53 protein-coding genes (1 of these 53 cut by a window edge) are annotated in these 56,317 nt (G+C 66.4%); 36 read left to right on the plus strand and 17 right to left on the minus strand.

All coding sequences use genetic code 11. The features are described from left to right. From GGQ89_RS15795 to GGQ89_RS20355, 3 genes are all read left to right on the plus strand, one after another. A partial coding sequence (locus GGQ89_RS15795; RefSeq protein WP_221238992.1) for a hypothetical protein occupies nt 1-368 on the plus strand: 368 nt, incomplete at its 5' end. Further along, nucleotides 368-646 (plus strand): helix-turn-helix domain-containing protein, encoded by a 279-nt coding sequence (locus GGQ89_RS15800; protein ID WP_047866982.1) that lies wholly within the window; start codon nt 368-370, stop codon nt 644-646. The genes GGQ89_RS15795 and GGQ89_RS15800, both read left to right, overlap by 1 nt. Then, nucleotides 633-1,676, plus strand: a complete 1,044-nt coding sequence (locus GGQ89_RS20355) for a tyrosine-type recombinase/integrase (RefSeq protein ID WP_184106376.1) — start codon at nt 633-635, stop codon at nt 1,674-1,676. Before GGQ89_RS15800 ends, GGQ89_RS20355 begins: the two co-directional genes overlap by 14 nt. 266 nt (nt 1,677-1,942) lie before the next feature. On the opposite strand, the gene GGQ89_RS15810 is transcribed toward GGQ89_RS20355, so the two are convergent. Then, the gene (locus tag GGQ89_RS15810) at nt 1,943-2,194 is read right to left on the minus strand and encodes a hypothetical protein (RefSeq protein WP_206362697.1); all 252 of its coding nucleotides are present in this window, start codon (nt 2,192-2,194) and stop codon (nt 1,943-1,945) included. Between the two features lie 183 nt (nt 2,195-2,377). Here GGQ89_RS15810 and GGQ89_RS15815 point away from each other — a divergent pair, with 183 nt between their 5' ends. The 5 genes from GGQ89_RS15815 (at nt 2,378) to GGQ89_RS15835 (ending at nt 9,780) form a co-directional block, all read left to right on the plus strand. Then, nucleotides 2,378-3,046, plus strand: coding sequence for a protein-L-isoaspartate O-methyltransferase family protein (locus GGQ89_RS15815; protein WP_184106378.1), 669 nt, complete (start codon nt 2,378-2,380; stop codon nt 3,044-3,046). 6 nt (nt 3,047-3,052) lie between these two features. Beyond that, a complete protein-coding gene (locus GGQ89_RS15820; RefSeq protein WP_240456317.1) occupies nt 3,053-4,585 on the plus strand; it encodes a TolC family outer membrane protein in 1,533 nt (510 codons plus the stop codon). Nucleotides 4,586-4,627: 42 nt separating this feature from the next. After that, nucleotides 4,628-5,194 (plus strand): DUF2497 domain-containing protein, encoded by a 567-nt coding sequence (locus tag GGQ89_RS15825; protein WP_184106379.1) that lies wholly within the window; start codon nt 4,628-4,630, stop codon nt 5,192-5,194. 73 nt (nt 5,195-5,267) lie between these two features. Next, a complete protein-coding gene (locus GGQ89_RS15830) occupies nt 5,268-6,890 on the plus strand; it encodes a histidine kinase famiy protein (RefSeq protein WP_240456316.1) in 1,623 nt (540 codons plus the stop codon). Nucleotides 6,891-7,107: 217 nt separating this feature from the next. Next, nucleotides 7,108-9,780 (plus strand): valine--tRNA ligase, encoded by a 2,673-nt coding sequence (locus GGQ89_RS15835; protein WP_184106380.1) that lies wholly within the window; start codon nt 7,108-7,110, stop codon nt 9,778-9,780. Nucleotides 9,781-9,919: 139 nt separating this feature from the next. Here the strand turns inward: GGQ89_RS15835 and GGQ89_RS15840 are convergent, their stop codons facing one another. Next, on the minus strand, nt 9,920-11,698 hold the full coding sequence (locus GGQ89_RS15840; protein WP_056439676.1) for a cation:proton antiporter domain-containing protein: 1,779 nt from the start codon (nt 11,696-11,698) through the stop codon (nt 9,920-9,922). A 113-nt stretch (nt 11,699-11,811) separates the two neighbouring features. On the opposite strand from GGQ89_RS15840, the gene GGQ89_RS15845 reads away from it, so the two are divergent. Continuing rightward, nucleotides 11,812-12,264, plus strand: coding sequence for a c-type cytochrome (locus GGQ89_RS15845; RefSeq protein WP_184106381.1), 453 nt, complete (start codon nt 11,812-11,814; stop codon nt 12,262-12,264). 33 nt (nt 12,265-12,297) lie between these two features. Here the strand turns inward: GGQ89_RS15845 and GGQ89_RS15850 are convergent, their stop codons facing one another. Both GGQ89_RS15850 and GGQ89_RS15855 read right to left on the minus strand, forming a co-directional pair. After that, a complete protein-coding gene (locus tag GGQ89_RS15850; RefSeq protein ID WP_184106382.1) occupies nt 12,298-12,840 on the minus strand; it encodes a TIGR02594 family protein in 543 nt (180 codons plus the stop codon). A 112-nt stretch (nt 12,841-12,952) separates the two neighbouring features. Next, a complete protein-coding gene (locus tag GGQ89_RS15855) occupies nt 12,953-14,173 on the minus strand; it encodes an NADP-dependent isocitrate dehydrogenase (protein WP_056439671.1) in 1,221 nt (406 codons plus the stop codon). 143 nt (nt 14,174-14,316) lie between these two features. Between GGQ89_RS15855 and GGQ89_RS15860 the strand changes: the two genes are divergently transcribed. Both GGQ89_RS15860 and pssA read left to right on the plus strand, forming a co-directional pair. Beyond that, a complete protein-coding gene (locus GGQ89_RS15860) occupies nt 14,317-15,039 on the plus strand; it encodes a phosphatidylserine decarboxylase (protein WP_056439669.1) in 723 nt (240 codons plus the stop codon). Nucleotides 15,040-15,052: 13 nt separating this feature from the next. Next, complete coding sequence (gene pssA / locus GGQ89_RS15865; protein WP_184106383.1) at nt 15,053-15,874, plus strand: CDP-diacylglycerol--serine O-phosphatidyltransferase; 822 nt, start codon at nt 15,053-15,055, stop codon at nt 15,872-15,874. On the opposite strand, the gene GGQ89_RS15870 is transcribed toward pssA, so the two are convergent. Beyond that, a complete protein-coding gene (locus tag GGQ89_RS15870) occupies nt 15,813-16,049 on the minus strand; it encodes a hypothetical protein (RefSeq protein ID WP_184106384.1) in 237 nt (78 codons plus the stop codon). The genes pssA and GGQ89_RS15870 overlap by 62 nt on opposite strands. 372 nt (nt 16,050-16,421) lie before the next feature. Between GGQ89_RS15870 and rpsB the strand changes: the two genes are divergently transcribed. The 14 genes from rpsB to GGQ89_RS15940 all read left to right on the plus strand — a co-directional run bounded on the left by rpsB (nt 16,422) and on the right by GGQ89_RS15940 (nt 30,122). Beyond that, entirely contained in the window at nt 16,422-17,231 is an 810-nt protein-coding gene (gene rpsB / locus GGQ89_RS15875) for a 30S ribosomal protein S2 (RefSeq protein WP_042487688.1), read from the plus strand. A 160-nt stretch (nt 17,232-17,391) separates the two neighbouring features. After that, a complete protein-coding gene (tsf, locus tag GGQ89_RS15880; RefSeq protein WP_184106385.1) occupies nt 17,392-18,327 on the plus strand; it encodes a translation elongation factor Ts in 936 nt (311 codons plus the stop codon). 387 nt (nt 18,328-18,714) lie between these two features. Further along, complete coding sequence (gene pyrH / locus GGQ89_RS15885; RefSeq protein WP_056439658.1) at nt 18,715-19,440, plus strand: UMP kinase; 726 nt, start codon at nt 18,715-18,717, stop codon at nt 19,438-19,440. Between the two features lie 3 nt (nt 19,441-19,443). Continuing rightward, entirely contained in the window at nt 19,444-20,001 is a 558-nt protein-coding gene (gene frr / locus GGQ89_RS15890) for a ribosome recycling factor (RefSeq protein WP_042487694.1), read from the plus strand. Between the two features lie 41 nt (nt 20,002-20,042). Next, complete coding sequence (locus GGQ89_RS15895; protein ID WP_184106415.1) at nt 20,043-20,759, plus strand: isoprenyl transferase; 717 nt, start codon at nt 20,043-20,045, stop codon at nt 20,757-20,759. A 65-nt stretch (nt 20,760-20,824) separates the two neighbouring features. After that, nucleotides 20,825-21,592, plus strand: a complete 768-nt coding sequence (locus GGQ89_RS15900; RefSeq protein ID WP_184106416.1) for a phosphatidate cytidylyltransferase — start codon at nt 20,825-20,827, stop codon at nt 21,590-21,592. Further along, nucleotides 21,592-22,749: a 1-deoxy-D-xylulose-5-phosphate reductoisomerase gene (locus GGQ89_RS15905; protein WP_184106386.1), complete on the plus strand. Its 1,158-nt coding sequence runs from the start codon at nt 21,592-21,594 to the stop codon at nt 22,747-22,749. The genes GGQ89_RS15900 and GGQ89_RS15905 overlap by 1 nt, the downstream gene beginning before the upstream one ends. After that, nucleotides 22,746-23,882, plus strand: a complete 1,137-nt coding sequence (gene rseP, locus GGQ89_RS15910; protein WP_184106387.1) for an RIP metalloprotease RseP — start codon at nt 22,746-22,748, stop codon at nt 23,880-23,882. The genes GGQ89_RS15905 and rseP overlap by 4 nt, the downstream gene beginning before the upstream one ends. 70 nt (nt 23,883-23,952) lie before the next feature. Continuing rightward, nucleotides 23,953-26,697: an outer membrane protein assembly factor BamA gene (gene bamA / locus GGQ89_RS15915; RefSeq protein ID WP_380773583.1), complete on the plus strand. Its 2,745-nt coding sequence runs from the start codon at nt 23,953-23,955 to the stop codon at nt 26,695-26,697. Further along, on the plus strand, nt 26,697-27,368 hold the full coding sequence (locus GGQ89_RS15920) for an OmpH family outer membrane protein (protein ID WP_056439645.1): 672 nt from the start codon (nt 26,697-26,699) through the stop codon (nt 27,366-27,368). Before bamA ends, GGQ89_RS15920 begins: the two co-directional genes overlap by 1 nt. 52 nt (nt 27,369-27,420) lie before the next feature. Next, complete coding sequence (gene fabZ / locus GGQ89_RS15925; protein ID WP_042487765.1) at nt 27,421-27,864, plus strand: 3-hydroxyacyl-ACP dehydratase FabZ; 444 nt, start codon at nt 27,421-27,423, stop codon at nt 27,862-27,864. 100 nt (nt 27,865-27,964) lie between these two features. After that, on the plus strand, nt 27,965-28,195 hold the full coding sequence (rpmE, locus tag GGQ89_RS15930) for a 50S ribosomal protein L31 (RefSeq protein ID WP_042487709.1): 231 nt from the start codon (nt 27,965-27,967) through the stop codon (nt 28,193-28,195). 136 nt (nt 28,196-28,331) lie between these two features. Then, complete coding sequence (locus tag GGQ89_RS15935) at nt 28,332-28,649, plus strand: PilZ domain-containing protein (RefSeq protein ID WP_056439642.1); 318 nt, start codon at nt 28,332-28,334, stop codon at nt 28,647-28,649. Nucleotides 28,650-28,673: 24 nt separating this feature from the next. Next, the gene (locus tag GGQ89_RS15940; RefSeq protein ID WP_244955799.1) at nt 28,674-30,122 is read left to right on the plus strand and encodes an L-serine ammonia-lyase; all 1,449 of its coding nucleotides are present in this window, start codon (nt 28,674-28,676) and stop codon (nt 30,120-30,122) included. Here the strand turns inward: GGQ89_RS15940 and GGQ89_RS15945 are convergent, their stop codons facing one another. The 7 genes from GGQ89_RS15945 to GGQ89_RS15975 all read right to left on the minus strand — a co-directional run bounded on the left by GGQ89_RS15945 (nt 30,123) and on the right by GGQ89_RS15975 (nt 39,256). Next, nucleotides 30,123-30,920, minus strand: coding sequence for a ThuA domain-containing protein (locus GGQ89_RS15945; protein ID WP_240456315.1), 798 nt, complete (start codon nt 30,918-30,920; stop codon nt 30,123-30,125). A gap of 162 nt (nt 30,921-31,082) precedes the next feature. After that, nucleotides 31,083-32,642, minus strand: coding sequence for a DHA2 family efflux MFS transporter permease subunit (locus GGQ89_RS15950; protein WP_184106390.1), 1,560 nt, complete (start codon nt 32,640-32,642; stop codon nt 31,083-31,085). Further along, on the minus strand, nt 32,642-33,826 hold the full coding sequence (locus GGQ89_RS15955) for an HlyD/EmrA/EmrK family protein (RefSeq protein WP_184106391.1): 1,185 nt from the start codon (nt 33,824-33,826) through the stop codon (nt 32,642-32,644). Before GGQ89_RS15955 ends, GGQ89_RS15950 begins: the two co-directional genes overlap by 1 nt. Beyond that, entirely contained in the window at nt 33,823-35,226 is a 1,404-nt protein-coding gene (locus GGQ89_RS15960; RefSeq protein WP_184106392.1) for an efflux transporter outer membrane subunit, read from the minus strand. The genes GGQ89_RS15955 and GGQ89_RS15960 overlap by 4 nt, the downstream gene beginning before the upstream one ends. Continuing rightward, nucleotides 35,223-35,675, minus strand: a complete 453-nt coding sequence (locus tag GGQ89_RS15965; protein ID WP_184106393.1) for a MarR family winged helix-turn-helix transcriptional regulator — start codon at nt 35,673-35,675, stop codon at nt 35,223-35,225. The genes GGQ89_RS15960 and GGQ89_RS15965 overlap by 4 nt, the downstream gene beginning before the upstream one ends. 105 nt (nt 35,676-35,780) lie before the next feature. After that, on the minus strand, nt 35,781-38,297 hold the full coding sequence (locus tag GGQ89_RS15970) for a glycoside hydrolase family 9 protein (protein WP_184106394.1): 2,517 nt from the start codon (nt 38,295-38,297) through the stop codon (nt 35,781-35,783). A 323-nt stretch (nt 38,298-38,620) separates the two neighbouring features. After that, nucleotides 38,621-39,256 (minus strand): tetratricopeptide repeat protein, encoded by a 636-nt coding sequence (locus GGQ89_RS15975; protein ID WP_184106395.1) that lies wholly within the window; start codon nt 39,254-39,256, stop codon nt 38,621-38,623. Nucleotides 39,257-39,568: 312 nt separating this feature from the next. Between GGQ89_RS15975 and GGQ89_RS15980 the strand changes: the two genes are divergently transcribed. After that, entirely contained in the window at nt 39,569-40,246 is a 678-nt protein-coding gene (locus tag GGQ89_RS15980; RefSeq protein WP_184106396.1) for an Npun_F0296 family exosortase-dependent surface protein, read from the plus strand. 119 nt (nt 40,247-40,365) lie between these two features. On the opposite strand, the gene GGQ89_RS15985 is transcribed toward GGQ89_RS15980, so the two are convergent. Further along, nucleotides 40,366-41,727 carry a cation:proton antiporter gene (locus tag GGQ89_RS15985; RefSeq protein WP_184106397.1) on the minus strand — a complete coding sequence of 454 codons (1,362 nt, stop codon included), beginning with the start codon at nt 41,725-41,727 and terminating at the stop codon, nt 40,366-40,368. Nucleotides 41,728-41,906: 179 nt separating this feature from the next. Between GGQ89_RS15985 and GGQ89_RS15990 the strand changes: the two genes are divergently transcribed. Genes GGQ89_RS15990 through GGQ89_RS16000 form a run of 3 tightly spaced genes read left to right on the plus strand, consistent with a single transcriptional unit; the run spans nt 41,907 to nt 44,115 of the window. Continuing rightward, nucleotides 41,907-42,140 carry a type II toxin-antitoxin system Phd/YefM family antitoxin gene (locus GGQ89_RS15990; protein WP_056439612.1) on the plus strand — a complete coding sequence of 78 codons (234 nt, stop codon included), beginning with the start codon at nt 41,907-41,909 and terminating at the stop codon, nt 42,138-42,140. Continuing rightward, the gene (locus tag GGQ89_RS15995) at nt 42,140-42,595 is read left to right on the plus strand and encodes a PIN domain-containing protein (RefSeq protein ID WP_184106398.1); all 456 of its coding nucleotides are present in this window, start codon (nt 42,140-42,142) and stop codon (nt 42,593-42,595) included. The genes GGQ89_RS15990 and GGQ89_RS15995 overlap by 1 nt, the downstream gene beginning before the upstream one ends. Next, entirely contained in the window at nt 42,565-44,115 is a 1,551-nt protein-coding gene (locus GGQ89_RS16000; protein WP_240456314.1) for a tryptophan halogenase family protein, read from the plus strand. Before GGQ89_RS15995 ends, GGQ89_RS16000 begins: the two co-directional genes overlap by 31 nt. 226 nt (nt 44,116-44,341) lie before the next feature. On the opposite strand, the gene paoC is transcribed toward GGQ89_RS16000, so the two are convergent. The 3 genes from paoC to paoA are packed head-to-tail and all read right to left on the minus strand — an operon-like array spanning nt 44,342 to nt 48,149. After that, entirely contained in the window at nt 44,342-46,552 is a 2,211-nt protein-coding gene (gene paoC / locus GGQ89_RS16005) for an aldehyde oxidoreductase molybdenum-binding subunit PaoC (RefSeq protein ID WP_184106399.1), read from the minus strand. Continuing rightward, nucleotides 46,549-47,499 carry an FAD binding domain-containing protein gene (locus GGQ89_RS16010; protein WP_184106400.1) on the minus strand — a complete coding sequence of 317 codons (951 nt, stop codon included), beginning with the start codon at nt 47,497-47,499 and terminating at the stop codon, nt 46,549-46,551. Before GGQ89_RS16010 ends, paoC begins: the two co-directional genes overlap by 4 nt. Then, a complete protein-coding gene (paoA, locus tag GGQ89_RS16015) occupies nt 47,496-48,149 on the minus strand; it encodes an aldehyde dehydrogenase iron-sulfur subunit PaoA (protein WP_221238993.1) in 654 nt (217 codons plus the stop codon). The genes GGQ89_RS16010 and paoA overlap by 4 nt, the downstream gene beginning before the upstream one ends. Nucleotides 48,150-48,467: 318 nt before the next feature. Here paoA and GGQ89_RS16020 point away from each other — a divergent pair, with 318 nt between their 5' ends. The 6 genes from GGQ89_RS16020 to GGQ89_RS16045 all read left to right on the plus strand — a co-directional run bounded on the left by GGQ89_RS16020 (nt 48,468) and on the right by GGQ89_RS16045 (nt 54,469). Then, nucleotides 48,468-48,866, plus strand: coding sequence for a hypothetical protein (locus GGQ89_RS16020; RefSeq protein ID WP_184106401.1), 399 nt, complete (start codon nt 48,468-48,470; stop codon nt 48,864-48,866). A gap of 84 nt (nt 48,867-48,950) precedes the next feature. Then, the gene (locus GGQ89_RS16025; RefSeq protein WP_184106402.1) at nt 48,951-50,567 is read left to right on the plus strand and encodes a DUF5597 domain-containing protein; all 1,617 of its coding nucleotides are present in this window, start codon (nt 48,951-48,953) and stop codon (nt 50,565-50,567) included. Between the two features lie 80 nt (nt 50,568-50,647). Continuing rightward, the gene (locus tag GGQ89_RS16030) at nt 50,648-52,459 is read left to right on the plus strand and encodes a DUF885 domain-containing protein (RefSeq protein ID WP_184106403.1); all 1,812 of its coding nucleotides are present in this window, start codon (nt 50,648-50,650) and stop codon (nt 52,457-52,459) included. Between the two features lie 123 nt (nt 52,460-52,582). Continuing rightward, the gene (locus tag GGQ89_RS16035) at nt 52,583-53,176 is read left to right on the plus strand and encodes a hypothetical protein (protein WP_184106404.1); all 594 of its coding nucleotides are present in this window, start codon (nt 52,583-52,585) and stop codon (nt 53,174-53,176) included. A 156-nt stretch (nt 53,177-53,332) separates the two neighbouring features. Beyond that, on the plus strand, nt 53,333-53,644 hold the full coding sequence (locus GGQ89_RS16040; protein ID WP_058745840.1) for a hypothetical protein: 312 nt from the start codon (nt 53,333-53,335) through the stop codon (nt 53,642-53,644). 114 nt (nt 53,645-53,758) lie between these two features. Beyond that, the gene (locus tag GGQ89_RS16045; protein WP_184106405.1) at nt 53,759-54,469 is read left to right on the plus strand and encodes a hypothetical protein; all 711 of its coding nucleotides are present in this window, start codon (nt 53,759-53,761) and stop codon (nt 54,467-54,469) included. Here the strand turns inward: GGQ89_RS16045 and GGQ89_RS16050 are convergent. After that, entirely contained in the window at nt 54,466-54,996 is a 531-nt protein-coding gene (locus tag GGQ89_RS16050; protein WP_184106406.1) for a GNAT family N-acetyltransferase, read from the minus strand. The genes GGQ89_RS16045 and GGQ89_RS16050 overlap by 4 nt on opposite strands. A gap of 94 nt (nt 54,997-55,090) precedes the next feature. Between GGQ89_RS16050 and dxs the strand changes: the two genes are divergently transcribed. Next, nucleotides 55,091-56,317 carry the 5' portion of a 1-deoxy-D-xylulose-5-phosphate synthase gene (gene dxs / locus GGQ89_RS16055; RefSeq protein WP_056439573.1) on the plus strand. It continues 699 nt past the right edge of the window, so only the first 1,227 of its 1,926 coding nucleotides appear in the window; the start codon lies at nt 55,091-55,093; the stop codon falls past the right edge of the window.

Here is a 56,317-nt window from a genome sequence, read left to right on the forward strand (position 1 = left end):
GCGAGAGCGCCTACAGCTGGCAGATGCAGCCGGATGTGCAGCAGCTGCGGGCCGAGGGTCGGGCGCCCTCCTTCGGGGCGTGGTGCATGATCCTGCTGTGCCGCCTGTCGATCGAGCGGCACCGGTCCAGCGACGACTGGACGCCCGAGCGGTCCGACGCAGTGCATAGCCGTCTCGAGCCGCGACTGGATGCCCACGGGGAACCGCCGCCGCCGTTCGCGCAATGCTGGATCCGCGCCCAGGCTGACACACACCAGCACTTCGCGCGCAAGGGCGAGACCCAGGCAAAGCGCGTGGATGCAACCGCATGGCTCGACGCTCTTAGGGCGCTCTGGCGGCGATATGTTCCTGAGGAGGGAAGGGGATAATGGAACAGACCCCTATCATACCGTTTCGCGCGCGCTGGGGACGACTGCTGTCCGCCGCAGACGCCGCCGAATATCTGGGCATCAGCCCGACGACGCTCAAGACGCTCGGCATCCAGGCGAAGAGCATCGGTCGCCGAGTCATGTGGGATCGCGTCGACCTCGACCGATTCGTCGATCGAATGACCGACCAGCCGATCCCCGCCGCCGAGCAGGGCAAGGAACAAGACGACGAGGAAGCCCGCTTTTTCGAGAGAAGGCGCGCACGTGGCCGGAACTGACCTCAAATACACCTATCTGTCGAAAGGTACCTATTGGCGGTTCCGGCACAAGCTGACGGGCGATCTGCCATTGCCGCATGACCCGGCGCTTCATTGGTCGGAGCAGCCCAGCCGCTCGGGGTTCATGGAGCGCTATGCCGAATTGCTCGCCGTCGTTGAGGCGCGCGGGGCCAAAAAGCCGGTCGCGCGGAGCAGTTTCGAGTGGTTGGTCGGCCAGTATCGCCGTAGCCCCGAGTTCCGCGGCCTCGCTGACGCAACGCAGCTGGATTATGGGCGGACGCTCGATCTGATCGTCGAGGAACTGGGCGACGTGCGTTATGCCGCCGCGACCCGCAACATGCTAAAGGCTGTGCGCGACGACCATGCCCAGACCGTCCGCAAGGCCCACAAGATCAAGCAGATGCTGTCGCGCCTCTACAGCTGGGCGGACGAAAATGACCATGTCCCGGCCGGTTTCAATCCCGCCAAGGGGATCAAGCGCCTGAAGCGGAAGGGCGGGGATAAGGAGATCGTGGTCTGGTCCGATGCCGAGGTCGAGCACTTCCTGCGCGGCGCGCCCCCGCACCTGGTCACGCCCGTGCTGGTCGCGCTCTATACAGGCCAGCGGCGCGAGGACGTCGTGAAGATGACCTGGCAGCAATTCCAGGGCGATATCATCCGAGTGAGGCAGTCGAAGACGACCGCGCTGCTCGACATCGCCTGCCATGGCGCCCTGCGGAAGCATCTCGACGCACTGCCCAGGCGAGGCGTGGTCATCTGCACGACCGAGGCGGGCAAGGCATTCACGCCCAATGGCCTGTCGGGCGCGATCCGCCGCCGGGTCGAAGGCATCGATGCCATGCCCAATAATCGATCGATGCACGGGCTTCGCTATGCGGCCGGTTCACGGATGGAGGAGGCGGGTTGCACCGTCGCTGAGATCGAGAGCGTGCTCGGTCACCAGACCTTCAAGATGGCTTTGAAATATGCCTCGCAGCGCCTGCGCGCCGCCGCCGCGATGGCGAAAATGGAGGCTGCCGAATCGGCCTGACGCGGGACCGAAAAAGTCCTGTGCGGAGTACGCACAGGCACCGCTAACTCTATGATATCTGGTGATAGGAACAGAGCGAGAAATCTGCGAACAATCGGCCTAAAAGCTGGCCTGTGTCAGGATTTGCAGTCCTCTGCGTCACCACTCCGCCATCGCGCCTCGATGCGTGGGAGGCGGGCATGTGTGCGGTTTTTCCCGCGGCGTCAACAGGGGAGTGTCGTCGCATCGAAAAAGTCGTGCGATTTTCCGAAGCGGATATGCGGACGTTATCGAACGGCTGCTTCGGCCACGGCGATCGTCGCGGCCCGGCCACGTCGGCGTTCCATATTCTGCGCGGGCGATGCGCCCTGACCGAATGACCGTTCGGTACCAGCCTGGGGTTTGAAGCGCTTCTCCATATAGCCCGCAGCAACGGAGCTACCCAGAACGGCGCAGCCGATGGCGCCCACGCCGATAAGCCCTAAGCTCCGCTTCATGTGATTCTCCATGCCGGTGGTTGGTTTAATCCAGCGATACAACTCGGACCTTCTAGATAGGCTCCCGCGATATTGTATCCGCAAGGCGCGCTGTTTGGCGTATATTTCCAAACCGGAGACCCGCGCCGCTCAACCGCTTGGCGGAAATCGCCCCACGCGATAGAAGCAGCGGGAACCAATTTAGTGTATTGCACAACTAAAACGGCTGTGCGACAGGGTAGGGCGATGATGACAACCAACTTTGATTCCTCGAATTTCGACGCGATGCGCCATGCGATGGTGGCCAGCCAGCTGCGGACCACGGCGGTCAGCGACCAGCGCGTCGTCGCCGCCATGGCGCGCGTGCCGCGTGAGGCGTTCGTGCCCGAGGCGCTGCGCCCGGTGGCATATCGCGACGGGACGCTCGACCTGGGGCAGGGGCGCGCGGTCAACCTGCCGATGGCGACCGGCCGTCTGCTGACCGAGGCGTATCTGGAGGCGGGCGACCGTGTCCTGCTGATCGGCGCCGCGACCGGCTATACCGCCGCGCTGCTGGCCGGGATCGTGACCCAGGTTATCGCGGTCGAGGAAAATGCCGATCTGGTCGCGGCCGCGCGCACCGCGCTGGCCGGTGAGACCAAGGTCGAGGTCGTGCAGGGGGCGCTCAACGCGGGGCACGCCGCCGCTGCGCCCTATGACGTGCTGGTCATCGACGGTGCGGTCGAGGAACTGCCGACCGCGCTGGTCGAGCAGGTCAAGATCGGCGGCCGGATCGTCACGGGTCTGGTCGAGAACGGCGTCACGCGTCTGGCCAGCGGTCGCCGGACCGAGGGTGGCCACGGCGTGCGCGCCTTCGCCGATGCCGAATGCACCATCCTGCCGGGCTTTGCCCGTCCTCGCGCCTTTCAATTCTGAGGGACTATGCGCCTGCACCTGACTTCCTCCCTGACCTCCGGCGTTCTGATCGGCTCGGCCCTGTTGATGGCCGGGTCGGCTTCGGCGGAGACGTTGCGCGAGGCGATGGTGCGGGCGTATCAGAGCAACCCGGCGATCACCGGTCAGCGTGCCGCCCAGCGCGCGACCGACGAGAATGTGCCGATCGCACGGGCCAGCGGCTTGCCGTCGCTGCAGTCGAACGGCCAGATCATCGACAATATCGTCGTGGCCAATAACAACTTCCTCAACCCGGAACGCGTCGGCACGGGGCAGTTGCAATTGTCGGTGCCGCTCTATCAGGGCGGCGCGGTCAAGAATGCGGTGCGCGCGGCCGAGACGCGGGTCGATGCCGGGCGGGCACAGCTGCGCGGGGTGGAGGCGAACCTCTTCACCAATGTCGTTGCGGCGTACATGAACGTCATCCGCGACGAGGCGATCGTCAACCTCAACACCCGCAATGTCAATGTGCTGGATACCAATTTGCGCGCCTCGCGCGATCGGTTCCAGGTCGGCGACCTGACCCGCACCGACGTCGCCCAGTCCGAAGCCCGTCTGGCACAGGCACGCGCGCAGCTTCAGTCGGCGCAGGCGAACCTGATCTCCAGCCGCGAAAACTATGTCAATATCGTCGGCGTCGCGCCGGTGGGGCTGGAACAGCCGCCCGCGCTGCCGACGCTGCCCGCCTCGCCCAATCAGGCGGTGGCGGTCGCGCTCGACCAGAATCCGCAGCTCATCGCCGCACGGCGTTCGGCGGATGCGACCCGCTATGACATCAACGTCGCGCGCGCGAACCGGCTGCCCCGCCTGTCGGCGGTGTCGAGCGGGAATTATTTCAACTATCTCGGCTCAATCAACGCGCCGCCGGGGGCTGGCAACGTGCCGGGTTCGGGCGTCAATGCGACGGTCGGCGTGCAGATGTCGATGCCGCTGTTCCAGGGCGGCCGCCCGGCGGCGCAGGTCCGCCAGGCCGAGGCGCTGCGCGGACAGGCGCTGGAGAACGCCACCGGCACCGAGCGACAGGTGGTTGCGCAGGTCCGCTCCGCCTACGCCGTGTGGCAGTCTTCGCAGGAAGTGATCGCCTCGGCCGAATCGGCGGTGCGCGCCAACTCGCTGTCGCTGGAAGGCGTGCGCGCCGAGAACAGTGTCGGCACCCGCACCGTGCTCGACATTCTGAACGCCGAGCAGGAATTGCTGAACAGCCAGGTGACGCTGGTGACGGCGCGACGCGACGCCTATGTTGCGGGCTTCGCGCTGATCGCGGCAATGGGCAATGCCGAGGCGCGCGACCTGGGGCTGGACGGCGGTTCGCTTTATGATCCGGTCGCCAACTACAAGCGCGTCCGCAACAAGATCAGCGACTGGGGTGGCGATGGCGAGCCCGCACCGGTCGCCAGCACCACCGCCGGAACCCCGGCGCAGACGGCGGCGATCACCCGTCCGCTCGACGCCGACGTCAACGCCCCTGTTGACAGAAGCCCCGCATTAACCACAGGTGCGGAGGCACCAAGCCGGCAATAAGGCCGGACAGGGGCCTTGGGGGCAAGAATGGGGTTTGCGGTCATGGGTGATGTCAGCGCAGAGCCGTCGATGGAAGAGATCCTCTCCTCGATCAAACGGATCATTGCCGAAGAGGGCGAAGTGCCCGCGCGCCAGCGTCGCCAGCCGCGCCCCGTGCCCGCGCCTGCGGTCGAGGATGATTCGCCCGAGGTCCTGGAACTCAGCGATCCCATGCCGCTGCGCATGAAGGTCGAGGCCGCCGCCGCCCGCGCCGCCGAATCGGCGATGCGCGCCGTCGCGCCCGAACCCGTACCGGCGCCTGCTCCGGCCCCCGAGCCGGTGGCGCATGTCGCCGCCCCCGCACCCGTCGCCCCGCCGGTCCAGGCCGATCTGGACGACGCGGAAGAGGCGATCGTATCCCCGCGCGTGGCCGAGGCCAGCCGTGGTTCCCTGGAGGCGCTCAGCCGTATGATGGTCAAGCCCGAACCCACCAGCGACGGCACGCTCGAAGGGCTGGTCCGCGACATGCTGCGCCCGATGCTGCGCGAGTGGCTCGATACCCATCTGCCCGAGATGGTCGAGGCGATGGTCGCGCGCGAAATCGCCCGGATCACGCGCGAAGGGCGCTGATCCTGCCCGCCGGCTTTTCGACCTGCATCAAGATGCAAGCGGAACCGGCGGCACCCGTCCGGGTTCGTTGGGCATGAACCCGACACCCGAGACGCCCGATCTGTCGAAATCGACGCGCTCGCACGTGTCGTCCCCCCCGATCGCGGATGCGAGCCAGCCGCATTCGGGGCAGTCGGACATCTTCTTCGCCGCCGTGAAGACGACGCGGATGCCGATGATCGTCACCGATCCCCGGCAGCCCGACAATCCCATCGTCTTCTGCAACGAAGCCTTCAGCTTCATGACCGGCTATTCCGAGGAGGAAATCCTCGGCACCAATTGCCGCTTCCTGCAAGGGCCGGAAACCGATCGCGACGTGGTGGCGCAGGTCCGCGCGGCGATCGCGCGGCGCGACGAGATCGCGGTCGAACTGCTCAACTATCGCAAGAACGGCTCGACCTTCTGGAACGCGCTGTTCGTCTCGCCGGTCTATGACGATGCGGGCGAGCTGGTCTATTTCTTCAGCAGCCAGCTCGACATCTCGCGCCGCCGCGAGGCCGAGGATGCGTTGCACGAGGCGCAGAAGATGGAGGCGGTCGGCAAGCTGACCGGCGGCATCGCGCACGACTTCAACAACCTGCTTCAGGTCATCATCGGCTATGCCGATATCCTCGAGGCGCGGGTCGATCAGGGCGATCGTAGCGGCCGTCGTGCGGTCGAGGCGATCGCCGCCGCCGCGGCGCGCGGGGCGACGCTGACCCAGCAACTGCTCGCCTTTGCCCGCAAGCAGGAACTGCGCGACCGGCTGCTCAACTTCAACCAGCTGATCGAGGATTTCCGCCCGATCCTGAACCGGACGGCGGGCGATGGCGTGGTGATGCGCCAGCGGCTGGAGGAAAATCTCTGGAACTGCCGGATCGACCCGGTCCAGGCGGAAATGGCGCTGCTCAACATCGTCGGCAACGCGCGCGAGGCGATCGGCCGTCAGTCGGGGCAGGGTGAGATCACCATCTCGACCCGCAACATGATCCACTCCGGCGACAGTCCCGAAGGGCCCGCCAATCTGGAGCCCGGCGAATATGTCATGGTGCGCGTCGCCGATGACGGGCCGGGCATCGATCCGCAGATCGCCGACAAGATTTTCGACCCCTTCTTCACCACTAAGGAGATGGGGAAGGGTGCCGGGCTGGGCCTCGCCATGGTCTATGGTTTTATGCGCCAGTCGGGCGGCCTCGCCACGGTCGAGAGCGACGCGGACGGCGCGGCGATCGCGCTCTATTTTCCTCGGGCCGCCGGTGTTACCGAACGCCGCGCCGCACCCGTTCAGCCTGCCCGCAGTGGCGGGGTCGAGCGCGTCCTGATGGTCGAGGACCAGGATGATGTCGGCGATCTCGGCAAGTCGATGCTTGAGGATCTGGGCTATGACGTCGTTCTGACCCGCAGCGCGCGCGAAGCGCTCGACCATCTGGCGCAGGACAGCGACTTCGCCTTGCTGTTCACCGATATCCTGATGCCCGGCGGCATGAACGGCGTCGCGCTGGCGCAGGTCGTGCGGCGCGACTATCCGCATCTGTCGGTGCTGCTGACCACCGGCTTTGCCGATGAGGCGATCGACGAGGGCGCACGCTCCTATGAGCTGATCCGCAAGCCCTATCGCCGCGCCGACCTGAACGAGCGGATTCGCGCGGTGCTCGACCGGCCGGGTGCGCGGACCTGATATAAGTTCACTTAAGCCTATTCCTCCCCTGCAAGGGGAGGGGGACCATGCGAAGCATGGTGGAGGGGTGTCCCCCTCTCGATAGGGTGACACCCCTCCGTCAGGCCTGCGGCCTGCCACCTCCCCTTGCAGGGGAGGAATGGAGCAGGATCGGTCTGATAGGACACGCTCCGGATAGCATCTGGCGTCCGGCGGCGCGGATCATTAAGGCAGCGGCATGACTGAGCTGCCCAAGACGTTCGACCCCGCCGCAATCGAAGCCCGCTGGTATGGCCATTGGGAGGAAAAGGGCCTGTTCCGCCCCGACCGCCCGAATGCCGAGCCGTGGACGATCGTCAATCCGCCGCCCAACGTCACCGGCAACCTGCATATCGGCCATGCGCTCGACAATACGTTGCAGGACATTCTGGTCCGCCATGCCCGGCTGAAGGGCAAGGATGCGTTGTGGGTCGTCGGCACCGACCATGCGGGCATCGCGACCCAGATGGTGGTCGAGCGCCAGATGAACGCGCGTGGTGAGAAGCGCACCGACTTCACCCGCGACCAGTTCCTGGAAAAGGTCTGGACGTGGAAGGCGGAGAGCGGCGGCCAGATTACCGGCCAGCTGCGCCGCCTGGGCTGCTCGATGGACTGGGCCAATGAGCGGTTCACCATGGACGAGGGCTTCAGCAAGGCGGTGCTGAAGGTATTCGTCGACCTGTACCGCCAAGGGCTGCTCTACCGCGACAAGCGGCTGGTCAACTGGGATGCGGGGCTCGGCACCGCGATCAGCGACCTGGAAGTCGAGACTCGCGAGGTGAAGGGCAGCTTCTGGCGCCTGCGCTACCCGCTGGCTGATGGATCGGGCTTTATCGAGGTCGCGACGACCCGGCCGGAGACGATGCTGGCCGATATGGCGGTCGCGGTCCATCCGGACGACGCGCGCTACACCGCGCTGATCGGCAAGCAGGTGCGCCTGCCGATCACCGGCCGCCTGATTCCGATCGTCGCCGACGAACATGCCGACCCCGAGCTGGGATCGGGCGCGGTCAAGATCACGCCCGGCCACGACTTCAACGATTTCGAGGTCGGCCGCCGCGCCGGGATCGAAGCCCGCGACATGCTCAACATGCTCGATGGCAAGGCGCATATCTGCCAGACGGCGGACGGTCTGATCCCCGACGCGTTCCTGGGCCTGTCGACCGCCGATGCGCGCAAGGCCGTGGTCGCGCGGTTGAAGGACGAGGGCGTCCTGATCCCGCATGTCGACAAGGACGGCGAAGAACACGATGCCGAGCCGCGCACGATCCAAACCCCGTTCGGCGACCGTTCGGGCGTGGTGATCGAGCCTTGGCTGACCGACCAATGGTATGTCGACGCCAAGACGTTGGCCCAGCCCGCGATCCAGGCGGTACGCGGCGGCGATATCAAGATCGTGCCGCAGGCCTGGGAAAAGACCTTCTTCAACTGGATGGAGAATATCCAGCCCTGGTGCGTCAGCCGCCAGCTCTGGTGGGGCCACCAGATCCCGGCCTGGTTCGCCGAGGACGGCCGCGTGTTCGTCGCCGAAACCGAGGAAGAGGCGCGCGCAGAAGCAGGTGAGGGCGTCACCCTGACCCGCGATCCGGACGTGCTGGACACCTGGTTTTCTTCCGCCCTCTGGCCGTTCGCGACGCTCGGCTGGCCCGATAACGGCGACAAGACGCTGGCGGGCCGCTACCCGAACGACGTGCTGATCTCCGGCTTCGACATCCTGTTCTTCTGGGATGCGCGGATGATGATGCAGGGCATGCACTTCATGGAAGAGGTGCCCTTCAAGACGCTGTATCTCCACGGTCTTGTCCGCGCCGCCGATGGCTCGAAAATGTCGAAGTCGAAGGGCAATACGGTCGATCCGCTGGGCCTGATCGACCAGTATGGCGCCGACGCGCTGCGCTTCTTCATGGCGGCGATGGAGAGCCAGGGCCGCGACATCAAGATGGATGAACGCCGGGTCGAGGGCTATCGCAACTTCGCGACCAAGCTGTGGAACGCGGCGCGCTTCGCCCAGGCCAACGGCATCGGCGCATCGACCACGCTGGAGGCGCCCAACGCGACGCTGGCGGTCAACAAGTGGATCATTGCCGAGACGGTGAAGACGGTGCAGGCGGTCGACCTTGCGCTGGCCGACTACCGCTTCGACGGCGCGGCGAACGCGATCTACCAGTTCGTCTGGAGCCGTTTCTGCGACTGGTATCTCGAACTCATCAAGCCGGTCCTTCAGGGCGGCGAAGAGGGCGGGGAGGAAACCCGCGCAGTGGCAGGCTGGGTGCTCGACCAGATCCTGGTCCTGCTCCACCCCTTCATGCCCTTCATCACCGAGGAGCTGTGGCATGCCATGGGTGCGCGCGATCATGACCTGATCGTGGCCCAGTGGCCGATGGCGGACGCCCGCGCGCTCGACCCCGAGGCGGAGCGCGAGATCGACTGGCTGATCCGTCTGGTCAGCGAGATCCGCGCCGCGCGCACCGAACTCAACGTGCCGCCGGGTGCGCGTCTGCCGATGCATGTGCGTGACGCGAACGAGGGGACGACGGCACGTCTGACCCGTCAGGCTTCGGCACTGGCGCGTCTGGCGCGTGTCGAGGCTGCTGAGGGCGATGCCACCGGCGGGGCCGCGCAGGTCGTGGTGGACGAGGCGACCTTCGTCCTGCCGCTGGAAGGCGTGATCGACCTCGACGCCGAACGTCAGCGCCTGACCAAGGCGATTGCGGCGGTCGAGAAGGAACGCGACGCGCTGGGCGGGCGGCTGAGCAATGCCAGCTTCGTCGAGCGCGCCAAGCCCGAAGCGGTCGAGAAGGCCCGCGCCGACCATGCCGACAAGATGGCGGAGGCCGCGCGCCTCCACGCCGCACTAGGCCGCCTGGGCTGACGCGATCCTCCCCATGCCATGCATGGGGAGGGGGACCATCGCGAAGCGATGGTGGAGGGGCCAGGGGCTATGCCCCGCCACCACGGCCTGACGGCCGCGGTCCCCCTCCCCAAGCAAGCTTGGGGAGGAATGGGGTTCGTTACCCCTGTTCCCCCAGCCGCTTGAGTCGCCGGATACGCGGCTCGCGCTGGAGTTGCGCCTCGCGCCGGATCACCTGCCGCAGCTCATCGCGCTTTTCATGGATCGACGCGATCACAGGCCCCATCGCGACGCCCAGATCGACCAGCACCGCCTCCGACAATTGCAGCGAGCTTTCCAGCGTCTCGGGCACCGCCTCGCTGACGCCTGCACGGTAAAGCTCGGTGGCATGCGCCATGTCGCGGGCGCGTGCGATGATCGGCAGGTCGGGCGCGGCCTCGCGGATGCGCCGCGCCAGCCGCACGGTCAGCACCGGATCGTCCATCGTCAGGATCAGCGCGCGCGCGGCAGGCAGGTTCAGCCGATCGACCAGCTCGGCCCGCGCCACGTCGCCGAACAGCACCGGATAGCCCGCCCGCCGCGCCTCGCTGACCGAATCGATATCGGCCTCGACCGCGACATAGGGCTGGCCATGGACGGTCAGCATGTCGGCAATCATCTTGCCGACGCGACCGAAGCCGATGACCACGGTGCGTCCGGTATCGGCATCCGCCTCGGGAGCGGGGGGCAATTCGCCGCTGCGCGCTTCGATCCGACGCGAGATGACCCGGCCTGCCTTGGCGAGCAGCGGGGTGATGGTCAGGCCGATCGCGGTGACCGTCTGCCAGAAGCTGGCGGTCGAGGGCAGGATCAACTGCGCCTGCGCCGCCGTTCCCAAGACGATCAGCGTCGTCTCGGACGGGCTGCCCATCAGCAGGCCCGTCTCCGCCGCCACGCCACGTCGGGCATGGGCGACGCGCAGCAGCAGATAGGTGACGATCGCCTTTACCGCGACCACGCCGACCACCGCGAGCAGCAGCATGTCCCAGTTCTTCGCGATCAACCGCAGGTCCAGGCTCATGCCCACGGTGATCAGGAACACACCGAGCGCCAGGCCCTTGAACGGCGCGGTCATCACCTCGACCTCGGAATGATATTCGGTCTCGGCGATCAGCAGGCCCGCCAGCAGCGCGCCGACGATCGGCGACAGCCCGGCAGCCGTCGTCGCGACGCTGGCGACGATGACGACCAGCAGCGAGGCGGCCAGGAACAGCTCGGGGCTCTTGGTCCGCGCGGCCTGGGCGAAGAGGCGCGGCAGTACGAACTTGCCGCCCAGATACATGGCGACCACCGTCAGGCCGCCGCGCAGGGCGACGCCCGCAATCCCGACCCAGCCCTCGTCGCTGGCGGTCGGCGCCATCGCGCCCAGCGCGAAGATGATCGGGACCAGCGCCAGATCCTCGAAGAGCAGCATCGCGAACGCGCCGCGGCCCACCGGGCTCGTCGTGCCGACCAGCGGCAGCACCAAAGCGGTCGAGGAGAGGGTAAGGGCAAGGCCCAGCCCGATCGCTCCCGCCCAGCCTTGCCCCAGCATATGGAGCGCGATCCCGATCAGCGCCGCCGAGCCGATCAACTCGGCCGCGCCGGTGCCGAACACCAGCCGTCGCATCGCCCAAAGCCTGCGAAAGGATAGCTCCAACCCGATGGAAAACAGCAATAATATGATGCCAAACTCGGCAAAGGGCTCGATCGATTCCGGGTTGGAGATGGTCAGATAATAGAGCCACGGTGCATGGGGGACGAGCGATCCCAGCCCAGCCGGGCCGACGAGCAGCCCGACCAGGATGAACCCGATGACCGGGCTGACCCGAAAGCGCGCAAAGGCCGGAATGACGATCCCCGCCGACCCGAGGATCACTAGGGCGTCGGAAAAGCCCTGATTGTCTAACCGAAGTGCCATGGCGACAGCCTAACCCGGCTTTGCCGCGCTTGTCAGGTCGTTAATCCCACGAAACGACGATGGGGCGATTCGTCCAATGGGGTATGGTGCAAAGGCGGCGTTAGGGCAGCACGATGAAGCCGCCCCGATTGACCGCCCTGTTCGCCATCCTCCCTTGCCTGGCACTGACCGCCTGCGGAGATGGCGACCGGGCCGAGCGGCTGAAGGCGGCGGGCCCCAACCCGTCGCTCGACGCGCTGATGCGGGTCGCGGATGCCGATGCGGGCGCGCGGACCTTCGGCCAGTGTCTGGCCTGTCACACGATCGGCAAGGGCGAACTCGACCGGGCGGGCCCCAATCTGCACGGCATCATGGGCAAGCCGGTCGCTGGGGGCAGCCTGCGCTATGGCTATACCGCCGCACTGGAACGGGTCGGTGGGCGCTGGGACCGCGCGACGATGAATCGCTGGCTGACCTCGCCGCAACGCTTCGCGCCGGGGACGAAGATGACCTTTCCCGGCCTGCCCGACCCGCTCGCACGGGCGGATGTGATGACCTATCTGGAGCGCGAGGGGCGTTCCAGATAGGCGTGACATTTCCGCGGCGAACGTCGACGGTTGTCAGAAGGTCGCCATCATATTGGCTGGCCGCTGTCCATCGCCATGCAGCAATATGGGAATCGCTGTAGCGGGCGGGGTCACGTAAAGTGGTTTGCGGGCCTCGACAAAGCGCTCCTTGGCGTAGGGACGGATACATACCCTGTCCCCCTGATTGCCGCTGAGTACATGATAGCGGCTTTCGTCCTCGCCGATATAAAGCCCGACATGGCCGCCACCATTGCGCGTGAAGGTGACGATGTCGCCGAGATCGGGCTGGCCGCTAGGTTCTCCGAAATTGCGCCAATTCAGGGCCCATAGTGGCTTGGCGGGCGGTGTCTTGCCGGCTCGGCGCGCCACCACCGCCATGGTCAGGCCGCACCAGGGAATGGCATCCGCATCATAGAATTTGGCGACATCGCCACCGACTTCCTGCGCCCATTGCAGGATGACGGGGTTGTTCTTTGCGCCCGCTCGTTCCTCGATGCCCCAAAGCTTCAATGCCTCCGACACCATGCGGGGCAAGGTGCCGATCGTCGTCAGCCAGCTGTAATTCCCCAGATCCATTTCCTGTCTCCCGATCGAGCGATACGCAAAAAGACCCGGGAGGCATGCCCCCCGGGTCCATCTTGCTCGCGCTGCGATCGGTCGCCTATCGACGACCGGACCGAAACGGACCTTACTGCCAGTTGGCCATCGCGGTTTCGAGGTTGACGCGGATCGCCTCGAAGAACTGCTCGGTGGTCATCCAGGGCTGGTCCGGGCCGATCAGGATGGCGAGGTCCTTGGTCATCTGGCCGTTCTCGACGGTCTGGACGCAGACCTTTTCCAGCGTCTCGGCGAAGCGGACGACGTCGGGGGTGTTGTCGAACTTGCCGCGATACTTCAGGCCGCCGGTCCAGGCGAAGATCGAGGCGATCGGGTTGGTCGAGGTTGCCTTGCCCTGCTGGTGCTGGCGATAGTGACGGGTCACGGTGCCGTGCGCCGCTTCCGCCTCGATCGTCTTGCCGTCCGGGGTCATCAGGACCGAAGTCATCAGGCCCAGCGAGCCGAAGCCTTGCGCGACCGTGTCCGACTGCACGTCGCCGTCATAGTTCTTGCAGGCCCAGACGAATTCGCCGTGCCACTTCAGCGCCGAGGCGACCATGTCGTCGATCAGACGGTGCTGATACTCGATACCAGCCGCCTTGAACTGCTCGGCGAATTCGGTGTCGAACACCTCCTGGAAGATGTCCTTGAAGCGGCCGTCATAGGCCTTCAGGATGGTGTTCTTGGTCGACAGATAGACCGGCCAGCCGCGATTCAGGCCATAGTTCATCGAGGCGCGCGCGAAGTCGCGGATCGATTCGTCGAGATTGTACATGCCCATGGCGACGCCGGCGGCAGGGAAGTTGAACACCTCCTCCTCGATCGACTCGCCATTTTCGCCTTCCCACTTCAGGGTCAGCTTGCCCTTGCCGGGCACCTTGAAATCGGTCGCCTTATACTGGTCGCCGAATGCGTGACGGCCGACGACGATCGGGTGGGTCCAGCCGGGGACCAGGCGGGGAACGTTCTTGATGACGATCGGCTCGCGGAAGACCACGCCGCCCAGGATGTTGCGGATCGTGCCGTTGGGCGACTTCCACATCTTCTTCAGGCCGAACTCCTCGACGCGCTGCTCGTCGGGGGTGATGGTCGCGCACTTGATGGCGACGCCGTACTTCTGCGTGGCATGGGCGCTGTCGATCGTCACCTGGTCCGCGGTCGCGTCGCGATTCTGGACCGACAGGTCGAAATAGGCCAGTTCGATGTCGAGATACGGCTTGATCAGGCGTTCGCGAATCCATTCCCAGATGATCCGGGTCATTTCGTCGCCGTCGATCTCCACGACGGGGGTGTTCACCTTGATCTTCGCCATATGCGCATCCTTCAGATTAGGCAGGTTTGGTGACGCGTCTAGGGGAGGGGGCGCGGCGGATCAACCACCCTGCACATCACGCGAAAGGGCCGGGGCGAACCGAAAAGATTGTGCGATGGCCGGTGGACAGGTACACAGGCCCGATGCCTTCGCTTGAAAAGCCCCCCGTCGCGACCACCACCGTCAAGTGGCGCTTCCCCGCCGTCCATCCCGAAGGGCGCAAATATGTGCTGATCGGGGCGGGCCTGACCATCGTCGCCACGTTGATCACCAAGGTGCTGTTCTGGCCGTTCGTCGGCCTGTGCATCTGGATCGCGGCGTTCTTCCGGGACCCCGTCCGCACCACGCCGCAGGGCGACGACCTGATCGTGGCGCCCGCCGATGGCCTGGTCACCATGATCCAGCGTGTTCCGATCCCGCGCGAGCTGGTCGGCGAACTGGGCGAGGCGCCGCTGGTCCGCGTGTCGATCTTCATGTCGGTGTTCGACGTGCATATCAACCGTACGCCGGTCGCAGGCGTCATCCGCCAGGTCGTCTATATCTCGGGCAAATTCCTTAACGCCGATCTCGACAAGGCGTCGGACGAGAATGAGCGCCAGCATTTCGTGGTCGAGGGCCGCGATGGCCGGAAATATGGTTTCACCCAGATCGCCGGTCTGGTCGCGCGTCGTATCGTCGGCTTCGTGAAGCCCGGGGATATGGTCGCCGCCGGTCAGCGTGTCGGCCTGATCCGCTTCGGCAGCCGCGTCGACGTGTACTTGCCCGATGACGTCACGCCGCAAGTTTGCCTGGGCCAGCGTTCGGTCGCGGGTGAGACGGTGATCGGCCGTGTCGGCGGCAAGCCGATGACCGGCATCGCGCAGTAAGCCGCACGCTCCGATGGCCATTTCCCCCCGTTTCGCCCGCCGCCGCGCCGATGGCGAGCCGCCCCGCGGTCTGCCGCTGCGGGCGATCATTCCCAATGCGGTGACCGCGCTCGCGCTGGTGTCCGGTCTGACGGGGGTGAAGTTCGCCATTGCGGGATCATGGGAGGCGGCCGTCACCATGATCATGGTCGCGGCTGTGCTGGACGGGTTGGACGGCCGGATCGCGCGGTTGCTGCGCGGAGAAAGCCGGTTCGGTGCGGAACTCGATTCGCTATCCGACGCCATTTCCTTCGGTGTCGCGCCTGCCCTGATCCTCTATCTCTGGTCGCTCGAAAACCTCCCGCGCATCGGCTGGATTTGCGCGGTGCTCCAGGCGGTGTTCTGCGCATTGCGGTTGGCGCGGTTCAACTCGCAGCTCGATGTCACGGATCAGCCGCGCAAGACGGCGGGCTTCTTCACCGGCGTTCCGGCCCCCGCCGGAGCCGGGTTGGCCATGCTGCCGCTCTATCTGTGGTTCTGGACGGGCGAGCCGATCTTTTCGTCGCCCTATCTGGTCGCGCCGTGGGTTGCGCTTGTGGCCTTGCTGATGGTGTCGAGCCTGCCGACCCTGTCCTGGACCTCGTTCCGCCTGCGCCGCCATGTGCGGTTCGAAGCGTTGGCGATCATCGTATTGGTCGGGGTCGCGCTGATCTCGGCACCCTGGCATGCGCTGACCGCGCTGTGCCTGGCCTATCTGCTGAGCATCCCCGCCACCATGATCGCCTATGCGCGGCTCAAGCGGCCGCGCGGCGGCGTACCAGCGAAGGGGCAGGGGAGCCCGCCGCCCAGCGCCTGACGGCGATCCGACGCTCGGCCACTACCAGGGTGGCCAGTGGCGTGAAGGCCGGTTCGATATGACCCGTGGCGAGATGCAGGATGCGACGCCATTGCGGCGCCACCATCATCGCTATGGTGGTCAGGGCGGCGACCAGTGCGCCCGTGAAAACCAGAACACTCACCACGATCATCATGATGCCAGCCTCCTGCCGTCCGTCCGATACGGTCCGGCACATTAACCAGACCGTAACCATTGATTTTTTCGTCGAGTTCCGTCGCCGAAACGCCGACATCAGGTTGAGTCGTGCCAAATTCGCGACGTTGCGAAAACGTTATGCGATGGCTGGTGTCTCAACCCTGTTGTGATCGCTTTATGTTCCGCCGATGTTCTCTTGTCAATCGACATTGGAACAAAAGTGAACGCGCTCGCGCGCTTGCCATGCGGTTTTGCATCGGCTAAGGGCCCGCGCCTCAACACCGCATGGGAAGCATCATATTTCGGTGCGCATGGGCTTCGCCCGCCGCGTCATCCGCTTCCCAGAGGATTAACCGGAAGGAATTACATTATGGCGGCACCCGTCGTCACCATGCAGCAGCTGGTCGAGACCGGCGCGCACTTCGGCCACCAGACCCACCGCTGGAACCCGAAGATGAAGCCCTACATCTTTGGCGACCGCAACGGCGTCCACATCCTCGACCTGTCGCAGACCGTGCCGCTCTTCGCGCGCGCTCTGGAGTTCATCAGCTCGACCGTCGCGGGCGGTGGCAAGGTCCTGTTCGTCGGCACCAAGCGCCAGGCGCAGGAGCCGGTCGCCGAGGCCGCTCGCCGCGCGGGCCAGCACTTCGTCAACCACCGCTGGCTGGGCGGCATGCTCACCAACTGGAAGACGATCTCGAACTCGATCAAGCGCCTCAAGACGCTCGAAGAGCAGCTGTCGGGCGACACGCACGGCCTGACCAAGAAGGAAGTGCTGAACCTGACCCGCGAGCGCGACAAGCTCGAGCTGTCGCTGGGCGGCATCCGCGACATGGGCGGCATTCCGGACGTGATGTTCGTGATCGACGCCAACAAGGAAGAGCTGGCGATCAAGGAAGCCAACACGCTGGGTATCCCCGTCGTGGCGATCCTCGACTCGAACGTCTCGCCCGACGGCATCGCGTTCCCGGTTCCGGCGAACGACGACGCCAGCCGCGCGATCCGTCTGTACTGCGAAGCCGTCGCCATTGCTGCCACCCGTGGCAACAATGAGCAGCAGCGCCGCAGCGGCGCGGACTTCGGCGCGATGGCCGAGCCGCCCGTCGAGGAAGCGCTGACCGTCGCCCCGACCGAAGCCGCCGAGCAGGCGGTCGAGGCCGAGCGCCAGATCGACGCGTAATCGCGTGACAATGCCCCGCGGTGCGGGCGGGGCGATCATCGACCGGGCGGGCATGGCCTCCGGTCGATGACATCGGCTTGACATGCAAGCCGTGCTAAGGGCCGCCTCCGATGGGGCGGCCCTACCCGCATCCCCCTTTTCAGACAGAGGAAATCAGACAATGGCCGATATCACCGCAGCGATGGTCAAGGACCTGCGCGAAAAGAGCGGCGCGGGCATGATGGACTGCAAGAAGGCGCTCAACGAAGCCGCTGGCGACATGGACGCCGCGCTGGATTGGCTGCGCACGAAGGGCCTGGCGGCCGCGCAGAAGAAGTCGAGCCGTACCGCAGCCGAAGGTCTGGTCGGCGTCGCCACCAGCGGCACCGTGGGCGCTGCCGTCGAAGTGAACTCGGAAACCGACTTCGTCGCCAAGAACGACCAGTTCCAGGCGTTCGTGAAGGACGTGACCGCGATCGCGCTGAAGACCAGCGACGACATCGAAGCGCTGAAGAACGAAGCGATGCCGCAGGGCGGTACCGTCGCCGAAGTGCTGACCAACAATGTCGCCACCATCGGTGAGAACCAGTCGCTGCGGCGCGCCAAGCGCCTCGAAGTGTCGAAGGGCGCGGTCGTGTCCTACGTCCACAATCAGCAGGCCCCGGGCCTGGGCAAGATCGGCGTGCTGGTCGCGCTGGAGTCGGAAGCCGCCGACGACGTGCTGCAGTCGCTGGGCCGTCAGCTGGCGATGCACATCGCCGCTGCCTTCCCCAAGGCGCTGAACGAGGAAGACCTGGACGAGGCCGAGATCGAGCGTGAGCGCGCGATCGCGACCGAAAAGGCCGCCGAATCGGGCAAGCCCGCCGACATCATCGCCAAGATGGTCGAAGGCGGCATCGCCAAGTACCGCAAGGAGCACGCGCTGGTCAGCCAGCTGTTCGTGATCGACGGCAAGACCAAGATCAGCGACGTCGTGGCGAAGGCCGGCAAGGACGCCGGTGCCGAGATCAAGCTGGTGGACTATGTCCGCTTCCAGCTGGGCGAAGGCATCGAGAAGGAAGCGTCGGACTTCGCGGCCGAAGTGGCCGCCGCGTCGGGCGTTCCGCAGAAGGCGTAATGCCTCGCGCCGTTCCGTGATGGGACGGTAAGGGTAGAAGGGAGCGGCCGCCGCAAGGTAGCCGCTCCCTTTGCGTTTGGGGTCTCTCCAAATCCTCCCTGAGCTATGCTCGGGGAGGGGGGCCATCGCGCCAGCGATGGTGGAGGGGCGTGACGGACCGGCCATGCCCCTCCACCACGCCCTGCGGGCGCGGTCCCCCTCCCCAAGCACAGCTTGGGGAGGAATGGGTTTACCGTTCGCCCAACCTGAACGCGGGGCGGGGCAATGGATTGGGGCGGCTCGCCCATTGTCCCACGAAAATCCCCGCAACCCGCCGCTCCATGGTTGCCCGCTGGCCGGTCGCCGCCTAAGGTCCGCGCCACTTTCATCACCAAGATCCGAGAAACGATGACCACCCCGCGCTTCAAACGTATCCTTCTGAAATTGTCGGGTGAGGTCCTGATGGGCGAGGGTGGCCTGGCCATCTCGCCAGAGATCACCGCGCGCGTCGCGCAGGAGATCGCCGATGTCCGCGCGCAGGGCTATGAGCTGTGCATCGTCGTGGGCGGCGGCAATATCTTCCGCGGCCTGTCGGCGGCGGCCAAGGGGATCGAGCGGGCGACCGCCGATTATATGGGCATGCTGGCGACCGTGATGAACGCGCTGGCGGTGCAGAACGCGCTGGAGCAGATCGGCGTCGACACCCGCGTGCAGTCGGCCATCCCGATGTCGAGCGTGTGCGAACCCTTTATCCGCCGCCGTGCCGAGCGGCATCTGGAAAAGGGCCGCGTCGTGATCTTCGCCGCCGGAGTCGGCTCGCCCTTCTTCACCACCGACAGCGGTGCCGCGCTGCGCGCCGCCGAGATGAAGTGCGATGCGCTGTTCAAGGGCACCAGCGTCGACGGCGTCTATGATGCCGATCCGAAGAAGGTGCCGACCGCGACCCGCTACGAAACCGTCACCTTCTCCAAGGTGCTGTCCGACGACCTGAAGGTCATGGACGCCTCGGCCATCGCGCTGTGCCGCGACAACAATATCCCGATCGTCGTCTTCAACATCCGCGAACATGGCAATTTCGGTGCCGTGCTGTCGGGCCAGGGTGTGTCGACGATCGTCCAGAACGCAGGAGCTTAAATCATGGCAGCCTATGACAAGTCCGACCTCGAGCGCCGTATGCAGGGCGCGGTTGAATCGCTGAAGCACGACCTGAATGGTCTGCGCACCGGCCGCGCCTCGACGGCGCTGCTCGATCCGGTGACGGTCGAGGTATATGGCAGCCACATGCCGCTGAACCAGGTCGCCACCGTCTCCGCGCCCGAGCCGCGGATGCTGTCGGTGCAGGTGTGGGACAAGTCGAACGTGTCGTCGGTCGAAAAGGCGATCCGCTCGGCGGGTCTGGGCCTGAACCCGATCAATGACGGCCAGACGTTGCGCCTGCCGATCCCCGACCTGACCGAGGAGCGCCGCAAGGAGCTCGCCAAGCTGGCCGGCAAGTATGCCGAGGGCGCGCGCATCGCGGTGCGCAACGTGCGTCGCGACGGCATGGACAGCCTGAAGGTCGACGAGAAGAAGGGCGTCTTCGGCGAGGACGAGCGCAAGCGGCACGAGACCGAGGTGCAGAAGCTGACCGACGCCACCATCGCCGAGCTGGATGCAGCCGCGGCGGCCAAGGAAAAGGAAATCCTGGGCAAGTGAGTCCTCCGGCCGCCTCGGCCCAGACGGCTCTGGGGTCGCTGGTGGCCGTGCCCGATACGGGTGCGGTCCCGCGTCACGTCGCGATCATCATGGACGGCAATGGCCGCTGGGCCAAACGCCGTCTGCTCCCCCGCTTCGCCGGTCACAAGGCCGGGGTCGATGCCGTGCGCCGGATCGCGCGTGCGGCGCGGGCGATGGGGATCGAGGCGCTGACGCTTTATGCCTTCTCGTCGGAGAATTGGCGGCGGCCCGAGACCGAGATCAGCGACCTGATGGGCCTGTTGCGCATCTTCCTGCGCAAGGACCTGGCCGAGCTGGTGTCGGACAATGTCCGGTTGCGGGTGATCGGCGACTATCGTCGTTTCCCCGCCGACCTCGTGGCGCTGATCGACGATGCGATCGAGCGTACGGCGGGCAACAGCGGTCCGGTCCTCGCCATCGCGCTGAATTACGGGGCGCAAGCGGAACTGGTCGAGGCGACCCGGCGGCTGGCCCGCAAGGTCGCGGCCGGAGAGATGACGGCGGAGGCGATCACCCCGGAGGCGATCGAGGGCGAGTTGCAGACCAACGGCCTGCCGCCGCTCGACCTGGTGATCCGCACCTCGGGCGAGCAGCGCCTGTCCAACTTCCTGCTGTGGCAGGCGGCCTATGCCGAGCTGCTGTTCGTCGACACGCTCTGGCCCGATTTCGACGAGACGGCGCTGGCCGATGCGGTGGCCGAGTTCGGCCGACGACACCGGCGTTTCGGCGGCCTGTGACCGATGCTAAATCCCCCAAGGCCGGAGCGCCCGAAGCGGCCCCGGCCAACCCGCCCGCGTCCGGCATGTCGAACCTGACCAAGCGGGTGCTGGCCAGCATCGTGATGATCGCAGTGGCCAGCGTTTCGCTCCTGCTAGGCGGTCTGGCCTTCTGGCTGCTGGCCGTCGTCGTTGCGCTGTTCATGATGGCCGAATGGTCGGACCTGTTGAAGGTCGATGCCAAGCAGAAGCGGCTGGCCCAGTTCGCGCTGTCGGTGCCGCTGGCCATCATGGCGCCCGGGCTGGCGGCCGGGCCGGGCTTTTTCGCGCTGGGGCTGATCGCGGCGACCTTCTTCTTCCTGACCATCGTGTCGCGCCGCCCGGAGTTCGGGGCAGGGGCCCTTTATGTCGGGTTGCCCGTCTTCTCGCTGCTGGCGATCCGGCTGCATGACGACGGGCTGGTGCTGTCGCTCTGGTCGATGGCGATCGTCTGGGCCTGTGACAGCGGGGCGTTCTTCGTCGGGCGGCAGTTCGGCGGGCCGAAGCTGGCCCCCAGCATCAGCCCGGCCAAGACCTGGTCTGGCCTGATCGGCGGTGTGGCGGCGGCGACGTTGCTGGCGGTGCTGATGCGCTGGGCGCATGGCCTGCCGGTGCATCTGGTCATCGCGACGCCGGTGCTGGCGGTGCTGGCGCAGATGGGTGACCTGTTCGAGAGCGCGCTGAAGCGGCGCGCAGGCGTCAAGGACAGCGGTAACGTGCTGCCCGGTCATGGCGGCGTGATGGACCGGCTGGACGGCATCGTGCCGGTCGCGCCGATCGCCGCGCTGCTGATCCTCCTGCCGGACCTGTTCTGATGCGTAGCGTAACCATTTTGGGGGCGACCGGATCGGTCGGCACCTCGACGCTGGACCTGATCGAGCGTGAGCCCGATCGTTACCGCGTCCGTGCGCTGACCGCCAATTGTGACGTCGCCAAGCTGGCGGCGGCGGCGAAGCGGACCCACGCCGAACTGGCGGTCGTGGCGGACGAAAGCTGCCTGCCCGATCTCCGGGCGGCGCTGGCCGGAACCGAAACCCGCGTAGCGGGCGGTCGCGCGGCGGTGATCGAGGCGGCGGCCCTGCACGCCGACTGGACGATGGGTGCCATCGTCGGTTGCGCCGGGCTGGAACCCGCCATGGCCGCCATCGCCAATGGCGGCACGGTGGTGCTCGCCAACAAGGAGCCGCTGGTGTCGGCGGGCGAGGTGGTGCTGGCGGCGGCGGCCAAGGCGGGGGCGACGCTGCTCCCGGCCGACAGCGAGCATAACGCCATCTATCAATGTTTCGACTTCGAACGGCCCGAGCGGGTGCGCCGGATCGTCCTGACCGCCAGTGGCGGCCCGTTCCGCCAGTCTACGACCGAAGAGATGCGCCGCGTTACCCCCGAACAGGCGGTGGCGCATCCCAACTGGTCGATGGGTGCCAAGATCTCGGTCGACTCGGCGACGATGATGAACAAGGGGCTGGAACTGATCGAGGCGGCGCGCCTGTTCCCGGTCCCCTCCGACCGGATCGAGATCGTGCTGCATCCGCAGTCGGTGATCCACTCGGCGGTCGATTATGTCGACGGCTCGATGCTGGCGCAGCTGGGGCCGTCGGATATGCGTGTCCCAATCGCGCATTGCCTGGCCTGGCCCGACCGGATGCCGACGCCGATGGCCCCGCTCGACCTGGTCGCGCTGGGGCGGATGGACTTCGCCGCGCCCGATCCGGTGCGCTTCCCCGCGCTGCGCTTGGCACGGGCCGCGCTGGAGGCGGGCGGGGCGGCTCCGGCCATCCTCAATGCCGCGAACGAGATTGCGGTGGCGGCTTTTCTTGCGCGGCGCATCGGCTTCCTCGAAATTGCCGCAATCGTCGAGGATGTTCTCCATCGCTACGACCCCGCCCCACCGGAGTCGCTCGATGCGGTGATCGCGATCGATGCGGAGACCAGGGCAATAACGGCCGAGCGCGTTGAGGATTGCGTCGTTTGATCGAAACCCCCGGCCTGTTGTTGACCATCCTGGCCTTTGTCCTTGCCCTCGGCCCGCTCGTGTTCGTGCACGAGATGGGGCATTATCTCGCAGGACGGTTGTTCGGCGTGAAGGCCGAGACCTTCTCCGTCGGTTTCTGGCGCGAGATCGCCGGTTTCACCGACAAGCGCGATACGCGGTGGAAGATCGGCTGGCTGCCGCTGGGCGGTTACGTGAAGTTCGCGGGCGACATGAACCCGGCCAGCCAGCCCGATGCCGCCTGGCTGTCGCTGCCGCCCGAGGAGCGCGCCCGCACCTTCCAGGCCAAGCCGGTGTGGCAGCGCGCGATCATCGTCGCGGCGGGCCCGGCGATCAATTTCGCCGCCGCCATCCTGATCCTGGCGGGCTTTGCCTATGCCTATGGCGAGGCGGTGGTGCCGCCCGTCGTGGGACAGATCATGCCCGGCAGCGCGGCGGCAGCGACCTCGCTTCGCCCCGGTGACCGGGTGACGGCGATCGACGACCGTGCCGTCACCGACTTCGCCGATATCGCGCGCTATGTGCAGATTCGCGCCGGGGACCGGGTGACGATCGCGGCGACGCGCGGCGGCACGCCCTTCACCACCAGCGCGACGATCGGCACCGAGGAACAGCGCGACCGCTTCGGCAACAGCTATCGCATCGGCCGTCTGGGCCTGCGCGGTGCCGGTACGGTCGATATCCGGCCGGTCAGCCTGCTGCGCGCACCCGTGGTGGCGGTCCAGCGTACCGGCGAGATCGTCCGCATGATGGTCGAGACGCTGGGCCAGGTGATTTCGGGCCGCCGCTCGGTTAAGGAACTGGGCGGACCGGTGTCCATTGCGAAAGTGTCGGGCGAGCAGATGTCGCTGGGCCTCGACGCGTTCGTTTTCTTCGTGGCGCTGGTGTCCATCAATCTGGGGTTCATCAACCTCTTGCCAGTGCCGATGCTGGATGGCGGTCATCTTCTCTTCTATGCGATCGAAGCGGTACGGCGACGCCCCCTGGAGCCGGTGGCTCAGGAATGGGCATTCCGTGGCGGCATGATCGCGATCCTGGCCCTGATGCTCTTCGTAACGTTCAACGATCTGGGCAATTTGGGGCTGTGGAAAAATATCCGCAGCTTGATCGGCTGACGCCGATGGGGCAGGGCGCGACGACGACAGGGGTCGGTTCGACTTTTCTGGGGTGGGTTTGGTGACAGCAATGACGGGTATGAAGACTGTGCGCGCGGGCGCCATGCTGCTGGCGGGCACGATGCTGTCGGGTGTTCCCGTCATGGCGCAGACCGCGCCTGCCGCGCCGAGCGCGGGGGCCGGTGCTGCCCCGACGCAGGCCGTGGCGCCTGCGCCGGTGCGCACGATCAAGACGCTGCGGGTCGAAGGCGCCCAGCGTATCGAGCCCGAAACGGTGTTGTCCTACACCAAGCTGCGGGTCGGCATTCCCTATACCCCGGAAACGCTCGACCAGGCGCTGAAGGACCTTCAGGCGTCCGAGCTGTTCGCCGACTTCTCGATCTCCGGCGTGGAGACGGGCGACATCGTGCTGCGCGTGCGCGAGAACCCGATCATCAACCGGGTCATCCTGGAGGGCAACAAGCGCCTGAAGGAAGACAAGATCAAGAAGGAGATCAAGCTGTCTCCCCGCCAGATCTTCACCCGCACTGCGGTTCGCCAGGACGTGGCGCGCATCGTCGAGCTGTACCGCCGCCAGGGCCGGTTCGGCGCGGTGGTCGAGCCGAAGATGGTCAATCTCGACCAGAACCGCGTCGACGTGGTGTTCGAGATCAGCGAAGGGCCGAAGTCCAAGGTCCGCCAGATCAATATCATCGGCAACGAGAAGTTCTCCGACGACGAACTGCGCGGTGCGATGTACACCAAGCAGTCGCGCTGGTTCCGTTTCCTGTCCTCGGCCACCAGCTATGACCAGGATCGCCTGGCCGCCGACCAGCAGAAGCTGCGCCTGTTCTACCTGACCAACGGCTATGCCGATTTCCGGGTGACGAGCGCGGTCGCCGAGCTGACGCCGGACAAGAAGGACTTCATCATCACCTATGTGGTGGAGGAAGGTCCTCGCTATAAGTTCGGCGACGTCAAGGTCGACAGCCAGATACGCGACTTCGACAATGAGAAGCTTGCCCAGTCGCTGCCCATGAAGAAGGGCGACTGGTACAATGCCAAGCTGATCGAGGACTCGATCGACAGCCTCAGCCAGACGGCGGGCCTGTTCGGCTATGCCTTCACCGATGTGAACCCCGACTTCCAGCGTGACAAGGACACGCTGACGATGGCGATCACCTTCAACATCGCCGAGGCCAAGCGGACCTATGTCGAGCGGATCGACATCAACGGCAACACGCAGACGCAGGACAAGGTCGTCCGCCGCGAAATCCGCGTGGCCGAGGGTGACGCCTTCAACAGCTTCCAGGTCCGCCGCAGCCAGGATCGCATCAACTCGCTCGGCTATTTCCAGGAAAAGCTGGAGATCAAGCAGAACCCCGGCTCGACGCCCGACCGCATCGTGCTGGAAACCAATGTCGAGGAACAGTCGACCGGCTCGCTCCAGCTGTCGGCCGGTTACTCGTCGCTGGAACGCTTCATCATCCAGGCGAACATCACCCAGCGCAACTTCCGCGGCAAGGGCCAGGAACTCCGCGCAGGCGTGAACTATTCGGCCTATTCCAAGTCGATCGAACTGGGCTTCACCGAGCCTTATGTGTTCGACAAGAATATCGCGCTGGGCGTCGACGTGTTCCGCCGCGACTTCAACTCGTTCAACTATCTGGGAACCACCCGCCAGACGACCTACAGTCAGGTGTCGACCGGCTTCCAGGTGCGCGCGGGCGTGCCGCTGACCGAATATTGGTCGCTGTCGGGTCGCTATGGCCTGACCTATGACCAAGTTGGCCTGGACGCGTCGTTCTTCAATGCGGACGGCACCTGTAACTTCCAGCAGGCGGGTCGCTATCTCTGCGACTCGATCGGCAATCGCTGGACCTCGTCGGTCGGCTACTCGCTGATCTATGACAGCCTGAACAGCCGCCTGCGTCCGACCGCCGGGCATCGCTTCTCGTTCAGCCAGGACTTCGCCGGTCTGGGCGGCGACGTGAAGTATATCCGCACCCGCGCGGAAGGCGCCAAGTTCAAGGGGCTGGGCAAGGGCTTCGTCTTCTCGATCCTGGGCGAGGGCGGTTACATCCACTCGCTCGAGGGCAGCCGTGGTCCGGGCATCGATCCGGTCCGTATCGTCGACCGCTTCTATCTGGGCGAGCCGCAGTTCCGCGGCTTCGACATTCGCGGCGTCGGTCCGCGCGTGCTGCGCGTGCCCTATGTCATCGGCAACGACGGCAGCCAGTCGCTGAGCAAGGACCGCCAGCAGTTCGTCGACGACGCACTGGGTGGCCGAGCTTACTATCTGGCGCGTGCGGAGCTGGAAATCCCGTTGGGTTCAGGTGCGCGTGAGATGGGCCTGCGCCCCAGCGTCTATGTCCAGGCCGGCAGCCTGTGGGGCGTCACCCGCCCGCTGGCCTCGCTCAACTTCCCGCAGGCGAAGGACGCCAACGGCAATCTGCTGTTCAACAAGGACGGCTCGCCGACGCTGGCGCCGGTCGCCCAGACCGACGCACAGGGGCGCCCGCTGTTTCAGGTGCCCACCAATGACAGCACGACGGCAGACAAGACGGCGGGCCTCACCACCACCTGCCAGACCGGCTACTCCGCGACGCTGGGTGGCGCCTGCTCCGGCGGGACGGCCAACATCGCGCTCCAGAACACCAACTATGCCCAGGAACAATTCTATCTCGGCACCTGGAAGCCGCGCGTGTCGATCGGCATCGGTGTGAACTGGAATTCACCATTCGGACCGCTGCGCATCGACCTTGCCAAGGCATTGGTGACGCAGCCGGGCGACGACCCCAAGCTCATTACTTTCAACGTAGGGACGCAGTTCTGATGAAGACGATTTCCAAGCTCCTCCTCGCGGCGGCCCTTGTCGCGCCGGCCGCGACCGTCGCCACCACCGCCAGCGCGCAGGTGAACGGCGTCGCCGTGGCCGACCCGCAGGGTGCGATCGCCGGTTCGCGTGCCTGGGCCGCCGCCCGCCAGCAGATCGAGACGACCTACAAGGCGCAGCTCGACCAGGCCGAAACCCGCCGCACCGCGCTCGGCCGTGAGCTCGAGCCGCTGGTCCAGGCGTTCCAGACCGCCCGCGCCGCGCCGAACGCCAACGAAGCCGCGCTGCGCACCCAGGCCCAGTCGATCCAGGCCAAGCAGCAGGCCGCCGAGCAGGAACTCGGCCGTCTGACCCAGCCCGCCGTCCGTGCGCAGACCTATGCGGTCGAGCAGATCCAGGCGCGTCTGGGCGAAGCGGTGCAGAACGCCGTGCGCGCCAAGAATGTCAGCCTGCTGGTCAGCCCGCAGGCCGTGCTGTTCATGCAGCCGACCGCCGACATCACGTCGGCCGTGACCGCCGAGCTGGACAAGCTGGTCCCGACCGTCAGCATCACGCCGCCCGCCAACTGGCAGCCCGGCCAGCAGGGTCAGCAGCAGGGCGCTGCCCCCGCCGCTGCCGCTCCGGCCGCCGCCGCCCCGGCGCCTGCCCGTCGCCAGAACAGCGGCCGGTAATATCCCGGTGAGCGACGTCGTGAACGAAGAGGCGAAGACCGTCATCGGCCCGATGGACGTGACGCGGGTCATGGCGGCGATCCCGCATCGTTACCCGATGCTGCTGGTCGATCGTGTCGAGGAGCTGGTCCTCGACACGTCGATCCGCGCGGTGAAGGCGGTGACGATCAACGAGGCCTTTTTCCAGGGTCACTATCCCGGCCGTCCGATCATGCCGGGCGTGTTGATCGTCGAGGCGCTGGCGCAGGCCGCCGGTGTCCTGGGCGTGGAAAGCCTGGGCCTCGCGAATTCGGGCAAGCTGGTCTATTTCATGTCGATCGACGGCGTGAAGTTCCGCAAGCCCGTCGAGCCCGGTGTGCTCCTGCACCTGGAGGTCGAGTTCGTGTCGAAGCGGACCCGCGTCTGCAAGTTCGCAGGGGTCGCCAAGATCGACGGCGTCGTCGTGGCGGAAGCCAATTTCACCGCGATGATCGCCGATCCGCCCGCGGAAGCGTAAGCGACCGTCACGGGCTTTTGACTAACGGGGCGCGGTCCGCTATGGGCCGCGCCTTGAGCTTGAAGGCTGGTCGGAACCAGCCATTTTCCGGAGCAATATCATGAAGACCGATACGCATCCCGACTATCACATGATCAAGGTGCAGATGACCGACGGCACCGTGTTCGAAACCCGCTCCACTTGGGGCAAGGAAGGCGACACGATGCAGCTGGACATCGATCCGCTGGCGCACCCGGCCTGGACCGGCGGTCGCGGCACCATGCTGGACACTGGCGGTCAGGTCGCGCGTTTCAACAAGCGTTTCGGCGGCGGTCTCACGCTCCGCAAGTAATCGCTTCCGGCCTCATCGCCGGACGATCGAAGGACCCGGTGCTTCCCACGAAGCGCCGGGTTTTTCGCGTCCGCCGGAGAAGGGGAGGGCGGAATAGGTTTGCAGTATGTTAACCAGCGATGTTTAGGGTGAAGCCATGTTCGCCGCCGAATTCGAACCTGCCGAATTTGCCAATCGCCGCCGCTCCCCGCGTACGGCGACCGCGCTGGACACCGATCTGGGACGTGGCGGGCTTGACAGGGCGTTGTGCCGGGTCACCGACATTTCCACCACGGGCGCGCGTCTCCAGACCTATACCGAATTGCGTCGCGGCCTGAAGATCTGGTTGCGCCTGCCCCATGTCGGCGAGGTCGAGGCCAAGATCGTGTGGGCGTCCGACTTTTCCGCCGGTTGCCATTTCCAGACGCCATTGACGCCTGAGGCGTTCGGCATATTGGCCCCGATGACCGCCTGATCCGTTCCATCGGCTGGTCAGTGCATGGCGAGTGCGCTAGACGAGGCAAAAGCCGTAACAATTGGAACGATCTTGACGCTCTCCGCCATTCCCGTGGGTACGCCGCGCAGCGAGGACAGTATCGCTGCGGTCAGCGTGACCGAGCTGTTCACGATCGGCATCGGCCCCTCCAGCTCGCACACGGTCGGCCCGATGCGCGCGGCCAAGGCGTTCGCGGTTGAGATGCTCGACACCGGCCTGATCCCCGATCGGGTGCAGGCCGAGCTGTTCGGATCGCTTTCGCTGACCGGGCGCGGGCACCATAGCGACCGGGCGGTGCTGCTGGGCCTGGCGGGCGAGACGCCCGAACGGGTCGATCCCGATGCCATCGATGGCTTGCTCGTGAGAATTCACGAGACGCGGCAGCTGATGCTCGACGGACGCCACCCATTGCCCTTCGATCCCGAGCAGGATCTGCTGTTCCGACCCGGCTTCCTGCCCGCGCATCCCAATGGCATGGTCTTCACCGCCTTCCTGCCCGATGGCAGCTCCGTCGTCCGCCGCTTCTATTCGATCGGTGGCGGCGCGATCCGGATGGAGGGGGCTGAGCCGATGCGGACCAACCGGCGGCTGGCGCATCCCTTTGCATCGGGTGCTGAATTGCTCGAGCGCACCGACGAAACCGGCCTGTCCATCGCTCAGATCGTTCGCGCCAACGAAGCGGCATGGCGCGAGGACGCCGATACCGACACGTTCCTGGACCGGGTGCGCGACGCCATGTGCGCCTCGATCGAGCGGGGCTGTGCCGCCTCCGGTATCCTGCCGGGCGGGTTGAAGGTCAAGCGGCGCGCGCAGGCGATCCGGCAGAAGCTGCTAGACCGGGGACCGCGCACCGATCCCAGCCTGGTGTTCGAATGGGTCAGCCTCTGGGCGCTGGCGGTGAACGAAGAAAATGCGGCGGGCGGTCGGGTCGTGACCGCGCCGACCAATGGCGCGGCGGGCGTCATTCCGGCGGTGCTGCGTTATTACGAGACCTTCGTCCACGGCGCGACGCGCGACGGGGTGCGCACGCTGTTGCTGACGGCGGCGGCGGTGGGGATGCTCTACAAGAAGCGGGCGTCCATCTCGGCCGCCGAGATGGGGTGCCAGGGCGAAGTCGGCGTCGCCTGCTCGATGGCGGCGGCGGGGCTGGCGGCGGCCTTGGGCGGCTCGCCGGCGCAGGTCGAGAATGCCGCCGAGATCGGCATGGAGCATAATCTGGGGCTGACCTGCGACCCGATCGGCGGGCTGGTCCAGATCCCGTGCATCGAGCGCAACACCATGGGCGCGATCAAGGCGATCAACGCCGCTTATCTGGCGCTGCATGGCGACGGCAAGCACATCGTCAGCCTGGACCAGGTGATCGAGACGATGCGCCAGACCGGCGAGGACATGAAGTCGCAATATAAGGAAACCAGCCTCGGCGGTCTGGCGGTCAACGTCGTCGAGTGCTGATTACTGGCCTGCCGCCCAGCGTACCGCGTTGGTCAGGATGCGGCGGTAATCGGGATCGTCGTAAAGCTGCGGCTCATGCCCCAGTGCGGAATAGAAGACCCGGCCCTTGCTGCGTGGGTTGATCCACATGACGGGATGCGCGGCACCCATGCGCAGCGTATCGCCGGGGCGGTAGCTGCTCTCGTCCACCTGCGCCAGGATGGTCATGCCGCGCGTCGCGGGGTTGCTGTCGAAACTGTACCATTCGTCGCGCGGGATCCACGGCGTCCGTACGCCCGCCATGATCGGATGGCGGGGCTGCACGATGTCGACGCGGGCGGGCTGGATATGGTCGTCGCCGTTCGGATGGCCGGTGAAGGTCGTGCCGATGATCGTATCGACATACCAGGGCGCCTTGTGACTGTTGTCACCCGCCGCGTGGAGCGCGACCACGCCCCCGCCGCGTGCGACGAAACGGGCAAAGGCCGCCTGCTGCTCGGGCGTCAGGAAGTCGCCGCTGGCGCTGTTCAGGACCACCACGGAGAAACGGGACAGCTGATCGTCGTTGAAGACGGCGGCATTTTCGGTGGTGAAGCTGGGGCGGTGCAGTTGCTTGGCGATGGCGGCCAGGACTGCGTTGGAATGCGGGATATGCTCGAAATGCCGCCAGCCATTGGTCTTGGAGACGATCAGCACGCCTTGGCTAAGCCCGGCGGGCAGGGTGGGGGCGACCGTGTCGACCACCCTGGGCGGCAGATGCGGGTCGGACGGCGCCTGCGCCACGGCGACCAGCGCCATCATCATCAGCGTTTTCAGCATCATCCGTCTCCCTTTTGGGGGAGCGTAACAAATCCTCCCCGGCACGGGGAGGGGGACCAGCGAAGCTGGTGGAGGGGGATCGCCGCGAAGGTCGTCCCTTGAGGAAGCCCCCCTCCGTCAGGCCTGACGGCCTGCCACCTCCCCGGACCGGGGGGATCGTTATCAATCCGCCGCGATCGGACCGTCATGCGGCTTGGGTCGCCGGGTGAACCAGGTCAGCCCCGCCAGCACGATGCACAGCCACGCCGACACATAGAAGATGTCTGTCGACGCCAGCAGATAGGCCTGGCCCACCATCTGCCGCGTGACGGCGGCGGCGGCCTGGACGTCGGTCAGGCCCAGATGGTTCAGGCCGTTCTTCGCCATCTGCCACACCGGGCCTTGTCCGATCGCCTCGGACAGATGGGCCTGGTGCATCGCCTCGCGCCGGTCCCACATGGTCGTGGTCAGCGAGGCGGCGAAGCTGCCCGCCGTGATTCGCGCGAAGTTGGAGATGCCGGTCGCCGAGGGGATGCGCGCCTGCGGCACGCCGTCCAGCGCGATGGTCAGCATGGCGAGGAAGAAGGTGCTCATCGCAATGCCCTGCACCATCAGCGGCAGCACGAAGTCGCTGAAACCCGCCTGCGTATTCAGGCCCGAGCGCATCCAATAGGAGAGACCGAAGGCGGCAAAGGCGATGGTCGCCATGATCCGCGCATCGACCTTGCCCGACAGTCGCGCGACGATGGGGGTCAGCACCACCGCCACCGCCCCGCTGGGTGCGGCGACGAGTCCCGCCCAGGTCGCGGTATAGCCCAGCTGCGTCTGGAGCCAGAGCGGGAGCAGCAGCGTGTTGGCGAAGAACACCGCATAACCCAGGCAAAAGGCGAGCGTCCCGATGCTGAAGTTGCGGCCCTTGAACAGCGACAGGTCGACCGCCGGATTGGCGTCGGTCAGCTCCCAGATCAGCCAGGCAATAAAGCCGACGATCGCGATCACCGTCATCACGACGATCCGGGTCGAGTTGAACCAGTCGTCATTCTTGCCCAGGTCCAGCATCATCTGAAGCGCACCGACCCAGACGACCAGCATGATCAGCCCGACCTTGTCGATCGGCAGGTTGCGGGTCGGGGTTTCGCGGCTCGACAGCCCGCGCCAGCACACGCCCGCGCAGAACAAGCCTACGGGGACGTTGATGAGGAAGATCCAGCTCCAATGGTAATTGTCGGAGATGTATCCGCCCAGGATGGGCCCCATGATCGGCGCGACCAGCGTCGTCATCGACCAGATGCCGAGTGCGGTGGACCGCTTTTGCGGTGGGAAGATCGAGATCAGCAGCGCCTGGCTGCCCGGAATCATCGGCCCCGACACCGCGCCCTGAAGGATGCGGAAGCCGATCAGCGAGGACAGGTTCCACGCGATGCCGCACAGGAAGGAGGCTATGGTGAACAGGAAGACCGAGACGCAGAAGGTTCGCACCACCCCGAACTTGCCCATCAGCCAGCCGGTCAGCGGCACCGCCACGCCGTTCGCGACGGCAAAGGCGGTGACGACCCAGGTCGAGTTGTCCGAACTGACGCCCAGATTGCCCGCAATGGTGGGCAGCGAGACGTTGGCGATGGTCGAGTCGAGCACCTGCATGAAGGTGCCCAGCGCCAGCGCAAAGGCGACGAGCGCCAGCGCCGGGCCCTTCAACGGCGCCGGGGATGCCCCCGCGCCACCTTGAGCGGAGGCCCCGGCCATCAGCGATTGGCCGCGATGATCTGTGCGATGCGCGCCTCGATCGCTGGGTCCTTGCCATCGGTGCCGCTGGTGCTGTCGACCTGGGTCGCGGCCGAACCGATGCGGGGTCCGCGCTGGTCGGCGGTATCGACCGTGACCGTCGCCGACAGGCCGACCCGCAAGGGGTTCTGGCGCAACTCATCGGCGTTCAGGCCGATGCGCACCGGCACGCGCTGGACGATCTTGATCCAGTTGCCGCTGGCATTCTGCGGCGGCAGCAGCGCAAAGGCGTTGCCGCTGCCCGCGCCCAGGCCGATGACCTTGCCGTGATAGACGGTCTTGCCGCCGTAAATATCGGCGGTGATCGTCGCGGGCTGGCCGATGCGCAGGTCCTTGAGCTGGGTTTCGCGGAAATTGGCGTCGACCCACAGCCGGTCGAGCGGCACCACGGCCATCAACGGCGTGCCCGCCGCGACCTGCTGGCCGACCTGAACCGTACGCTGGGCGACGACGCCGCTGATCGGCGCGACGACGTGCATATGGCCACGCATGATGGCGGCGCGGCGATAGGCGGCGATGGCGGCCATCACGGCGGGGTTGGTGCCGACATCGGTGCCCTGCACGGCGGTCCGCACCTGCGCCGCCTGGGCGCGGGCGAGGGCGAGGTTCGCATTGGCGACCTTCACCGCGTCGGCGGCATGGGACAGTTCCTCGCCCGACACCGCGCCCTCGGCGGCGGCGCCCTGGCGACGCGCATAATCGGCGCGGGCGCGGGTCAGCTCGGCCTGGGCCTGGACGATGGCGGCGCCGCTCTGGTTCACCTTGGTGAAGTCGGCGCGGGTCGCGCGCACCGCGCGGGCCAGTTCGGCGGCGGCGGAGGCGAGGCCGACATCGGCCGTCGCGGGATCGAGATCGATCAGCGGCTGGCCCGCCTTCACCGTCTGGGTGTTGTCGGCATGGATGGCCAGCACCTGCCCCGGATCGCGCGCGGTGATCGCCACCACGTCACCCGCGACATAGGCGTCGTCGGTTTCTTCCTCGGGCTTGGCGAGCAGGAAGTGGAACACCGCCCAGACGATGGCGGCGATCACCACCACGACGATCAGGATGGTCAGGCCCAGACGACGCGCCTTGGGCTTGCCGCCGGTCGGCGCCTGGGTCGTCGGAGCGGCGGGGGAGGGGGTGGCGGCTTCGGTGTCGCTCATTGCGTGATACCCTGCGAAGAAGAGGAGAAGCCGCCCCCAAGGGCGACGGCCAGCGCGATGCGCGCCTGGACGGCGTTGGCGGCGAGATTGGCGTCGGCCTGATCCGACTCCAGCTGGCGGATGTCGGGATCGATCAGGCCGAGTTGGGATTGCAGCCCGCTCGACACGCGGATCGCGTTCAGGCGGCGGGTTTCGGACAGGCCGCGCGTCACCTCGGCCTGGCGCGCGCGCTCGGTGGCGACGGTGCGGCTGCGCGTGACGGCATCGGCCGCCTCACGGACGGCGCCGACGACGCGGTTGTTATAGTCGGCGGTCGCCAGGTCGAGCGCGGCGGTCGCGCCCGCCAACCCGGCGCGCAGCCGTCCGCTGTCGAAGATCGGCAGATGGATCGCCGGGCCCGCCGCCGCCGTCGCCGCATCGGCGGTGAACAAATTGCCCAGGCCGACCGCCTGGAAACCGGCCAGCGCGGTCAGGTTGATATTGGGCAGGAACGCCTTGCGCGCGACCTCCTGCCCCTTGCTCGCGGCATCGATCCGGGCGAGCGCGGCGGCGATGTCGGGGCGACGGGACAGCAGGTCGGCGGGCACGGTGGCGGGGATGGGCAAAGCGGCATCGAAGGCGAGCTTCGTCGGCGCGATGGTCGCGGGATAGTCCAGCCCGCGTCCCGCCAACGCCGCCAGGGCGTTGCGCGACAGCGCGGCCTGCGTCTCGGCGCGGGCCAGTGCCACCCGCGCCTGGGCAAGCAGGGTCTGCGCGCCGGATGCGTCGATCTGGCTGGCCAGCTGGTGCCGGATGCGCGTCTGGATCAGCCCCAGCGAGCGGGTGCGGGTCGCGATCGTCTGGCGTGCGATCGCCGCCTGCCGCTCGGCCCGGGCCAGTTCGACATAGGTCTGCGCGACCGACCCGGCCAGCGCCAGCCGCGCGGCCGTCACGTCGAGCGCGGCGGCACGGGTGTAGGCGCGGGCGGCTTCGATCGCGGCGGCCTGTCGCCCGAACAGGTCGATGGTCCAGTTCAGATTGGCTTGCGCCTGACCCAGCCACTGGGTCGTCCCCGCATAAGGGGGCGGGATGATGTAGCGGCCGGACAGCCGGTTATATTGCTCCTGCGCGTCCAGCGTCACCGAGGGGCCGTCATCGGCGCGGCGGGTGGCCAGCACCGACTCCGCCTGCCGCAACCGGGCCAGCGCGATGTCGAGCGAGGGATTGCCGCTCAGCGCGTCGCCGACGATCCGGTCGAGCTGCGCATCGCCCAAGCCCCGCCACCAGTCGGCGGCGACCAGCGGGGCCTGTGCATCGCCCAATCCCAGCGTCTCGGGCGAGGTGGCCGTGATGGCGGGATGCGCCTGCGGCACCGAACAGCCCGCCAGCAGCAGCCCGGTCAGAAAGGCGAACCGCTTCATGCCACCGTCTCCAGCTTGTTGCGCAGGCGCAGCAGGTCGCCGACAAAGCGCTCGACCTCTTGCGGAGACCAGTCGGCCAGCCATTCGTTCCACTGCCCGATGACCTTCACCTTGCAACGGGCGGTGACTTCGCGCCCCGCCTCGGTCAGCGACAGGCGAACGACACGGCGATCCTCGGTGCAGCGGCAGCGTTCGATCAGGCCGCGCTCTTCGAGCGTGTCGACGATCCGCGTCGTCGCGCCGGTGTCATGGCAGAGATGGCGGGCCAGCTCCGCCGCCGTGCCGCCCACGCCATGATGCAGCGCCATCAACGCGCTCCACTGGACATGGGTGACTTCTTCATCGGCGAAGACCGGCTCCAGGCCGATCCGGGCAAGCTGGTACACACGCTTCGTGAGATACCCGACCGAGCGTTCGGGGTCGAAGGGATCAGGCGTATCGGATGTCATATAGCTGCCATGGCAATGATTGCCTGAGCAGTCAATTCTCGTTGCGAAGATGACATGAAATTCATGAAGTTCGGGGCGGGCCGGGCGGCCCGCCCCGTGAGGCATTCAGCGCGTTTCCTTCGTCGCCTCGATCGCGGCATTGGCGGCCAGGATATAGGCCGAGGTGGTCGCGACCGTGTATTCGTTCTCGAACCACAGGAATGGCCATTCGGTCTTCAACTCGGGGAAGTCGGGCTTCACGATCAGCACGCCCGGCACTAGACCGCCGGGGATGAAGCCGTAATCGGCGCGGTTGTGGCCATAGCCGATCAGCTTGGACGCGGTGCCCACCGTCGAGACGAGCGACAGATTGTTCGCCGGATGCCGCCCCAGCACATAGTCGATGGCGTTCAGCGTATAGTCGGTGCCGATGATTTCCGGGAACGCCTTGTGCATCAGGAAGGCGGTCGAGCCGAACTCGACGACCTGATGCGATCCGGCCCAGCCGCCCTCGCTGATCGGCACGCCGAAGGGGTTCTTGGCGGCCTCTTCATCCATCTTGACCTTGGTCTGGCGGACCAGCGGGACCAAGGCGGCGCGGTACTTCGCATCCATGAACGGAAGGGCGCGTACCGCCGAGGCGCGGACCCAGGCGAAGTTCTTGGTGATGACGGGCATCAGCGCGCGCAGGCGATCGGCATAGACACGCTCGCCCTTGCTGGTGATCAGCATCTCGACGGTCGCGCCGACATTGGCGCCGTCCGCCGACCATGGCGTGCCGGAGTCGTCGCGCCCGTCGCCCGACTTGATCGGCCCCTTCTGATAGCGTCCCCACAGGATCTTGGCCGCGTCCCAGGCCTCGGCCGCCATCGTCGGATCGCTGTCCGCCAGCGCGCGGGACGCGGCGGCGAGGGCGCCTACGACCGCCAGATTGTTGGCGGGCAGATCGGTGGTGAAGGCCCAGCGATCGTCCTGCGCGCCCGACGAACCGCCATTACGCTCGCTGGTGCCGAGCGACGCGTCATAGGTCAGATTGTCGGTCTGCGACCCTGCATCGCCCAGATGGGCATATTGGCGCTGCACCGGATCGATGATGCCGACGATGGCATGGCCGAACACCTTGTACTGGGCGAGCAGTTGCAGGACGCCGTGGCGGATCTGCTGCACCGAGTCCTGCTTGCCGTCGGGCTTGCGGATCTCCACCGCGCGGGCGGCCTCGTCCACGCTCGTTTCGTCCCAGTCGAGGCCGTAAAGCTCGCGTCCCCAGGCCAGGTCGCGGACCACCTGCGCATTCTGCGGTGTCTGGATGTCGTAATCGCCCGCATCCTGAAAGCCGCCGACATTCAGGCCGGGGATATGCTCGCCCGGCTTGAACGGCGAGTCGAGGTTGGGGCCCATCTTATAGCCGTCGAAATGGACATGGTTGGGCGGTGCTTGGCGGGCATCGTCGAGATGCGAGGGGGCGGACCAGACGCGGTATTGTTCGCGAATGCCGACATGATCCATCTGCTCGGCGATGAAGGTGTCGAGCGAGGTCTGCCAGATGCGGTCATAGGCGTCGGCGGCGATACGGAACGGGTTCGTCACCTGACCGCCATAGGCAATGGCATAGATGCCGGGCTCGCGCACTTGGGAGAAGTCGAAGGCGGCGTAATTATACCGCATCCAGCGCCCGCGCGGGGCGACGGCGGCACGCAACACCGACTGGCGCGTGCCGTCTGCGGCCAGTCGGACCAGTTCCGCCTCGCCCGGCGGGGTCCCGTGCGGATCGGTTTCGATCAGCGCGACCTTGGCGCGGCCGGGCGTATAGCCCGCCTGGTTGAACGAGACGACCGGCGGGCGCACCCAGTCCTTCACGACATTGGGGCGGACATGCCAGACCACGGCATTCTCCTTCGCCCCCGCCGCGATCAGCGAGCGGACGACGAACCAGCCATTCTGTGCCCGGTTGCGCGCGTCATAAAGCGCCAGCCCGCCCGCATCCGACGTGATCGTCACGCGGGTCAGCGGGTCTTCGGGCGACAGGGTGATCGACTTGCCCCCCGAGGCCAAAGGCGTCGGATCGCCCGATCCGTCCTTGGCCATCGGGCCGGTGGGATGGCGTGGGAACAGGCCCGGCGCGGTATCCATCAGATAGGTCTTGCCGAAATAGCTGGTCGGCAGGAAATCGAGGTTGAAACCGGCCTTGCCCGCCAGCGCGGCGGGCAGCGGCTGATCGAGGTCGACGGCGATGCGAAACCCGTCGCCTTCCGCCGTCACCTTTACCCGATAGGCAAGATTCTGGTCCTTATAGGCCGAGCGGACGACGATCTGGTTGGGCTCGGTCCCGCGCGCCCGGCTGACAAAGGCGGGGACGGGGTCCCATTGCTCGGGCGTGGGGTTGAGGCGTATCGCGCCATCGGTGGCGATCCGCTCGCCATGCAGGACGATCTGGATCCCGGCATTCTTCTCGTCGAAGAAGATGGGGCTGAACTGGTTCTGGTCGACCATCACGGTCAGGCCCTGCCGCTCCAGCGTCTCGGCCGGGGTGACGGACAGCGCCGGTGCCGTACCCTGCGTCGTGACCTGTGCCTGTGCCTGCACGGCGCAGGACGCCATGATGCTCGCCGATGCCAGCAAGACGACACCCATGTGTTTCAGCATAACCCCTCCTCAATAAAGATAGCGCTATCATTTTTAATCATGGGCAGGGCGGCGAACTGTAGGGATTCAACGCCTTGTCCAAAACGCGGGGCGACGCGGTTTCCGCTTTCGCCTTGGATGCAATCTGTGCCAGCTTTGTCGATTAAACAACGAAAAAATGGCGATTTGTTCTGGGTCAACTTTTGAAGGGCGGATGGGGATGGCAAGCCATCGGGGGTGCAATTTGCGTTGCCTGTATACCGCTCACATACTCTGATGCAGATATGGAAACGGCGCGGACCGCTCTTGCCGTCCGCGCCGTCCCGAAAGTGGCAGAAGGAGCGTTACTTCTGCGATGTGTAGCGCGGTTGGACCCGGCCCGCTTCGTCGGCGGCCTGCTTGATCAGCTGGATATTGCGCTTGATCGAGGCGGCGAGGGCCGAGCGGACAGACTCGTCGGCATCGGAACCGGCAGGCACTTCGCGTAGCAGCTGGAGCCACTCGCCGATCGCCTCGTCATGCTGGCCCTTCAAATCCTTTTCCATCGCGAAATAGAAGCGCGCGCGCGCATCGCGCGGGTCGATCGCGATGGCCTTGCGGAACGCGTTCCCCGCCTCGGCGGGCAGTTCGATGCCCTGCGCCTTCGTGGTCTGCATGACCGTCTCACCCAGCGCCGACCAGGCGTTCGCCTGGTTGGGATCGATCGCCAGCGACGCACGATAGGCGGCCGCGGCCTCGTCGAACCGGCGCTTGGCGAGCAGTGCGTCGCCCAGTTCCTTCTGTGCGGCGGCGCTACCCGGCGCCTTGCTGGCGGCGGCCTGCGCGGTGGCGGGATCGGGGGCCGCCATGGGTCGCTCGACAAAGACCGGGGCCTGGGCGGCCTTCTCCGCTGGGCGCCGCAGCAGGGCACTGGCGATAAAGGCCAGGACGACCAGGACGAGCAGGATGCCTGCGATGACGAGGAGCTTGCGGCGTTTCACGATTCATCCCTGCTGATTATGTCGCCGGACCCTATCGCCCGGTATGTCCTGACACAGCGTAAAGCGCGCATGGACCGCGCGGAACCCGTCTTGTCCTGAAACATGTCGCATCAAGCCGCTGCCCCAGAACGGGATCGCTTCGGAATTTACCGGACGCGACATCGGCGCCGATATCGATAGAGTGTGGGGGACAGGGCAGATGAGTCGCCCGAAATGCCAATGGAAATATCGCTCGGTCGTGAAGGCGCGACCGAGACGGGATCACCCGTTCCGACACATGATCGGGTGCGCGGCGTAACAGGGAGTTTGATGATGGCGGCTGTGACGAAGATGATGGCAATGGCGGGTGTCATGGCTGGCGCGCTGATCGCGACGGCCGCCCATGCGGGCACGCTGTCCTCGACGCCGGGCAATGTCATGCCGACCAATCCCTCGGTCCTGATCGACTTCGACGGCACGAACGGCAACACCACCTATTCGTCGGGCTTTTCGCTGTCGGGCACCGCCGTCCTGACGACCGGCTCGGCCAATGGTTATAGCCGGCCGATGGGCGACACGACCCAGTATCTGATGGTCAATGGCGGCAAGACGGCCGAGTTGCGCACCAAGGACTATAGCTATGACGGCTTCGGTCTCTATTGGGGTTCGATCGACTCGTTCAATACGCTGGAAGTACTCGGCGCCGCCGGTAACGTCCTGAAGACGATCACGGGCCTGGACGTCATTTCGCCGACCGCCGACGTGCCGGGCACCTATTACAACGATCCGAGCCTGAACCGCTACGTCACCTATACGCTCGACAGCCTGACGGGTGAGCGCATCGCGGGCCTGCGCTTCTCCTCGGGCGATACCGCCTTCGAACTCGACAATGTCACCTTCTTCGGCGGCAAGCCGACCTCGGTCCCCGAGCCCGCCACGCTGACCCTGTTCGGCGCAGGGATCGGCGGCCTGATCGCCGCGTCGCGTCGCCGCCGCAAGAAGACCGCCTGATCCCAGGCATTCCGGCTGGTCGGTCCGACAGGATCGATCGGAGAAACGAAAAGGGCGGCCCCGGGGCCGCCCTTTTTTGTGTCCGCTACGGAAGACGGTGAAAGGCCAGCCCCGCCGGGTCAGGCGGCGGCGCCGTTCAGCGTTTCCATCTCGCCCAGCACCCGCGCTTTGCGGCCATAGACATATTCGAACAGCGGGCTGGCCATCATCGTGGTCACGATCGCCATCAGCACCAGCATCGAGAACAGGGTGGGGCCGATTATCCCCTTTTGCAGCCCGATATTGATGATGATCAGTTCCATCAGCCCGCGCGAGTTCATCAGCGCGCCGATCCCCATCGCCGTGCGATTGTCCTCGCCACAGGCGCGCGCCGCCAGATAGCAGGCGCCGAACTTGGCAGCAATCGACGCGGCCAGGATGCCGAGCGCGATCAGCAGCAGCGGCAGCGAGTTGACCATGTCCATCCGCGTGTTCAGCCCCGAATAGGTGAAGAACATCGGCAGCAGCAGGACGACGGCCAGCGGCTCGACCTTCTTCTTCAACTCGGTGACGAACAGGCCGCGCGGCATGAAGACGCCCAGGATGAAGCCGCCGAAAATGCCATGCACGCCGATCGCGTCCATGATGAAGGCGGACAGGCAGAAGGCCATTAGCGTGATCGCCAGCACGGTCGTGCTCATCTCGCCCCGTGCCTCGACCGCCCGGCCCAGCGGCGCCAGCAGGCGGCGACCGAACAGGACGAGGAAGCCGACATAGAGGAACGCTCCGCCGATTGCGAGGATCGCCACCCCGCTGCCGCCGCCGAAGGTCGCCAGCACGATCGCCAGTACGCACCAGGACGCGGCGTCGTCGAACGCGCCCGCCGCCAGCGACAAGGTGCCGAGCGGACTGTCCGCCAGCCCCCGTTCGTTGATGATCCGCGCCAGCATCGGAAAGGCGGTCAGCGCGATACAGGCGCCCAGGAACAGCGTGGCATTGGCCTGGCTGATCCCGGCCGTGAACAGGCCGGGCACCTTGAGCAGCAGGGGAGTGATCGCCACCGCGATCAGGAACGGCGCGATCACGCCCGAGGCCGACACGGCCATGGCACTGCGCGCCTTGGACTGGAAATGATCGAGGCGGAGCGTCAGCCCGACCAGGAACATGTACAGCGCCACGCCAAGCTGCGCGCCCGCATAAAGGACGTTGCGGGTTTCCTTGGGAAAGATCGCCGCCTGCAGGTCGGGAAAGAACAGGCCAAGCAGCGACGGGCCGAGCACGACACCGGCGATCATCTCGCCCACCACCGGCGGCTGGCCCAGGAACCGCTGTCCGGCCCAGCTGACGACGCGACAGGCGAACAGGATCACCGCCAATTGCAGGAAGAAATGGATGCTATAGTCGCCGGGCACATAGGTGGCGGCGGCCCCGGCGCTGGCCGGGCCATGCGGTGACAGGATGCCGCCAAAGGTCTTCCAGAAACTGTCGATCGCGTCGTTCATCGGTCTTCGCATCCCCCCTCGCGTCCGGCCTTGCGCGGTCCGGCCCAGGCGATAGCGACGCCAAGTCGCGGTGCGTTGCAACGGGATTTCTTTGGACAGGAAGCGATTGTGCCCGCCCGCTGGCAAACTGTGTTCTTGCCGCTACAAGGTAGGTACGTACCTACATATTCGAGGGGCGGATGAAGACGCTGACCAGCCGCGAGTTCAACCAGGATGTCAGCCGCGCCAAGCGCTTGGCCCGAATCGAGCCGGTGTTCATCACCGATCGCGGACGCCCCACCCATGTCCTGCTGGGCGTCGAGGCCTTTCGCCAATTGGCGCGCCAGACCGAGACGATCGTCGACCTGCTCGCGCAACCCGATGCGATGCCCGGCGAGGCGCCGCCGCCGCGCGACTGGAACCGGACGCGCTGATGTATCTGCTCGATGCCAGCGTCGTGGCCGAACTGCGCGGTGCGCGGCGGGGACAGGCCGATCCGGGGCTGGTCGACTGGGCCTCGGGCGTGCCGCGTCACGAACTGTTCCTGTCGGCGGTGACCTTGCTCGACCTTCAAGGAAACAGGGACACTGACGACTGGATTGGCGGGCAGGTCCTGCCCGCGTTCGAGGGGCGTATTCTGGCGGTCGATGTCGCGGTGGTACGACGGTCGTCGGCACTGGGTTATGCGCAGACGCGTGACGCGCTGCTGGTGGCGACGGCGCTGGTCCATGGCTTGACGCTCGTCACGCGGCATGTCGCGGCCTATAAGGTCGGGCGGCCGAAGCTGTTCTGCCCCTGGGGTTTCGTACCCGACGATATGGGCGAAGACTGGCGGCAGGCGACGAAGGGCGGTTCACAATGGTTCCGCAACCTGTTCGTGAGGATATGAACGTGGTGGAGGGGCAGGCCAGGTCGATCCTGATCGTCGGCGGCGGCACGGCGGGCTGGCTGACCGCGGCCTATCTCGCCCGCTTTCTGGGGCCTGCGACCCGCATCACCGTGCTGGAGGACCCGGCCATCGGCGCGATCGGGGTGGGTGAGGGGGCGTTCCCGACGATGCGCTCGACCCTGCGTTTCCTGGGGATCGACGAGGCGCATTTCATCCGCACGGCGGGTGCGACCTTCAAGCAGGGCATCCGTTTCGACGACTGGCGGCACGCCCCGGACGGGGGCAGGCGCCACCGCTATGTCCATCCATTCGAGCCGCCCTTCCAGGCGGATGGCGTCGACCTCGTCGCGCACTGGCTGGCGCAGGACCCGGCGACCCGTGCGCCCTTTGCCGAGGCGGTGACGATCCAGCACCGCGTCGCCGCCGCCGGGCGGGGACCGAAACAGGCGGGGGAAGGGGCGTTCGACGGGCCGCTCAGCTATGCCTATCATTTCGATGCGCATCGGCTGGTCGCGCTGCTGGCCGACCATGCCATGGGCCTGGGCGTGCGGCATCTGGAGGGCAGGCTGACCGGTGCGCAAGTGGGCGCGGACGGGCTGATCGCGCATGTCGTCACCGACCGTCAGGGCATGCTGACCGCCGACCTCTATGTCGACTGCACCGGGCAGCGGGCCGAACTCATCTCCGGTGCGCTGGGGGAGCCTCTGCTGCCGGTGCGCGACCAGCTGTTCACCAATCGCGCACTCGCCTGTCGTCTGCCCTATGATGCGGAGCGCGGACACGCCCTGCCGACCATGACCATCGCCACGGCGCATCGGGCGGGTTGGACCTGGGATATCGGGCTGGCCGAGGGGCGGGGGATCGGGACGGTCTATTCCGACGCGCATATGGATGACGAGGCCGCGATTGCGACGCTCGCCGCCTATCTGGGACAAGATCCCCACAGGCTGGAGCCGCGTTTGCTGACCTTCGAGCCGGGGTATCGCCAGCGGCCCTGGATCGGCAATTGCGTCGCGATCGGATTGGCCGGGGGCTTTCTGGAGCCGCTGGAGTCGACCGGCATCGTCCTGATCGAGGCGGCCGTCGCCATGCTGGCCGAGCTGTTTCCGCATCGCGGGCCGATCGCCGCGCCTGCCGCGCGCTTCAATACGCTGATGACCGCACGGTATCGGACGATCGTCGACTTTCTCAAGCTGCACTATTGCCTGAGCAGCCGGGACGAGCCGTTCTGGCGTGACAATGGTGCTGCCGGGACAATCTCCGACCGGCTACGGGACCTGCTGGAGCAATGGCGTTACCGGCCGCCGGGGCGGTTCGACTTCACGTTGGATGTCGAAAGCTTCGCCCATTTTAACTATCAGTATATCCTCTACGGCATGGGCTTTGCTGATGGTGAAGGTCGCCCGACCGGCGCGTCCGGCGAAGCGGAGCGGCTGTTCCGCAAGCTCCAGATGTTCGGCGACCGCGCCGTGGCGGATCTGCCGAGTCATGGTGAGTTGGTCGCGGCGATGCGGGGTTAGCGCAGGATGACGTTACATTGAACCAAGGCGAGCCCCTCCCCTTCGGGGGAGGGGTTGGGGTGGGGCCTCGCCACAGGCGGCATGCTCGCGGAAGCGCCCCACCCCCGGCCCCTCCCCTGAAGGGGAGGGGTGGGTTTATTCAGGTCATCGGATTCCATGCGAGAGGGTCCTCGCTGACAGTTTCCTTCCTTCTCGCCTGTCCAGGCGAGAAGGATCGGAGCTCGCCTCAAACGATCGCAGGCAGGCGGTCCAGATGCTTTTCCAGCGTCAGTGGATAGTCCCTGATCCGCACGCCGGTCGCGTTATAGACCGCATTCGCCACCGCCGCGCCGACGCCGCACAGGCCGAGTTCGCCGACGCCCTTGGCCTTCATCGGGTTGGCCTTGTCGTCCGCCTCTTCCAGGAAGATGACCTCCTGATGCGGAATGTCGGCATGGACGGGTACTTCATAGCCCGCCAGGTCGTGGTTGACGAAGAAGCCGAAGCGCTTGTCGACCGCCAGTTCCTCCATCAGCGCCGAGCCGACACCCATCGTCATCGCACCGATCATCTGGCTGCGCGCCGCCTTGGGGTTCAGGATTCGTCCGGCCGCGCAGACCGCGAGCATCCGACGAAGCCGTGTGACGCCGGTATAGGCATCGACCCCGACCTCGACGAAATGCGCGCCGAAGGTCGACAGCTGCCAGGTCTTGTCCAGATCGCCGAACTCGATCCGGTCCTCGGCGGTCAGCGGGCCGGAGGCGACGGCGTCGCGCAGGGCAACCGATCGATTGCCGCCCGTCACCTGGCCATCGGCGAAGTTCAGATCGGCCGAGTTGAACCCCAGCCGCTGGGCCACCGCCTCGCGCAGCTTGACGCAGGCGGCATAGACGCCCGCCGTGGCATTGGCTGCGCCGAACTGGCCGCCCGACCCGGCCGACACCGGATAGTCGCTGTCGCCCAGCCGGACATCGACCGCGTCCATCGGCACGCCCATCATCTCGGCGGCGGTCTGGGCGATGATCGTATAGCTGCCGGTGCCGATATCGGTCATGTCGGTTTCGACGACGACCCGGCCGTCCTTGTTCAGCGTGACCCGTGCGCCCGACTTCATGTTCATGTGATTGCGGAAGGCGGCGGCGACGCCCATGCCGACCAGCCAGCGTCCGTCGCGGACCTGGGCGGGCCTGGCGTTGCGTTGCGACCAGCCGAAACGCTGTGCGCCCTCCTCCAGGCAGCGGACGAGCTGGCGCTGTGAGAAGCGGCGGTCGGGCTTTTCAGGATCGACCTGGGTGTCGTTCTTCACGCGGAAGGCGACCGGGTCCATGCCCAGCTTCTCGGCCATCTCGTCCATCGCGATTTCCAGCGCCATCATGCCCGGCGCTTCGCCCGGTGCGCGCATCGCATTGCCCTCGGGCAGGTTCAGCACGGCCAGGCGCATCGCGGTCAGGCGGTTGGGACCGGCATAGAGCAGCTTGGTCTGATTGACCGCCGTCTCGGGGCCGCCGCCGGGCTGGTCGCCCGATCCGCTTTCATGCGCGATCGCTTGGATCGCACCATCCTTGGTCGCGCCGATGCGGATGCGCTGCGTCGTGGCGGGGCGATGGGTGGCGTTGTTGGCCATCAGCGGCCGCTGCATCGCCACCTTGACCGGCCGCCCGACCGCCTTCGCGCCCAGCGCCGCCATGACGGCATCGGTACGCAGGAACAGCTTTCCGCCAAACCCGCCGCCGACATAAGGCGAGATCAGCCGCACCTTTTCCTTGGGCATGCCCAACGTCTTGGCGAGGTCGCCGCGCCCCCAGGCGATCATCTGGTTCGACGTCCAGACCGTCAGCTGGTCCCCCTCCCAGATCGCGAGCGAGGCGAAGGGCTCCATCATCGCATGGCTGTGATCGGGGGTGGTGTATTCGGCATCGAGCTTCACCGGCGCGGCACCGAAGGCGCTTTCGAACGATCCGGTCCGGTCTTCCTTGCCGGGCTTGCCCTCTTCGCCGCCGGTCAGCGGCGCGGTCTTCAGCGCTTCGTCCAGGTCATACTGGCCCTTGGCGCGATCATAGTCGATCCGCACCAGCCCGGCGGCGGCGCGCGCCTGTTCGAAGCTCTCGGCGATGACGATGGCGACGGCCTGGTGATAATGGTCGATCTCCGGCCCGCCGAGCAGCTTGGCCGTGTTGAAATTGCCCTTGTTCAGCTTGCCCGCCTCGGCGGCGGTGACGATGCCCAGCACGCCCGGCGCGCCGCGTGCATCGTCGAGGTTCATCGATCGGATGCGCCCCTTGGCGATGGCCGCGCCGATGATCCAGCCATAGGCGGCGTTGGGTGCCTCGGCATGGCGTTCATAGGCATAGGCTGCGGTGCCGGTGGTCTTGCGCGGGCCGTCGATCCGGTCGTGCGGGCGACCGACCACGGTCATGCGGTCGATGGGATTGGCGCTGGCTGGCTCGGTGAATTTCATGCGGTCCTCACCTGGCTGATGGCGGCCGCCAGCGTCCGTTCGACGAGCGGCACCTTATATTCGTTATCCTTGGTCGGGCGGGCATCGGCGAGCAGGCCCGCCGTCACCGCCTTGGCCCCCTGCGGCATCGCAGCCTCCGCCGCTTCGACCCGCCAAGGCTTGTGCGCGACGCCGCCGACCGCGACCCGGCCCGAGCCGTCCTTCTGGACGATCGCCGCGACCGACACGAGCGCGAAGGCATAGGAGGCGCGATCGCGCACCTTCTCATAGATATGGGTGCCGCCGACCGGGCGGGGCAGGGTGACGGCGGTGATCAACTCGCCGGGCTGGAGCGCGGTTTCGATATGCGGCGTATTGCCGGGCAGGCGGTGGAAATCGGCCATGGGGATCGCACGGGTCCGGCCCTCCGGATTCACCGTCTCGACCACTGCGTCCAGCACCCGCATCGCGACGTTCATGTCGCTGGGGTTGGTGGCGATGCAGTCGCTGCTGGTGCCGACGATCGCCAATTGGCGCGAATAGCCCCCGATAGCGCTGCACCCGCTGCCGGGCTTGCGTTTGTTGCACGCCATATTGGTGTCGTAGAAATAGGGGCAGCGCGTCCGTTGGAGCAGATTGCCCGCCGTCGTCGCCTTGTTGCGTAGCTGCCCGCTCGCCCCCGCGACGATCGCGCGGGACAGGACGCCGTAATCGCGCCGCACGCGTTCGTCGGCGGCCAGCGCGGTGTTGGTGACGAACGCGCCGATGCGCAGGCCGCCGTCCTTCGTCTTCTCGATCCGGTCGAGCTTCAGTTCCTGCACGTCGATCAGATGGGTCGGCGTCTCGACCTCGATCTTCATCAGGTCGAGCAGGTTGGTGCCGCCCGCGAGGAACTTGGCGCCCGGCTTGTTCGCCGCGCGTGCTGCCGCAACGGCGTCTTTTGCACGTTCGTAGGTGAAGGGCTTCATGCCTTGGCTCCCGCGACGTCAGCCCCAGCCACTTCGCCCATGGCGTCGGCGATGTTGGAATAGGCGCCGCAGCGGCAAATATTGCCGCTCATCCGCTCGCGCATCTCCATGCCGGACGCCTGGGGCTTGGCGGTGAGGTCGGCCTGGACATGGCTGGGCACGCCGCGCTTGATCTCGTCGAGCACCGCTACCGCCGAGCAGATCTGGCCGGGCGTGCAGTATCCGCACTGATATCCGTCATGGCGCACGAACGCGGCCTGCATCGGGTGGAGCTTCTCGGGCGTGCCGAGCCCCTCGATGGTGGTGATACTGTCGCCGTCATGCTGGAGCGCCAGGGAAAGGCAGCTGTTGATCCGCTCTCCATTGACCAGCACGGTGCACGCGCCGCACTGGCCATGGTCGCAGCCCTTCTTGGTGCCGGTCAGGTGCAGATGTTCGCGCAAGCTGTCGAGCAGGGTCGTACGCGGATCGAGCGACAGGGTGCGTGGCTTGCCGTTGACCTTCAGCGTCACGGGCATGGCGGGGGGATCGGCGGGCATGGTGCTCCTCTGGGTCTGTGCCTCGGCCGGGGCGGAGGCGGCCATCGCGGTGGCCGCGCCTCCGACAATCATGCCGCGTCGCGACACGGTAAATTCACTGCTGTCCGCCAATGTCCCGGCTCCCTTGCACCCTGTCCAGATCCTTATCCAACCGCTGGCGCATACACCGCTGGCTGACATTTTGTTCATAACGCACGTAAGCGGTTTTGGTGGCGAGGTGAAATTATCATAGGATATAAATCTTTGCGCCCGCCAACGGGGCGTACCGCGCGCCAGAAATCCGAAGACGCCACATGCCGGGCGTGGTAGCACCGCGCATCGCCGGTTTGACGACCGCAAGCGCTGGCGGCTGAGAGACCCTTGTGCTCCCGCTTGTCGCGACGGAGCCGCCCGGATGCACTATTTGTCCCGTCTTAAGGGCGTGCCCCGTTGATCGTCCGGTTGCCGGGCAACGCGGCGGAGCAGGACCGGGCTTATCATGCGCTGATGACCGGCATCGGTGTGCTGGAGAGGCGGATCGCGCCGCTCTGGGCGGTGGAGGCGTCGGCCTTGTCGAACCGGCATCGCCATGTCCGGGCGCGGGTGACGGCGAACGGCCTGCGCGAGCTGGACGTGCTGCTGGCCCATTGGGTCGGACTGGTTGCGTCTCGGCCCGTTCGCATGGCGGATATCGGCGACTGGCGCGAACAGGAGGAAGAGGATGTGGGGCGCTATGACCGCGGCTTCACCGTCATGGACATCACCCGGCTGGCGGAGGACTATCGGCTGGCCGCGCCGATGCCGTGTCCGCCCGACATGGCGTCGGCGGATCGCGGGCTGGCCGCTTGAAGCGCCCATCCGATAGGCGTTGATCGGGCGCGCCGTCCGTTGCACAGCCTGAGCCGAACGATCACGAAAAAAGGGGAGGATGTGATGCGCCTGGCAAAGGGCTTCGCCGTCTTGGCGCTGGGGCTGTCCGGCCCGCTGATGGCGCAGACGACGCCAATGCCACAGATCGTCAGCAAGGATGGCCGCCACGCGCTGATGGTCGATGGCCGTCCCTTCCTGATGCTGGGTGCGCAGGTCAACAACTCCAGCAACTATGCCGCCGCCCTGCCTCAGGTCTGGCCGGTGCTGGACCGCATCCACGCCAATACGATCGAAATCCCCGTCGCCTGGCAGCAGATCGAGCCGGAGGAGGGGCGTTTCGACTTCGGCTTCGTCCAGACCCTGCTCGATCAGGCGCGCGCGCATGACAAGCGTGTCGTGCTCCTGTGGTTCGCGACATGGAAGAACACCTCGCCCGGCTACACGCCCGACTGGGTCAAGCTCGACAATCGCCGCTTTCCCCGGATGAAGACGAAGGCAGGGCAGGATCATTATGCGCTGACCCCGATGGCGCGCACCACGCTGGAGGCGGACAAACGCGCCTTCGTCCGGCTGATGACGTACCTCAAGGAGCATGATCCGCAGAACACGGTCATCATGGTCCAGCCCGAGAACGAGGTCGGCAGCTATCGCAACCCGCGCGACTATTCGGCGGCGGCGCAAACGCTGTTCGACGGAGCGGTCCCTGAGGCGCTGACCCGCAGGCTCGGCAAGCCGCGCGGTACCTGGGCGGCGGTGTTCGGGGCGCAGGCCGACCGTGCGTTCAACACCTGGTATACGGCGCGCTACATCGAGGAGATCGTCGCGGCGGGCAAGGCGGTGAAGCCGCTGCCCATGTACGTCAACGCGGCGCTGGCGGGGCCGTCCAACGTGCCCGATCCCGACGGCGTGGCGAGCGGCGGGCCGCAGCAGGACGTGCTCGACATCTGGAAGGTCGCCGCGCCCTCGATCGATGCGGAAGCGCCCGACATTTACGACCGGGCGAGCGCCAATGTGACCGCTTACATGAAAGCCTATGCCCGGCCCGACAATCCGCTGCTGGTGCCCGAGATCGGCAATGCCCGCGAGTTCGCGCGTTATTTCTACGACGCGCTGGGCCACGGCGCGATCGGCTTTGCGCCGTTCGGCATGGATGACACCGGATTCTTCAACTATCCCCTGGGGGCCAGGGCGCTCGACAACGCCACACTGGATGCCTTTGCCGGGCCTTATGCGGCGCTGGGCGGCGTGATGCGCGACTGGGCGAAGGCGGCGTTCGAACATCCGAGTTGGGGCACCGCGAAGTCCGATGACGGCAGCGACCGGGAGGCGGTGCTGGGCGACTGGCGCATCCGGGCGGAGTTCGGCCAGTGGCAGTTCGGCGAGAAAAGCTGGAGCTGGCTCAAGTCCGAACCCGCGCCATGGAAGGCCGAGCCGGTCGGCGGCATGGCGGTCGTCCAGCTGTCGCGCGACGAATATCTGATGACCGGCGACCATGTCCGCGTCCGCTTCGAGCCCGCGACCCCCGATCCCAAGGCCATGATCGTCCGGGTCGAGGAGGGGCATTTCACCGAGGGGCGCTGGGTGATGGACCGGCTGTGGAACGGCGACCAGACCGATTACGGCATCAACCTGATCGACCGGCCGGTCGTGCTGAAGGTCGTGATGGGACGCTATCGCTAGGGACGCGGACAAATCGCTTTGCACACCCGGATCAACGGCTTAGCCTGATCCGCCAAGCCAGAAACGATCCGGGAGTGTTCATGCAGCGTCGCCAGTTCCTCGCCTCCGCCAGCCTCGTCGCGGCGGCCGCCGCCACGCCGTCCTGGGCCAAGGTTTCCCGAGGGACGGGACCGCGTGATGCCGAGTTGCGGGCGATGCTCGACCGCTTCTTCTATGCGCGGCTGGACGACAGTCCGGAGCAGGCGACCTCGCTGGGCCTCGACACCGGCCCGCGCGCTGGCCTGAAGGCGCGGTTGAGCGATGCGTCGCGGGCGGGCGAGATGCGCCAGTTCGCGCGCGCCAGGCAGGAACGTGCGCAACTCGCCACCATCCCGCGCGATGCGCTGGGGGAGGGGGCGCGACTGGATTACGACATCCTGGCCTACAGCCTCGACCGCGTGATCGCGGGCGAGCGCTTTTCCTATGGGGCCAGCGCGGGCCGCTATGCCCCCTATGTGCTCAGCCAGTTGTCGGGGGCTTACCGAGACGTGCCCGATTTCCTGGGCAACCAGCACCGCGTCACCAACACCGCCGATGCCGACGCCTATGTCGCGCGGGTCGAGGCATTCGGTCCGGCGATCGATGCCGAGACCGAGCGCCAGCGCGAGGATGCGGGCAGGGGCGTCTTCGCACCCGACTATATTCTCGACACCACGCTGAAACAGCTGGCATCAGTCCGCGATAAGCCCGCCGAAGGAACGGGCCCGGCGGTCGATCTCGCCGCCAAGCTGAAGGCTGCCAACCTGCCGCCCGACCGCGCGCAGGCGGTTGCGCGGCTGATGACCGAGCGGGTTTTCCCCGCCCTCGACCGGCAACGCGCGCTCGTCACCGAATTGCGCGGCCGTGCGGTCCATGACGCGGGCGTCTGGCGGCTGCCGGATGGCGAGGCCTATTATACCGCCGCGGCGGCCGCCGCGACGACGACCGAGATGACCGGCGACGAGATTCACCGGCTCGGACTGGCGCAGGTGGCGGAGATCGGCGCGCGGATCGACGCCATCCTGAAGGCGCAAGGCATGGCGCAGGGCAGCGTCGGCGAGCGGCTGGTCGCGCTCAACAAGCGGCCGGATCAGCTGTTCCCCAACACCGATCCGGGGCGTGAGGCGCTGCTGGAGCAGTTGCGCGCACAGGTCGCCGCCATGACCCGGCGTCTGCCCGAACAGTTCGCCGTCCTGCCCAAGGCGCCGGTCGAAATCCGCCGCGTGCCCGAGGCGATCCAGGCGGGCGCACCCGGCGGCTATTACCAATCGGCGTCGCTCGACGGGTCGCGACCCGCCATCTACTTCATCAACCTGCGCGATACGTTCGATCGGCCGAAATTCGGGCTGGCGACGCTGACCTATCATGAGGCGGTGCCGGGCCATCACCTGCAGGTCATGTCCGCTCTGGAGAGCCAGGACATTCCGCTGATCCGCAGGCGCGGCTTCTATTCGGGCTATTCGGAGGGCTGGGCGCTCTACTCCGAACAACTGGCCGACGAGATGGGTATGTATGAGGGCAATCCGCTGGGGCAGGTGGGCTATCTGCAATCTTTGCTGTTCCGTGCCACCCGGCTCGTCGTCGATTCGGGGATGCACGCCAAGCGCTGGAGCCGCGAGAAGGCGACCGACTATCTGATCGCCACCACCGGCATCGCGCGTGGCCGCAGCCAGGGGGAGATCGACCGCTATACCGTCTGGCCGGGGCAGGCGTGCAGCTACAAGATCGGGCACACCGTCTGGACCCGGCTGCGCAACGAAGCCAGGGCCAAGGCGGGCGCAAAATGGGACCCCAAGGCTTTTCACCGCGTCCTGACGCTGGGTGCGATGCCGCTCGACGTACTGGAACGGGTGGTGCGCGAGCGGATGGTGTAACGCTCTAATCAACCCTCTCCCCTCTGTGAGGGGCGAGGGAAGGTATGGCGCATTCCCTTACAGACCTGAGGCTTGGCCAATGGCGGGTTGGGCGGATAGGGTCGACGGTGGAGGAAGAAGTCTATGAAGCTTTCACATCGTCTATCCGCGCTATCGCTGCTTGGTTTAACAGTCGCGTTATCGCCGACCGGTGCGAACGCCGCCGACAAGGACGGCCTGCCGCGCAAGATCGGCGACTGGACGCTGGCGGTCAGCGAGGATGGCGACGGATGTTTCCTGACGCGTATCTATGACCGGCCGGGCGACACGACGCTGTTACTGGGGCTCGACCGTGACGGGTCGAACCATCTGACGGTGCTGAACGCCAATTGGTCGATCAAGCCGAAGGAGCGGCTAGCGCTCGACTTCACGCTGACGGGCGGCAGCTATCCGAAGCATTTCGCGGTCGGGCTGGCGTCCGACGACCAGCAGGGTTTCGTCACCAGCTTCGAAAAGCCGTTCCCGACCTATCTCGCCCGGTCGCAGACGCTGAACATCGCGCGGGGTGACGTGCCGGTCGAGCGCCTGTCGCTGGCGGGCAGCGGCGCGGCCATCGCCGCGCTGCGCGATTGCGTCACGGCGCGGAAGGCCCCGCCGGCCAAGACGACCCGTTCGGGAGATGCGGCGGACGGCATTCCGCGCGATCCGTTCGCCAAGGCGGCGTTGCACAAACGCTGAACCCTGAACGGTATCTTAACACAATAGGGCTTGCTGCAAATAGTGTTGCAGTAAACGCTTGGTCGAAAAACCGGCACGGTCGAACAGAAACAGGATTGTCGAACTTTTTCCACTCGGCTTCGTTGTTGCGGTTGGTTAACGACTGAAAGAACTGTTATGTCTGCTTACGCGTCCAAATCCCTCCTCGCTATCGTGACGCTGGCGGGTGCCGTCAGTCTTGGTGGTTGCGCGACGAAGTCCTTCGTGCGCGAACAGATCGCCCCGGTAAGCCAGCGTGTGGACTCGCTCGAATCACGGCTCCAGCAAACCGATGGTACGGCCAAGCAGGCGCTGGCCGAGGCGCAGGCCGCTTCGGGCCAGGCGCAGCAGAACGGCCAGCGGCTGGACCAGCTGGGCGGCCGTGTCGATGGCGTCGAACAGCGTCTGACCGTGCAGGAGCAGAAGCCGGCTCGTCGTCCGCGCCATTGATGGCAGCGGCCTGAGCGACGATATCCGCTGAATGACGTGCCGGTCCCTTCCCCGCGCCGGGGGAGGGGCCGGCATTTTACCTGAGTATGCCGCACCGATGACATGCCTGCCCCGATGAAGTCCCTGATCCTGTCGCTGGCGGGTTTCGCCCTGCTGGCCCCCGCGGCCGCCGATGCGCGCAAGCCTGAGCCGCCCAAGGCCGCCCGCAAGGCCCCGTCCAAATCGAAGGCGAAGCCAAAGCCCGCGCCGGTCGCCGCGCCCGAGCCGGTCTTGACCCCGTCTCCTGAGGCGCAGCGCGTGATCGCATGGGTGTCCGGCGCGCATGACAATCGCGGCCTGCCCTGGGCGGTGGTCGACAAGGTCAACGCGACCCTCTTCCTGTTTGCGCCCGACGGCACGCAGCAGGCGGCGGTGCCGGTCCTGATCGGCATCATGCCGGGCGACGAGGCGAGTCCGGGTGTGGGCACCAAGACGCTGGCCTCGCTGGGTCCCGCCGAGAAGACCACGCCCGCCGGGCGCTATCTCGCCAAGTTCGGGCTGCCGGTGGCGGGCGAGCGGGTGCTGTGGGTGGATTATGCGACCTCGGTGGCGCTGCATCCGATTCCCAAGGACGCTGGCGCGCGTGAGAAACGGCGCGAGCGGATGCTGTCGCCGCCGCCGGACGACAACCGTATCACATTCGGCTGCATCAACGTGCCCCAGGCTTTCTACGCCCGGCAGTTGCGGCCGACATTCCGCCGCAAGGGGGGCTATGTCTATATCCTGCCCGACACAAAGCCGATCGACGAGGTCTTTCCCCGTCTGAGGACGCAAGCACCCGGTTAAAGCGGCTTGCCCATGCGGATCAGCGGAACCTGCACGCCCTCGACCGGGGCGGACCGGATCGCCTCGATCGGGGCATAGCCGCACGCGCGGTAAAGCGGTTCGCCCGCCAGCGTGGCCATCATTTCGGCGGACGTGAAGCCCGCCGCCCGCGCCGCCGCCTCGCATCGCGCGAGGATGGCGCGGCCCAGCCCTTGCCGGGCAAAATTCGGGTCGACATACATGGCGCGGATGCGGGCGGGGTCGCTGGCCGGGTCGAGCATCGCCGCGTCGCGCAAGCCATGGCTATGGTCGCCGCCATAGAGCGTGGCCCGCGCACTCCATCCGCCACAGCCCGCCAGCCGCCCGTCCCGCTCGGCCAGCAAATAGGTGCCGTCGGCGATCAGTTGCGTATCCAGCCCCATGACCGAACGGCTGGCCGCGATCTCGGCAGGGGAGAGAAAGCCCTTTTGCAGCACTGAAATCGCGCGATCCATCAGCACGGCGATGGCAGGAATGTCGGCGGCGTCGGCCCAGCGGAAGGTAAACATCGCACCTTTTCGGGGCAATTATTCCGGTCCGTCAATGACGATGGGGTGAACAGTTGCAATCGACACCACCGTTTAGCTGCGATAAGCCGGTCAAATGGCAGACATTCCTCAGACCCCGCTGCTCGACACGGTGCACACCCCCGACGACCTTCGTCGCCTGGCCCCCGAGCAGTTGCGGCAACTCGCCGACGAATTGCGGACCGAGACGATTTCGGCCGTCGGCACCACCGGCGGCCATCTGGGCTCGGGGCTGGGCGTCGTCGAGCTGACCGTCGCCCTCCATTATGTCTTCAACACCCCCGACGACCGGCTGATCTGGGACGTCGGTCATCAATGCTATCCGCACAAGATCCTGACGGGGCGGCGCGAGCGTATCCGCACCATCCGCCAGGGCGGTGGCCTGTCGGGCTTCACCAAGCGGTCGGAAAGCGAATACGACCCGTTCGGCGCGGCCCACAGTTCGACCTCGATCTCGGCGGCGCTGGGTTTTGCCATCGCCAACAAGCTGGCGGGCACGCCGGGCAAGGGCATCGCCGTGATCGGCGACGGCGCGATGTCGGCGGGCATGGCCTATGAGGCGATGAACAATGCCGAGCAGGCGGGCAATCGCCTGGTCGTGATCCTGAACGACAATGACATGTCGATCGCCCCGCCGGTCGGCGGCCTGTCGGCCTACCTCTCGCGCATGGTGTCGAGCCGCGAGTTCCTGGGCGTGCGCGACGTGCTCAAGAAGCTCGCCAAGCGCTTCCCGCGTCCGATCCAGAAGGCGGCGCAGAAGACCGACGAGTTCGCGCGCGGCATGACCATGGGCGGCACGCTGTTCGAGGAATTGGGCTTTTATTATGTCGGGCCGATCGACGGTCACAATCTCGACCATCTGATCCCGGTGCTGGAGAATGTCCGCGACGCCGAGCAGGGGCCGATCCTGATCCATGTCGTCACCAAGAAGGGCAAGGGCTATGCCCCGGCCGAGGCGGCGGCGGACAAATATCACGGCGTCCAGAAGTTCGACGTGATCACCGGCGCCCAGGCCAAGGCGCCCCCGGGACCGCCCGCCTATCAGAATGTCTTCGGTGAGACGCTGGCCAAGGAAGCCGACAGCGATCCGCGCATCTGCGCCATCACCGCCGCCATGCCCTCGGGCACCGGTTTGGACCGGTTCGCGAATGCGCATCCGGAGCGCTTCTTCGACGTCGGCATCGCCGAGCAGCACGCCGTCACCTTTGCCGCCGGTCTGGCGGCGCAGGGGATGCGGCCCTTCTGCGCCATCTATTCCACCTTCCTCCAGCGCGCCTATGACCAGGTGGTCCATGACGTCGCG

The sequence above is a fragment of the Sphingomonas yabuuchiae genome, assembly GCF_014199595.1.
Taxonomy (GTDB): domain Bacteria; phylum Pseudomonadota; class Alphaproteobacteria; order Sphingomonadales; family Sphingomonadaceae; genus Sphingomonas; species Sphingomonas yabuuchiae.

What these genes read in the sequence shown, in the direction of transcription:
- GGQ89_RS15800 (WP_047866982.1), top strand. Translation starts at nt 368, where the DNA reads ATGGAACAGACCCCTATCATACCGTTTCGCGCGCGCTGGGGACGACTG.
- GGQ89_RS15815 (WP_184106378.1), top strand. Translation starts at nt 2,378, where the DNA reads ATGATGACAACCAACTTTGATTCCTCGAATTTCGACGCGATGCGCCAT.
- GGQ89_RS15820 (WP_240456317.1), top strand. Translation starts at nt 3,053, where the DNA reads ATGCGCCTGCACCTGACTTCCTCCCTGACCTCCGGCGTTCTGATCGGC.
- GGQ89_RS15825 (WP_184106379.1), top strand. Translation starts at nt 4,628, where the DNA reads ATGGGTGATGTCAGCGCAGAGCCGTCGATGGAAGAGATCCTCTCCTCG.
- GGQ89_RS15830 (WP_240456316.1), top strand. Translation starts at nt 5,268, where the DNA reads ATGAACCCGACACCCGAGACGCCCGATCTGTCGAAATCGACGCGCTCG.
- GGQ89_RS15835 (WP_184106380.1), top strand. Translation starts at nt 7,108, where the DNA reads ATGACTGAGCTGCCCAAGACGTTCGACCCCGCCGCAATCGAAGCCCGC.
- GGQ89_RS15840 (WP_056439676.1), bottom strand. Translation starts at nt 11,698, where the DNA reads ATGGCACTTCGGTTAGACAATCAGGGCTTTTCCGACGCCCTAGTGATC.
- GGQ89_RS15845 (WP_184106381.1), top strand. Translation starts at nt 11,812, where the DNA reads ATGAAGCCGCCCCGATTGACCGCCCTGTTCGCCATCCTCCCTTGCCTG.
- GGQ89_RS15850 (WP_184106382.1), bottom strand. Translation starts at nt 12,840, where the DNA reads ATGGATCTGGGGAATTACAGCTGGCTGACGACGATCGGCACCTTGCCC.
- GGQ89_RS15855 (WP_056439671.1), bottom strand. Translation starts at nt 14,173, where the DNA reads ATGGCGAAGATCAAGGTGAACACCCCCGTCGTGGAGATCGACGGCGAC.
- GGQ89_RS15860 (WP_056439669.1), top strand. Translation starts at nt 14,317, where the DNA reads ATGCCTTCGCTTGAAAAGCCCCCCGTCGCGACCACCACCGTCAAGTGG.
- pssA (WP_184106383.1), top strand. Translation starts at nt 15,053, where the DNA reads ATGGCCATTTCCCCCCGTTTCGCCCGCCGCCGCGCCGATGGCGAGCCG.
- GGQ89_RS15870 (WP_184106384.1), bottom strand. Translation starts at nt 16,049, where the DNA reads ATGATGATCGTGGTGAGTGTTCTGGTTTTCACGGGCGCACTGGTCGCC.
- rpsB (WP_042487688.1), top strand. Translation starts at nt 16,422, where the DNA reads ATGGCGGCACCCGTCGTCACCATGCAGCAGCTGGTCGAGACCGGCGCG.
- tsf (WP_184106385.1), top strand. Translation starts at nt 17,392, where the DNA reads ATGGCCGATATCACCGCAGCGATGGTCAAGGACCTGCGCGAAAAGAGC.
- pyrH (WP_056439658.1), top strand. Translation starts at nt 18,715, where the DNA reads ATGACCACCCCGCGCTTCAAACGTATCCTTCTGAAATTGTCGGGTGAG.
- frr (WP_042487694.1), top strand. Translation starts at nt 19,444, where the DNA reads ATGGCAGCCTATGACAAGTCCGACCTCGAGCGCCGTATGCAGGGCGCG.
- GGQ89_RS15900 (WP_184106416.1), top strand. Translation starts at nt 20,825, where the DNA reads ATGTCGAACCTGACCAAGCGGGTGCTGGCCAGCATCGTGATGATCGCA.
- GGQ89_RS15905 (WP_184106386.1), top strand. Translation starts at nt 21,592, where the DNA reads ATGCGTAGCGTAACCATTTTGGGGGCGACCGGATCGGTCGGCACCTCG.
- bamA (WP_380773583.1), top strand. Translation starts at nt 23,953, where the DNA reads ATGACGGGTATGAAGACTGTGCGCGCGGGCGCCATGCTGCTGGCGGGC.
- GGQ89_RS15920 (WP_056439645.1), top strand. Translation starts at nt 26,697, where the DNA reads ATGAAGACGATTTCCAAGCTCCTCCTCGCGGCGGCCCTTGTCGCGCCG.
- fabZ (WP_042487765.1), top strand. Translation starts at nt 27,421, where the DNA reads ATGGACGTGACGCGGGTCATGGCGGCGATCCCGCATCGTTACCCGATG.
- rpmE (WP_042487709.1), top strand. Translation starts at nt 27,965, where the DNA reads ATGAAGACCGATACGCATCCCGACTATCACATGATCAAGGTGCAGATG.
- GGQ89_RS15935 (WP_056439642.1), top strand. Translation starts at nt 28,332, where the DNA reads ATGTTCGCCGCCGAATTCGAACCTGCCGAATTTGCCAATCGCCGCCGC.
- GGQ89_RS15940 (WP_244955799.1), top strand. Translation starts at nt 28,674, where the DNA reads ATGGCGAGTGCGCTAGACGAGGCAAAAGCCGTAACAATTGGAACGATC.
- GGQ89_RS15945 (WP_240456315.1), bottom strand. Translation starts at nt 30,920, where the DNA reads ATGCTGAAAACGCTGATGATGATGGCGCTGGTCGCCGTGGCGCAGGCG.
- GGQ89_RS15950 (WP_184106390.1), bottom strand. Translation starts at nt 32,642, where the DNA reads ATGGCCGGGGCCTCCGCTCAAGGTGGCGCGGGGGCATCCCCGGCGCCG.
- GGQ89_RS15955 (WP_184106391.1), bottom strand. Translation starts at nt 33,826, where the DNA reads ATGAGCGACACCGAAGCCGCCACCCCCTCCCCCGCCGCTCCGACGACC.
- GGQ89_RS15960 (WP_184106392.1), bottom strand. Translation starts at nt 35,226, where the DNA reads ATGAAGCGGTTCGCCTTTCTGACCGGGCTGCTGCTGGCGGGCTGTTCG.
- GGQ89_RS15965 (WP_184106393.1), bottom strand. Translation starts at nt 35,675, where the DNA reads ATGACATCCGATACGCCTGATCCCTTCGACCCCGAACGCTCGGTCGGG.
- GGQ89_RS15970 (WP_184106394.1), bottom strand. Translation starts at nt 38,297, where the DNA reads ATGCTGAAACACATGGGTGTCGTCTTGCTGGCATCGGCGAGCATCATG.
- GGQ89_RS15980 (WP_184106396.1), top strand. Translation starts at nt 39,569, where the DNA reads ATGGCGGCTGTGACGAAGATGATGGCAATGGCGGGTGTCATGGCTGGC.
- GGQ89_RS15985 (WP_184106397.1), bottom strand. Translation starts at nt 41,727, where the DNA reads ATGAACGACGCGATCGACAGTTTCTGGAAGACCTTTGGCGGCATCCTG.
- GGQ89_RS15990 (WP_056439612.1), top strand. Translation starts at nt 41,907, where the DNA reads ATGAAGACGCTGACCAGCCGCGAGTTCAACCAGGATGTCAGCCGCGCC.
- GGQ89_RS15995 (WP_184106398.1), top strand. Translation starts at nt 42,140, where the DNA reads ATGTATCTGCTCGATGCCAGCGTCGTGGCCGAACTGCGCGGTGCGCGG.
- GGQ89_RS16000 (WP_240456314.1), top strand. Translation starts at nt 42,565, where the DNA reads ATGGTTCCGCAACCTGTTCGTGAGGATATGAACGTGGTGGAGGGGCAG.
- paoC (WP_184106399.1), bottom strand. Translation starts at nt 46,552, where the DNA reads ATGAAATTCACCGAGCCAGCCAGCGCCAATCCCATCGACCGCATGACC.
- GGQ89_RS16010 (WP_184106400.1), bottom strand. Translation starts at nt 47,499, where the DNA reads ATGAAGCCCTTCACCTACGAACGTGCAAAAGACGCCGTTGCGGCAGCA.
- GGQ89_RS16025 (WP_184106402.1), top strand. Translation starts at nt 48,951, where the DNA reads ATGCGCCTGGCAAAGGGCTTCGCCGTCTTGGCGCTGGGGCTGTCCGGC.
- GGQ89_RS16030 (WP_184106403.1), top strand. Translation starts at nt 50,648, where the DNA reads ATGCAGCGTCGCCAGTTCCTCGCCTCCGCCAGCCTCGTCGCGGCGGCC.
- GGQ89_RS16035 (WP_184106404.1), top strand. Translation starts at nt 52,583, where the DNA reads ATGAAGCTTTCACATCGTCTATCCGCGCTATCGCTGCTTGGTTTAACA.
- GGQ89_RS16040 (WP_058745840.1), top strand. Translation starts at nt 53,333, where the DNA reads ATGTCTGCTTACGCGTCCAAATCCCTCCTCGCTATCGTGACGCTGGCG.
- GGQ89_RS16045 (WP_184106405.1), top strand. Translation starts at nt 53,759, where the DNA reads ATGAAGTCCCTGATCCTGTCGCTGGCGGGTTTCGCCCTGCTGGCCCCC.
- GGQ89_RS16050 (WP_184106406.1), bottom strand. Translation starts at nt 54,996, where the DNA reads ATGTTTACCTTCCGCTGGGCCGACGCCGCCGACATTCCTGCCATCGCC.